Here is a 54216-nt window from a genome sequence, read left to right as displayed (position 1 = left end):
TGAGGCTTGACCATAAAAAATTCTTAGAGAGGGGGGTGGGTTTCCCACCCCCCGATCATAAACTGCTAGCAGTCAAAACCTACAAATCACGAAGATGCAATTGTAGAGAAATATATTGCGAGAGCCGTAGAGGTTCGAGCTAAGAGTTTCTCTGTGGCTATGCCGAGAGGGTCACACCCGTTCCCATCCCGAACACGGAAGTTAAGCCTCTCAGGGCCGATGGTACTGCACTGGTAACGGTGTGGGAGAGTAGGTCGCCGCAGGGAATTTAATAGAAAAGCCCCGTCAGGATTTCCTGACGGGGCTTTTCCGCGTCTGCTATAGGCCCTTTTTCCACTTCCGCTATGCCTGCCTCTGTGCCATCGGGCAGTTGGCAGCAGGCCCGAAGATGGTGCCGAAGTTAAAATAGGAATCTCTGAAACAGTGCCCTGCTTTTCTCTGACACTCCTCCAGTTTGTCGCAGTCGTAACAAGCAGACCCCTTGAACTTCTCCCTGGGAGGATAGGCGAAGTTCAGCAGGCACTCACTATTCCAGACTTCAAGCAGCGACTGGGTCGATACGTCCCCCACAAAGAAAGATTCATCCTGTGGCACCGTGTCACAGAGGACCACTTTCCCATCCGGAGTTACCGTCATACTGATACGGCCGCCGGCACACTGCATCCGACTTTTCCAGTAGCTGATCTTACCTGAACTTTCGTCACCTATGTCCACTGATATCTCTATCGGTCCCGGTTGGAATACCGATGCCGATTCCATACACTGTTCGGCGCCACGCGCGGGACCAATGCCGATTGTGCTAAGGTTGATCTCCGGAAAGTCGAATCTTGCCTTCTGGCACTGTTGGGCAATTGAAAACTTGTCATGGCTGCTCAAAGATAAGTTGCCGTTATGCTGATGATACACTTTCGCGTAGGCCGCGACTGTTATCTGCGTAACTCCCATCTCTGCCAGCTGTTTGATCCATGGATATATTCGCGAGGCATTGACCGGCGTAGCCACGGCTTTGACTCGAAAGTTGAACCCTCGTGCTTGCAGATTCCTGATGCTTTGGACTGACTTGCTGACATGAACGCTCTTGTGAGCTGATCCTTCGTCCGGCCCGTCGATAGTCAGCTGTATCTCGCGCAGATACTGATTGATGGGGTTGGTCATTCCTACCTCTACCAGCCGGTCTGCGATTTCTTCTGTGATGCAGCATTTGGTCGGAAGCTGAAACAGCATATCCTTCGCAATTAGTTCGCCGATCAGTACCAAGGCTTCCTTTCTGTATAGCGGATCTCCTCCGGAAAGAGTCACCTGCTCTATACCCAGGGTTTTGGCTTCCCCTATGATCTCCTTCCATCGCTTTGCAGGGAGTAATGTATTCTCCGGCAGGTAACGACGCTGCGCTTGGCAATACCTGCAGTTGGTCTCGCATTCGTTTGAGAACATCAGGTTCAACGACAGCGGTGCTGCCGGCCTTTTCTGCTCCTGCGGCTCCGACATGTTTGAGGCGAACCGCAACGGGTCCATTTTGACCACGAAGGGTTCGAGTTCGGGTGTCATGTCGACTACGGCGTCACATTCCTTATTTGTGGCAACGATCACTTTGGTCACGAATTCTTTAGCAGCTTCGAGATTCTCAAATCCGTGGGCGTACTGGACGATCAGGCACAGGTGCCTGAAGGCGAGGCGCCCATCCATGAGGGAAAGCGTCGCTCCCACCGCCGGTGAAACCAGGGAATAATCGCTTTGTTCAGCTGCATATCTGCTGAGTAAAGTCCAGTCGCCGTTTCGTTTTAGCCGCCAGTAGGGCGATATCACCGGCGTTGAGGTATCTGTGATCTCGACATCCTTGCCCAGCACGGAACATTGCAGTTGCATGTGGTTCCTCCTTGCCTGCTGCAGTATCTACTTTTCAGTATAGCGAGCTGAAAAGGCTTGAAAATGCGCACGAACGCACACCAGTCTATAACAAGGTTAAAAACTGTCAATGTTCCAATTTTAAAATAGGCTTTATGGTGGGCACGCTGCACCTCATCTTTACGATGAACGATCTACTCCCGATAATGCTGTAGCAGGCGGCGCGAGATAGCTGGAGCAGTGTCATGGGGCCATGGGAAAAGCGCTGTCGCGATGCTCATTGCCTGCACTTTATGAGAAAGCTTGGCTGGTGCCGGTGGTGTGTGATATTTCTTTTTGTGCGAGCAGCAACAAAAGGTGGCGGGGTGATTGGATATGACGACGGAAAGACAGATTCAACTGGAAGCTGGCTGGAAATTACACCTGCTGGAGGAGTTCCAGAAGCTTTACATGGCTGAGTTGAAGGAGTTCTTGCGCCTTGAGATTGCGCGCAAGAAGACCATCTACCCCAAGGGGAGCGAATACTTCAACGCCTTCAACTCCACCTCCTTTGACAAAGTAAAGGTGGTGGTGCTCGGGCAAGATCCCTATCACGGACCGGGCCAAGCCCATGGACTTAGCTTCTCCGTTGCGCGCGGGGTAGATATTCCGCCTTCGCTGGTGAACATCTTCAAGGAGATCCAGACGGATCTCGGGCTCCCGCAGGAGGACTTCAGGCACGGCTACCTGAAGTCCTGGGCTGACCAGGGCGTTTTGCTCCTGAACAGCGTGCTGACGGTCGAGGCTGGACGCGCCGCTTCACATCAGGCGAAGGGGTGGGAAATCTTCACCGACCGCGCCGTCTCCATACTCAACGAGAAGAAGTATCACCTAGTTTTCATGCTTTGGGGAGCCTACGCCCAGAGAAAAGGGGGCGTAATCGACGAGAAGAGGCACCTCGTCCTGAGGGCGCCGCATCCGTCGCCCCTGTCCGCTCACCGCGGTTTCCTCGGTTGCCGGCATTTCTCCCAGGCCAACGCCTACCTGGCACGGCACGGGATGGATCCTATAGATTGGCGTCTCCCCGCCTAGCGGCTGCGCGCCATCTCCCCCTGCCCGGAAGGGGAGGGGGGCTTAATACCTGAATCTGCAGATCTGCAGCCTCAGACTCTCCGAGAGCCGGTTCAACTCGTCCGCAGTCGACATGGATGCACGGTTTTCCCTGGCTGCGCCCTGGATGATCCCGGTAATCTGGTGCACGTTATTGCTGATCTCGCGGCTGGTCGCGCTCTGCTCTTCGGCGGCCGTTGCTATCTGCCCAATCTGCAGCGTCACCTCGTTGACCTGTTTCAGAATTTCCGCCAGGCTCTCCCCCGACTTGACAGAATCTTCGGCCCCCTTTGCAGCTTCCCGTGCGCTTTCGTGCATTACTTGCACTGCCCGGGCGGTCTCTTCTTGAATCGACCTTATGTTGACCTCGATCTCCTTGGTGGCGCTGGTGGTCCTTTCGGCTAAGCGGCGCACCTCGTCGGCCACAACCGCAAAGCCGCGCCCCTGCTCACCGGCGCGAGCCGCCTCTATCGCCGCGTTCAAGGCCAGGAGGTTGGTCTGGTCCGCAATGTCCTGGATGGTGCCGATGATGTCGCCGATCTGTTCCGACTTTACCCCTAGATTGCCGACGCTCTCAGAGGTGGCTCGCACCTTCTCGTTGATGAGCTTCATTCCGTCGATGGTGCGCTCGACGTCGGCGGAGCCATAGCGCGCCATCTCGCAGGCTCGCTGGGCGCTGTCGACAGCGCTCAGGCAGTTCTTGGAGATGTCCGCGGAAGTGGCAGCCATCTCCTCGCCGGCGGTCGATACGGTTTCTGTCTGCACGGCTACTGCCTCGGTGGTGTCGGCAAGCCTCTCTGTGCTGGAGTGCAGCTCGGAACTCGCGCTCGCCACGGAGTTCGCGTTGTCGGCCACCGTCTGCACGATGGTGTGGACCCGGTCGATGAACCGGTTGAAATAGCGGCTGGCGGCACCTATCTCATCGCCGGATTCGTTAAGGCGATGGGTGAGGTCACCGTCCCCTTCCGCTACATTCTGCAGAGTCCTGATCAACTCTCGCAGCGGCATCAGTGCCTTGTGCAGGGCCAGGTAGCCCGCCAGCGCCAGGGCGCCGCCGAGCAGTGCGGACAGCGCGAGGATCAGGTATTTCAGTCTCTCGAATACTGCCAGGTACTCGGACTTTTTCTCGCCCACGAAAAGAGCGCCGATCACCTTGCCGCCGCCGTCTTTGAGGGGGAGATAGGAGGCGAAGTGCGGAACCCCCAGGATGCTTGCCTCCCCCTGGTAGGTAGCCGCGCGATCGACGACTGCCTCGCGCGCAGGTCCCTGGAGCCTGGTGCCGACCGCGCGGGAGCCGTCCTCCTTCTTGATCGTGGTCGCGACCCGGACGTCGTCCCTGAAGATGGTCGCCTCCCCCCCGAAGATCTCTTTCATCCTGTCGGTCAGGGCGTTGTCGCCGTCCAGCGTCACACCGTTTGCCTGCAGCTTGCCGTCCACCAAGACTATGCTGCCATCGCTTTTGCCGATAAGTTCGCGGAAAGCCATGATCCTCGAGGCTAGTGAAACGTTGACCTGGCGCGTGATCTCCTTCCTGGTGACGTAGAGAGAAATAGCCGAAGTGGTGATGGTCGCGATGAGCACCATGCCCACGTTGCTGATCAGAATCTTCTTGCTTATGTTCATGCTGGTCCCTTTGTTGCGCGTGTTTGTGATGGTGACAACGGAAGCTTCGAAAAGACCTATCGGGGATAGCGGAGCAATCTTTAGAAAAAGTATACGGGTCGATGTATACACAATCACTGCATTCTTCAGCGGAGAGGTGAAGTGGTAAGACCGCGGCCAAGGACGGACTTCCTCCCACTGAAGCAGCAAGAAGAATTACTGTCATAGCCGATAAAGAAATTCACTTGCAGTTGTCTCAGGCGATTAGCTATACTCTTAGAAAAGGGAGCCACACTTACAAAAAGGAGGTTGGCTATGAAAGCTTTAGCTACTAAATTGGCCGTGTTCACGGCCGTTACTCTCATATCGGCGCTCCCGGTACTTGCCGGTGAAAACGGTATGGGGATGAGTTCAGGAGACAACTTTCAGAAGGATGAATGCCTGCTGGTGGCCCAGACATGCCGTGACAGCGTTGACACTATTCAACAGAGGATAGACAGGCTCAGCAAAGAGATCGGCAAGGGGACCAGTGTCTACAACCGGGACGAGCTGAAGCGTCTAAATTCCCAGCTGCAAGACGCAACGCGTACGCTGGAGATGCTGATCAGTAACGGCGCCTGAAAGAGAGTGCCGGAAGTTGCATGACAAGAGATGGGGGCCGCCGGCCTCCATCTTTTTTTTTAGGGATCGGGGGAGTTACGGCGCGGTCTGCGCTTCGGACTTGAAAGCGGAAAAGGCCTGCAGCAACTGAAGGAAAAGGGCTTCAAGAGGCTCAGCATCCTCTGCCTTGGCTGCGGACTCCATCCTCGCGGCGAGTTCGCGCATCACGGGCGCTCCCATGTTGGCGGATGTTCCGGCTATGGTGTGGGCACGGTAATAGACTGCGGCAAGATCCCGGTCCGAGACCGCCTCCTTCAGTTGATCCAGGTGCTCGGTTGCCGCCGTGATGAATTTCACCACGAACATCCCCACCGCTTCCTCTTCCCCCCCCAGGCGCTCCAGGAGGTCGGCCCGGTCGAAGGCCGGCATAGGTGCTGCTTCGGGCACCGGTGAGGGAGTGGCTGCGGACCCGGAGGAGTGGAGAGCGTCGGAGGTGGCCACCTTCCGGATCATGGAGGCGATTTCCCGTTCCCGTACCGGCTTCGACAGATAGCTGTCCATGCCGGCACCGGTACAGATGGTGATGTCCTCCTTCATCGCATTGGCGGTCATAGCGCAGATGTGGACCCGCCACCCGGTCCCTTGCTCGCGGCTCCTGATGATCCGGGTCGCTTCCAGCCCGTCCATGACCGGCATCTGAACATCCATGAAGATGAGGTCGAAGCTCTCCTGTTCCCACTTTTCTACGGCCTCTTGTCCGTTTTGCGCGGTGGAGATCTGGTGGTTGCCTGTTTTGGCGATGAGCTTCGCGGAGATCAGCTGGTTGAGCGGTACGTCGTCCACCACGAGGATCTTCAACTCACGCTCGACCTTCTCGCCCGGCGCTTCGCCCTCTTCCTCGGCGGGACGCTCGCCGGCTTTCGGCTGATTCATCTCGATACTGAAGCTGAAAACGCTCCCTTTTCCCAGCGCGCTTTGCACGCTCAGCTCCCCCCCCATCAGCTCGACCAGGCTTTTGCTGATGGAAAGCCCCAACCCGGTCCCGCCGTAGAGGCGGGTGGTGGAGCTGTCGGCCTGGGAGAATTTCTCGAAGATGACTTCCATAGCTTCCGGGGCTATGCCGATACCGGTGTCGGCGACGGAGAACTTCAAAGCGACGCCGTTTTCTCGGCTCCCCGCCAAGGCGGCAGACAGGGTGATGCTCCCTTTCTGGGTGAATTTGAGAGCGTTTCCCAGGAGGTTCGCAAGTACCTGCCGGAGTCGAACCGGGTCCCCCAGCACCAGTTCAGGAAGCCCCGGGTCCGCCTCCAACTGGACCCGGACTCCTTTTTCCTGGCCGCGGAGCACGAACGGTTGCAGCGAGCGGTCCAAAAAGCGCCTCAGGTCGAAGACGATGGCCTCCAGCGTTATCATGCCGGCTTCGACCTTGGAGACGTCGAGGATCTCATTGATGATGGTGAGGAGGTTTTCTGCACAATCGGAAAGGGACTCCATGTAGCCTTGCTGCACCTGGTCGAGCGGCGTCTCCATCAGCAGCTTGGCTAGGCCGATCACCCCGTTCATCGGCGTCCTGATCTCGTGGCTCATGTTGGCCAAAAAGACGCTCTTTGCCGCGGTGGCGGCCTCGGCCTTGACCAGCGCTTCTTCAAGTTCGGTAGTGCGCTGGGCGACCTTCATTTCCAGATTCTGCATGTGTTCCTGGAGCATGTCGTAGAGCTCGGAGTTTTCCACCGCATAAGCCGTGTTGATCAATATGCTGCTCAGGGCGTTGAGGGTGGAGACCTCGGCGCTTAGGTGGCTGCCGGGAAGTATCCCCACGAACATCCCCCTGATGCGGCTGTTGGTGGCGAGAACGTGCAGCACGAGCGTATCGGTGCCGGTGAGCGTCGGCACCACCACGGGGTGGTTTTGGTTGACGGCCCAGGCGAAGGTGCCGTCCTGCACCCGCGCATCGACCTCGTTCATGACCTCGCCACAGGAGAATTCGGGGTCGCAGACGGTGAGGCTGAAGGAAGCGTCCGCTTCGATGCCGAGCATGCCGAGAGCGGTGAAAGGTATCAGCCGCTTCAACTGGCCGAAGACCGCCTTGATCACGAAGGAGGGTTCCTTCTGACGGTAGATGTCCGACTGGAAGTCGCTGCATGCGGTGAGCACGTCGAGCGTCTTCAGGTAGTTCAGGTTGGTTTCCTCGAGGAAGTTCACCCTCTCCTGAAGCTTACGGACCTGCGTCTGTGCGCTCTCATTGCGATGCATCTTCACTCCCGAACAGCACCGATACGGTCTGTTCATAGGTGCTGTCCACCTGTTTAACCAGTGTGGGAAGGAAGTAGCAGGAGATCTGCAGCCGGTCCCACACCCCATGGTCCAGTTCGGGCACGAAGATCTCGCCGCTGTTGCCAAGCTGCAGGGCGTGGGCGATGATGTCGGCTATGTGGAGTATGGAGCTTTCGCGCGGGTATTGATCGCCCAGGCGGCAGTCGTGATGGGCGCCGACCGGTTCGGCCACCCGGGGGGGGATCTTCCATTTTTTCAGCAGGGCCCCCCCGACGTCGGCGTGGTCGAAGCCGAACTTCTCGCGCTCCGCGCGGTGCAAGAGGGCCTCCGTCGCCCGGCACTGTTCCATGAGCTGCAGGCAGATCCCCGGCACCCGGACGTACATCACCAGCCGGCCGATATCGTGGAGGATACCGGCGACGAAGAAGCGCTCCAGGTTAGCCTCGCGCTGGCTGGTGGCAAGAATACGCGCCGCGAGCCCGGTGGCGATGCTGTGCTTCCAGAACTGCTCCATGTTGACCAGGTCCTCGGGGATCCCCTTGAAGACGTCCATGACCGAGAGGGCCAGCGCCAGGTCGCGCACCTGAAGCACCCCGATGATGGTGACTGCCTGGGTGATGGTGTCTATCTTAGAGAAGTAGCCGAACAGGGGGCTGTTGGCGAGCTTGAGTATCCTGGCGGTAAGCCCCTGGTCCTCGGAGATGATCTTGGCGATGTCCCCGATGGAACTGCGGGGGTGGTCGATCGCCTCCGATAGTTGCGAGTAAAACATGGGAAGGGAATGTATGGTGGAAACGTCCTCCACCATGTGCTCCACCGAGGAATGCGGCTTACGATGCACTGGCAGCCCTCCTTTCGGTGCAAAGACGCAGCAGCTCCTTCACCGCGGGATGCTCCGGGTCGTTGTGTACGAACAGCCTCTCCACCTCGGCTCGCGCCTGGCGTAAAAGCTCGGGGTCCACCTCCTCGTGCTGAGGCACCTCGGCGTCCTCGGCGATCCCTTCGCCTACGATCTCGACCTCGAGCACCCCCCACATCCTGAAGATCGAGAAATGCTTGTCGGTAAGCTCCGCTCCGGTCGGAAGCAGCATCCTGCCGCTGCGGTCGCAGACGTTGCGGCTTAAAACCATGCCGGGGGCCAGGTTGTCGATGTGGACAACTGCCAAGAAGACCTCCTTTGTTGCACCTGCTCGCGGGGGGGCGCGTTCTCATGAATTGAGCTGCTACTTGCGTATCGGTGCTTGTTGCGGTTTCTTTAGTTCCCGGACCACCTTCCGGCAGGAAGGCGGCAAAAAAGCGGGTCCGGCACCGCCGCCCCTGGCCCCGGCGAGGAACTCGTGGGATAGGGCGCTATGGGGTTGACATGGACCCCAACCCCGGTCTTTAATAGGCGATGTCCAAACTCACTCATGAAGATCCTCGTTCCTCGAAAGCCACTTTCTGGCTGATACTGACCACCTTCTTCTGGGGGGGCAGTTTCATCTTCAACAAGATCGGCTTCCGGGAGATCCCGCCGGTCACCTTTTTGTTCTTCCGCTTCGCCCTGGCCACGCTGCTCATGGCGGCGATCTGCCTGCCGCGCCTGAAGCGCTTCAACCGTAATGTCCTGACAAAGGGGCTCATAGTCGGAGCCGCTCTCGCCGCCACCAACCTCTCCTTCGTCCTCGGGGTGAGCGGCACCAGCGTCTCGCGCGCGGGATTTCTTAACAACCTGTTCGTGCTCATCATCCCCTTGCTTTGCTTCGCCTTCTGGCGCGAGCGCTTCGACCGCTGGACCGCGACCGGGCTCTTCCTGGCTCTTGCCGGCCTGTGGCAGCTGGCCCAGGGCGGGGTGGAAGGATTCAACAAGGGGGACCTGCTCTCCACCCTGTGCGCGCTCTTCATCGCCTTGCACATCATTTCGGTGTCGAAGCTTTTGCGGGACGAAGACGTCTACCTGTTGAGCCTGGTGCAATTCGCCACGGTCACGGCGGTAGGGGGCCTGCTGTTCCTGGTGCTCCCGGCGCCTCCTTTTGCTATCGGCCCGGTCTCGGGCGGGTCGCTCGTTTACTGCGCCATCTTCCCGACCGTGATCTGTTTCACCCTGCAAAACACCTATCAGCGCTACACCACCCCCACCAAGGCTGGGCTCATCTACACCATGGACCCGGTCTGGAGCATGCTGGGGGGGACGCTGATCCTGGGGGAGCGGCTGACCGCGGGGGAGTGGCTCGGCTGCTCCCTCATCTTTGCCTCCGTCGTCCTTCCCCTTTCGATCAAACGCCTGCGTGAGCGGCACCTGGGGATCGACTACCGCGCCGAAGGCGCAGCTGCCGACTAGGCAGGATGCGCCGCAGGTCTCTTTTGTTGACTTCGCTACATTCTCGGATACCCTCGCGCAGGTATTTCATCTCGACTTTTTAAGGAGGGGGCATGCCCGAACTGCCGGATCTCACCATCTACGCGGAAAACCTGGCCCGGAAGCTGACCGGGAAGAAAATCGCGACGGTTTCCTTCCACGGCAGGGGGCGTCTGAACGTCGCTCCCGATGAACTCTCCGCCGCGCTCACAGGTGCAAAGCTCACTGCCGTGCGCAGGACGGGAAAGCAGGTTTCTTTCCAGGTCGACAACGGCGCCATGCTGCGGGTTCACCTCATGCTGACCGGCGGCTTCGTGCTGACCAAGGCTGAGCAGCTGGACTGCCTGGAGGCGCCGGTGGTGACCGTCACCTTCAGCGACGGTTCCGCGCTCGCGGTTTCGGATCCCAAGGGGTGGGCGACGCTGACATTGAACCCGCAGCCTGAGCGGGAGGCGCCGGACGCGTTGGACCTCCGCGCCGATCAGTTGCAGCAGCTGTGCGCGAAGAAGCCGAAGGCGCTGATCAAGGCTCTGCTCCTGGACCAGTCGTTCATCGGCGGCATCGGCAACGCCTACGCGGACGAGATCCTGTGGGAGGCGCGCATCTCCCCCAAATCGGCGGCAGGAAAGCTTCCCCCCGAGGCGGTCTTGGCGCTGGCGCGGGCCATTCCCGCCGTTCTCAAGGACGCCATAGCGGAACTCCGCAAACGCCACCCGGACATGGTCGCCGGCGAGTACCGAGAGTTTCTCAAGGTGCACCGCCCCGGCCTGAAGCAATCCCCCACGGGGGCGTCCGTCATCAAGGAGAACATCTCCTCTAAGCAGACCTACTACACCGACGAACAGCAGCTCTACAGATAAGAACCCAAGGGGCGCGGGGTATCCCCGCCGCCCCCGAACGCTGCATAGCCGCCCCTTTATCCTCTTTTGCCCGCCGCCTGGCTCAGCTAATCCTTTCCCGTATTCCTTCGCCTGCACCTGCCGGACCGATACCCTCGCTCTTTGCCGAGCAGAACTTTCGCGTCTGTTTTCCGTGATGGATTGGATTCAACTTTCCGGATCCTCTGCGTTGACAACAAGAGAAAGCCGGATACTTTTAGACAGTTAGTTTTTGCTAATGTTGCATCAAAACCACCGGCTACGGCCAAAAAGGGGAGAAAAAACATGAAAAAGTTTCTGTGGATGGCGGTCGTTTCTCTGTTTGCGTTGAGCATGGCAATCCCCGCACTCGCGGCGGAGAAGGTGTCCAAGTCCGACAAGGCGTTCGTGAAGGATGCAGCCAGCGGCGGGATGATGGAGGTCGAGGCGGGACGCCTGGCCCAGCAGAAGGGGGCTTCCCAGGAGATCAAGGACTTCGGTCAGATGATGGTCACCGACCACGGCAAGGCCAACGATGAATTGGATAGCATCATTTCCAAGAAGCAACTGAAAAAGCCGGCCAAGATGGACGCCAAGCACAAGAAGATGGTCGACCAGCTAAACGCCCTGTCCGGCGCCGAGTTCGACAAGAAATACGCCAAGGAAATGGTCAAGGACCATGAGAAGGACGTGGCGAAGTTCAAAAAGGCGAGCACAAGGGTGAAGGATCCAGAACTGAAAGGGTGGGTGGACAAGACCTTGCCGGTCCTCGAACAGCACCTGCAGCACGCAAAGGACATGGCCAAGAAGCTCGGGGTCGAGAAATAACGGCGCCTCCAGCAGCTGCAAGAACAGCGATGGGGCTTCGGGAAAACCCGAAGCCCCATTTTTGCGCCCGGCGATTATCAATCCTGCGTCCGTCCGTAGCAGATCGTCATCTCGGCGAGACGGGAGGCGACCTCTCCAAGATCGGCTGGCGGGATCCTCCACTCCCAATTCCCTTCAGCTTTCCCCGGCGTATTCATCCTCGATTCCCCGCCTGCTCCCAAGACGTCCTGCATCTGGATCACCGCCGTGTGCGCCACCGACCTCAGCGCCAGCCTGATCAGTTCCCAGTTCACTCCGTTCTCAGCCTGCCGCCCCAGATAGCGGAAGAGTTCTTGCCGCTCCTTATCGTCGGCGCCATGGTACCACCCGGTGACGGTGGCGGTGTCGTGGGTGCCGGTGTAGGCCACGCTGTTGCGGGGGTGGAGGTGCGGCAGGTTGCTCTTTTCCTGCGCCTCCTTCTGGAACCCCAAGAGGAGCACCTTCATCCCGGGGATGGCGTGCCGTGCCATGGTCTCCCTGACCTCGGCGCCGATGGTCCCCAGGTCTTCGGCGATTACCGGGAAGAGGGGATAGTGCTGCAGCATGGCGTTGAAAAATTCCTGCGTCGGGGTTTGCTGCCAGCTCCCCCTGAGCCCGTTTTGCTCCCCTGCCGGGACCTCCCAATAGGAGATCAGGCCGCGGAAATGGTCGATCCTCACAAAGTCGTACTGCCTGAACAGGTAGTGAAAGCGCCTGATCCACCAGTTGAAACCGTTACGCTTCAGCCCGTCCCAGTCGTAGACCGCGCAGTTGAAGAGCTGCCCTTCGGCGCTGAAGGCATCGGGGGGGCTCCCGGCGAGCACGTACGGCTTTTTCCGCTCATCGACCTTGAACAGTTCCGGATTGGTCCAGATGTCCACGGCATCGTAGTTCATGAACATGGGGAAGTCGCCGATGATCCGGATCCCCTTGCCGTTGCAGTAGTTCTTCAGCAGGTGCCACTGCTTGAAGAAGAGGTACTGCAGGAACTTCTCCAGCTCTACCTCGTCCCAGAGCTCTTCGCGCAGCAGCTGCACCTTCTCGCTGTTGCGGTTGATGAGTTCCTGCGGCCATTCGGTCAGCGGGGCATTGCCGAGATGATCGCTGAGCGCGGTAAAGAGGGCATGGTCCTCAAGCCACATCGAGTTGCCCCGGCAGAACCTGGCGTAGTCCTCAGGCACCCCCCCCTTCTGGAAGCGGGTGTGCGCCCGCTGGAAAAGCTGCCGCTTGAAACGCGAAGCGGCCTGGTAATCCACCCGGTGTTCCGGGAAGCGGGGACGGTCCTCCACCTCCTGCTGCGTCAGGAGCCCCTCCGCCGCCAGCAACTCAGGGCTGATCAGGGCGGTATTACCGGCGCAGGAGGAGAGGGAGCTGAAGGGGGAGTCGAAATACCTCTTGTTGGTGGGGTTGAGCGGCAGGATCTGCCAGTAGCTCTGTTTTGCCTCGCACAGGAAATCGGCGAACCCGTAGGCGCCGGCGCCAAAGTCTCCTATGCCGAATGGGGAGGGGAGGGAAGTGATGTGACAGAGAATCCCGCTACCGCGCTTTTTCATAAATCCTCCCGTAGAAAAGCCCCACCTGCGTGGAACAGGTGAGGCTTTGTGGATGATTCCGGCGTCACTGACGGTGCTCCCCTAACCGGAGGCTAGAGCACCCGCAGGAAGGCGACCAGATTCGTCTCCTCCTCAGCGGAAAGCTTGAGCCCGAGCACCAGGTTGAAGAACTTCACCGTGTCCTCCAGGGTGAGGCAACGACCGTCATGCATGTACGGCGGGCTTTCCTTGATCCCCCTCAGGGTGAAGGTTTTGATGGGGCCATCGCCCGGCTCGCGGGTGAAGTGCTCCATCTGCAGGTCGTGCATCTGGTGGTCCAGGTAGAACGGGGCAGGGTGGCAGCTGCCGCATCTACCCTTCCCGAAGAAGATCTTCTGGCCGGATATTTCCGCCGGGGTAGCTTTCATGGGGGCCAGGTAACCGGCAGGGTCGAGTTTGGGGGCTGGAGGTACGTCGAACATGTTCTGCATCTGGGCCATGTGGCTGACCTGGACCCGGCTCAGGATGTTCATCCCTTTTTTGGCGGCGTGGATTTCGTCGCCGTTGAAGTAGGCGGTGCGCTGCTCGAATTCGGTAAAATCCTCGACCGAGCGCAGGCTGCGCTTGGACGAGTGGATCTGCTGGTTGAAGAGCCCCCTGAGGCTCACCGTGTCGAGCCGGAAGCGGCGCTCCTGGGGACGGATGTCGGGGCTTAGGTGGAACTGGGCGGTGGTGTGCCCGTTGACGTGGCAGTCGAGGCAGGCGACCCCGAGGCTGGCCTGGGAGGATTTGCGGTCGTCGGTGGGGTTGAACTCCTCCTGCGGGAAGGGGGTCACCAGCATCCGCAAGCCGTCCAACTGCACCGGGGTGAGGAGGTCCTTGAAGAGGCGGTAGAAGTTGTTGATGCTGACCACCTCGCCGCGGGAGACGTCACCCAGTTCCGGGCGGTTCTGCAGGAAGATGGCGGGTGGGAACTCGGGGAGGAAGGCATCGGGTAGGTCGAAATCGACATCGAAGCGCTGCAGCCTCGGGAACATGTCGATCTGGATCTGGGGGAAGACCTGCCCGCCGTTGACCTGCTTGGGATGAGGCAGCGGCGGGTAAGGGAAGAGGTTGCCGGACCTGATCTGCTCGGGGGACATCGCCGCCAGCTTCTCCCAGGTAGTTCCTTGGGCAAGCAGCGCAGTCGGCCCTACTGCAATGGGCTTGCCGCGCGACATCTTCACGTCAGGGGAGAGATTCGGCTTCAGGTTGTACCTCATTTCCAGAAGGCGCCTCTGAGTCGCCATCACCCTAGGCTTCTCGGCCACGTCCTTCTGGTACACCTCCTGGAAGGTGGTCATCGGCTTCTTGGCATCGAGGGGGTCGCGGTAGAAGTCGAAACCGAGAATCTTCCCCTCGTCGGGCTGGTTCTTGAAAGCCGTCGAGGCGGGTTCCGCCTTCGTTGCCGTGAACAGATCCGAGTTGTCGTGCTGGTCCTTTTGCTGTTCGGGGCGGGGCCTTGCCACCTCCCTGGGGGTCTGCGCATCCTGGACCGCGTCGTAGGGCGCCTTCCTGGCGGCCGTTTCCTGGGGCTGAGTCCAGGATCTGGTAGCCGGAATGATCAGGGCTGCTGCAAGAAAGAGTGACGAAACGAGCGCGGCGTCTTTTCTCATGTTTAGCTCCCTTTTATTGGTTGGAATATTTGAACCCGCTAATTTTTGCACAGCTCCTTTGGAAGTCAACGCCAAGTCGATGAGGGTGAGTCCACAGCCTCACTACTTGCAGTGAGGGGCGAAGCTCGCGCGGTACCGCTCCAGAGGCGGTGGAACAGCTTTGTTAGTTTTTGCAGATGTTGCCGGCAAGTTGTATACTGGACTGGTCAAAGTCCCGTCATTAAAGGAGGGGAGCTATGAAAGTCATTAAGATGAGAGCGCTCATCATACCGATGTTAGTCGCAGCCTGGTCGGTGCTATCGGCCGCAGAGGTGAGCTATGCGGACAGAGGTGGCGGCGGGGGGGGCGAGCAGGTGGCGCGCGCCGCCGGACGTAGCGGAGGTACCAGTTACGGCGGCCGCGGCGGCTATGTCGGCCGCGGTGGATACACCGGACGCGGCGGCTACTCCGGGGGCGGCTACGGTACCAGATACCTGGGACCCAGCCACAGCTACAGCCATTTCTCCGGCAGCGTCTGGATAGGCCCCGGCTTCGGGTTCTGGGATCCTTGGTATTACCCCTATTACCCGTATCCCAGTTACCGTTACTACGCTCCTCCAACAGTGGTGGTTCCGCAGGAGCCGCAGGAGTACGTTCTCCCCGAAAGCCAGCAGGAGACGGGATACTGGTATTATTGCCGGAACCCGCAGGGGTACTACCCTTACGTTGAGCGCTGCCCAAGCGGCTGGATGAAAGTGGTTCCCGACACCGTACCCCCTGGGGAAGAGCAGCAGGACAAGGAGAAGTGACATGAAAAAACATTCCAGAACAGCGGCCTGGTTGCTGCTGGCCCTCTTGGGGGTGAGCGGGTGCGCAACCGTTCCCACCGGCCCCAGCGTCAGGGTGCTGCCGGCTCCCGGTAAGTCATTCGAACAGTTCATGGCCGAGGACGCGGTCTGCAGGCGCTGGTCCGAGCAGCAACTGGGCCTGGGCCGCCAGGACACCGTCAACCAGAACACCGCAACCAGCGCAGTGGTCGGTACTGCCGTAGGTGCCGGGGTCGGTGCGCTGCTGGGCGCAGCCGGCGGCAACGCGGGGACCGGAGCGGCCATAGGAGGAGGCACGGGACTCCTGTTCGGGGCGGCCAGCGGCTCGGAATCCGGCCGGGCCTACGGTTACGAGGCGCAGCGGCTTTACGACAACACGTATGTTCAGTGCATGTACTCGAAGGGGAACCAGATCCCCGGCTCGGTGCGCAAGGTGCGCCGGGTGAGGACAGTTGCTCCTCCGCCCCCGCCCGACATGTACTCGGTCCCTCCCGATTACTACCCTGCCCGTTAGAGAGAAGGGCGCCGCGAGGCGCCCTTTCTGCTGTTTGTGAGATTGTGATGATTAAACGCTTGTGCTATCTTGGCAGGCCGCACCGCCTCCAGCATCCATAATCCCCGTTGATACCGAGGTCACCTTGCTGAACAGCATTACCAGTCACCCCCTTTTCCCGTGGATCGCAGCAGTTGCCAGCGGCATCCTCCTTTTCCTGGGCTATGCCGGCTTCGACCAGTTCTACCTGGAGTGGATCTTCCTGGTGCCGCTTTTCTGGGCCCTGCGCGACGCGCGCCCCGGGCGCGCCTTTCTCATCGGCTGGGTTGCCGGTATCGTCGGGCACGGAGGCGGCTTTTACTGGGTCATCGATATGTTCAAGCAGTTCGCCGGAGCCCCTCTCCCCTTTGCCCTAGTAGGGCTGGCGCTTCTGGCCGCGGCAAACGGCATCGTGGTTGCCGCCTGGGCCTGGGGAATAAGGGTCATCGCCGCCCGCGGCTGGCAGGTTATCTGGGTCGCCCCGGTGGTCTGGACGGCGATGGAGAAATTCTGGCCCGAGGTTTTCCCTAACTACCTCGGGGCGAGCCAGTACCGGCTGTCGCATCTGACGCAGATAGCGGACTTCGCCGGGATCCTCGGGGTGAGCTTCCTCGTGGTCTACATCAACGCAACGCTTTACTGGGTGACCGCCTGCTGGTTCGAGGACAGGCGTCTCCCCTGGCGTGCGCTGTCGGCCTTGGCGCTATCGCTTCTGTTCGTGCTGGGGTACGGGGAGGTGCGGCTTAAGGAGGTGGCGCGGCAGGTAGCTACGGCGCAGACCCTCAAGGTCGGGCTGGTACAGACCAACCGTGGTGCGGCGGACCTGCACATCGACTCCGACACCGTGTTGCAGGAGCACCGGGAGATGTCGCGGACCCTGGTGGAAAAGCAAAGGCCGGACCTGGTGGTCTGGCCGGAAGGGGTGCCGGTGAGCCTTTCCTTCCGGGAAGGGGTGCTCCCCATCGCGGCACTCGGGGACCTGGGCACCCCGCTTCTCTTCGGCGCCTGCCTGCGGGTAGCCGGCGGGATCTGCAACAGCGCCTTTCTGGTCGACGCCTCAGGGCGCATCCTGGGGAGCTACGACAAGACGGTGCTGGTTCCTTTCGGAGAGTACATACCTTTTGGTGACACCTTCCCGAGCCTCTACTCCTGGTCCCCCTACTCGAGCCGCTTCTGGCGCGGCCAGAGCGAGGAGCCGCTCCGACTGGGAAATCGCGTGCTCTCGCTCAGCATCTGCTATGAAGACATCTTCCCGCTGCACATCAGAAAACTCATGGCCGGCGGAAAGGAGAGACGCGTCCCCGAGGCGATGTTCAACCTCACCAACGACTCATGGTACGGCAACTCGACCGAACCGGTGCAGCACCTGGCGCTGGCCAGCTTCCGCTCCATAGAGAACCGCCGCTCCCTGGTACGCGTCACCAATACCGGCATATCGGCATTCGTGGATCCTGCCGGGCGCATCGTCAAGAGTACCGGGATATGGACCAAGGAGGTTCTGGTGGACAAGATCCCGCTGTTACAGGGGGGGGGCACCCCGTATTCGGTGGCCGGAGACTGGATCGGCTGGCTCTGTGCCTTACTCACTGCGTCAGCGATAACGTCGGCTTATGTCTCGATGCGTCGCCAGAGAGAAGCTGAAAAAGGGTAAACCCTGCGTTTGACTGAAAAACATAATGGACTATAGTGTCACAAGGTAAAAAAGGCATCGTCAATTCAAGTGCGGTGGCGACTGTGACTGCACCGGCCGCCCCTGAGAGCTCGAAAGAAGGATCTACGGTGAAAGTTACGGCAAAAACAGGCAAGAAAAACGCTCCGGCGTACCCCAAGGGGAACACCTCGCCGCTCGGCGCCACCGTGTCGCACGGAGGCGTTAACTTCAGCGTCTTCGCCAGGGACTGCACCGGAGTGGAACTCCTGCTCTTCGATGCTGCCGACGACGCCATTCCGTCCCGCGTCATCACCCTCGATCCGCAGCAAAACCGCACCTACCATTACTGGCACGTCTTTGTCCCCGGCATAGGAGAAGGGCAGCTTTACGGCTACCGGGTGGCCGGCCCCTTCGAACCGCAGCGCGGACGCAGGTTCGATCCCGGCAAGGTCCTGATCGATCCCTACGGCCGCGCCGTCGCAGTCCCCAAGGGGTACTGCAGGGGCGACGCCTGCCTCCCCGGGGACAACGCCGCGACCGCCATGAAGAGCGTCGTTGCCGACCCGCGCGACTACGACTGGGAGGGGGACCTTCCCCTCAAGCGCCCTTACTCCAACACCGTCATCTACGAGATGCACGTGGCCGGTTTCACCAAGGACCCTTCCTCCGGGGTCTCGGCAGACAAGCGCGGCACCTACGCCGGGCTCGTGGAGAAGATCCCCTACTTGAAGGACCTGGGGGTCACCGCGGTGGAGCTGCTGCCGGTGTTCCAGTTCGACCCCCACGACGCCCCCTTCGGGCTGGTCAATTACTGGGGGTACAGCCCCATCTCCTTCTTCGCCCCCCATGCCGGCTTCAGTTCGCGCACCGAGCCGCTGGGACCTCTGGACGAGTTCCGCGACATGGTGAAGGCGCTGCACAAGGCGGGAATAGAGGTGATCCTCGACGTGGTTTACAACCACACCTCCGAGGGTGACCACAAGGGACCTACCTTCTGCTACCGCGGCTTCGCCAACGACGTCTACTATTCGCTCGCCCCCGACGGGAGCTACATCAACCACACCGGCTGCGGCAACACCATGAACGCGAACCACCACGTGGTGCGCCGGCTTATCATCGACAGCCTGCACTACTGGGTCAAGGAGATGCACGTCGACGGCTTCCGTTTCGACCTTGCCTCCATCCTCTCCCGCGACGGCCAGGGGCGCCCGCTCAAGAACCCCCCCATCCTCTGGGACATCGAGTCGGACCCGGCGCTGGCGGGTATCAAGCTGATCGCCGAGGCGTGGGACGCAGGCGGGCTCTACCAGGTGGGGAGCTTCATCGGCGACAGCTGGAAGGAGTGGAACGGGGAGTTCCGCGACGACGTGCGCCGCTTCCTCAAAGGGGACGAAGGGGTGGTATCCCGTTTCGCGGCAAGGATGCTGGCGAGCCCGGACATCTACGGGCACCAGGAGCGCGAACCGGAGCAGAGCATCAACTTTGTTACCTGTCACGACGGCTTTACCCTGAACGACCTGGTCTCCTACAACAAAAAGCACAACGAGGCCAACGGCGAGTCCAACAGGGACGGCTCCGACGCCAACCTGAGCTGGAACTGCGGCGTTGAAGGTCCCGCCGGCGACCCGGCGGTCGAGGAGCTGCGCAACCGGCAGGTCAAGAACTTCATGGCGGTGACGCTTTTAGCCCTCGGTACCCCGATGATCCTGATGGGGGACGAGATGCGGCGCAGCCAGCAGGGTAACAACAACGCCTACTGCCAGGACAACCGCATCGGCTGGTTCGATTGGAGCCTCCACGAGCGCCACGCCGACATTTACCGCTTCACCAAGGAGATGATCAAGGCAAGGCTGATGCAGACCGGCACACTGGAGGACGCGCGGACCCTGACTCAGTTGCTGGGGCAGGCGCGCCTGGAATGGCACGGGGTCAACCTCGGGACCCCCGACTGGAGCCACGAGTCGCACAGCATTGCCCTGACGGTCTGGAGCCGCTCCCGCCACGTGGTGTTCCATTACCTGGTCAACGCGTACTGGGAACCGCTCACCTTCACGCTTCCCCCCCCGCGCAGGCTGCCGGGAGGCACCTGGTACCGCTGGATCGACACCTCTCTTCCTTCGCCCGACGACATCGTTCCCTGGGACCTTACCCCCGCGCATGCCTCGGGAAGCTACCAGCTCCCCCCGCGCAGCCTCGTGGTGCTCATCGCCAAGGCGCGCAAGGCCAAAGGGCGCTCCGCTCCCGACTGAGTTCACCCCCTTGTCCCCATCCGCTTGCCGTTACCTGCAAGGAGATCAGCATGTCCTCCACCTTTGGCACCCTCTTCAGGGTATCCACCTTTGGCGAAAGCCACTGCGCCGCGGTCGGCGCCGTGGTCGACGGCGTCCCGGCCGGGATGCAACTGCGCGAGAGCGACATCCAGCCGCAGCTGGACCGGCGCCGCCCGGGGCAGAGCGAACTCTCCACCCCGCGCGAGGAAAAGGACCTGGTGAGCATCCTCTCCGGCGTGGAGCGGGGGCTCACCCTGGGCACCCCCATCTGCCTCCTGGTGCATAACCGCGACCAGCGCCCCGGCGACTACCGGGAGATGGAGGCGGTCCCCCGCCCCTCTCATGCCGACTACAGCTACCAGATGAAATACGGCATCCGCGCCTCAAGCGGCGGCGGGCGCTCCTCCGCCCGGGAAACCATAGGGCGGGTGGCGGCCGGCGCCATAGCGGAGAAGTACCTGGCGGAGCGTTTCGGATTGGAGATCGTGGCCTGGGTGGACGGGGTAGGGGAGTTGGAGGGGGGCATGGTCGATCTGGAGGGGATCACCCGGGGACAGGTGGATGCCACAGCCGTCCGCTGCCCCAACGGTGAGGCTGCGGCGGCTATGATGCAGCTGATCGGATCGGTGCGGGACAGCAAAGACTCGGTCGGCGGCGTGGTTCGCTGTGTCTGCCGGAACCTTCCCGCAGGGCTGGGGGAGCCGGTGTTCGACAAGCTGGACGCCCTCCTCGCCCATGCCATGCTCTCGCTTCCGGCAGCCAAGGGTTTCGAGGTCGGCTCCGGGTTCGGCGGGAGCCGGATGCTGGGGAGCGCCCATAACGATCCCTTCGTGCAGAAAGAGGGACGCCTGGGTACCTCGACCAACTATTCGGGAGGGGTGCAGGGGGGAATTTCCAACGGCGAGCCGGTTCATTTCCGGGTTGCTTTCAAGCCGCCGGCGACCGTTTCCCTGCCTCAGAAAACGGCCGCCTTCGACGGCACCGAGACCGTGCTGGAAGCGAAGGGGCGCCATGACCCCTGCGTCGTCCCCAGGGCGGTCCCCATCGTGGAATCGATGGCGGCACTGGTCCTGATGGACCTGGTGCTGCGGCAGGAGTACCGCAGCAAGTAGCGCGGGGTTTAGGGCCTGCAGTTGTCCTCGGCCACGATGGCCATGCGGGAGCCGGGAGGGAGATACTCCAGCACAGTGGTCTCGCCCAAATCGGATGACCTAAGGATGGCGCCGTTTTTGTCGAAGTGGGTAACGCCGACCAAGCGACCCTCCTTCTCGGCGCAGTCGATCCGATACATGTAGCGCGACTCGTACAGCCGGGAAGGCTCCGGCAACCCGTGCAGCACCTTGAGCGCCTCCTTCTTCCCCTGGTCCGTATAGACCACACGTGTCCTTACCTGAATCATGCCGTCTCTTGCGGGGGTAGTGCCGTTTCTGTCATAGAAGAAGGCCGAATCCTGGTTCTCGTCGACCAGGACCCAGTCGGTGTCGGCGGCCACCGCCCAAGAAGCGAAGATCAGCGCCAGCAGCGAAAAGAATATAAGTGGTAGCCGCATCTTGTCACCTCCTGTAGCCGCGAGTCTCCCCTTAACGCCGGGAGTCCATCTCCTCTGCCCGTACCCTTATCTTCTGCATCTCGGATCCCAGGTCGGTCAGTATCTCGTCTTCACCCCTAACCACCCTCTGCACCTTCAACGATTTCCGCAGCAGATCCAGGTCGTACTCAAGGTAGAGCGGCGCCACTGGACTTTGTCTCGCCGTCTTCACTATCTTTCTCGCTATGAAGCCGGTGAACTGCGGGTGCTCCAGTAACTCGTGCCTCAGTTCACCGTCATAGGGACGCACCAGCACCCGTTCTTTTACCGGCTCACCGTGCAGCAGCATCTCGGAGATGAAGATGTCCTCGCCCTCCTCTGTGACGCGCGCCTCCGTGATGCCGACCAGATAACGCTCAGGGTGCTGCAGTCTGTCGATGAGCATGTTCCAGAGGGTTTTGTGCTCACAATGAACAACAACCTGCAAAGTTCTGACTAGCATGAGAGCCTCCTGATAGTGTCGTTGCTGCCCCTGATAGCTTCCCTTTTTTGCGACTACTTATTATAGAGCCCGGCAAAGCCCGGTCAAGGGGGGGCGCTTCCCACGTTGAGAGCGCCCGCAGCCGCTCCGTAGGCTCGTTGACACCCCCCTGGCCGCAGTTACAATGGGGCAGTTGTTCGGCTTGAGGCGCATCTTGAACCGGAGGAGGTCGTTATGTTCACAGGGAATCAGGTTTCACCGTTGGAAAGACGGCACCCGATTCTGACCGGCATGGCAGCGGGTCTTGTTGCCGGCGCCGTCGCCGGTGCAAGTGAAAAGTTGCTGGACCGGTTGGTGAGCAAAAAGCAGAAAAGGCGCGACAGGAAGGTGCGGGAAGGTTCCGCCCACCAGGTCGCCGGGCCCCGCTTCGCCTCGAAACTCCTGGGCCGGCGGCTCGACCCGCAGGAGAAACGGCGCGCCAACTTAGCATTCGGGGTGGCCTACGGGGTCGGGTGGGGCTTGATCCATGGCGGCCTGAGGAAGCGCTTTCCGCTTCTTGGGCGCTGGGGCGGGCTTCCTTTCACCCCCCGCATGCACGGGATCCATCATTCGGTGGTTCGCGGAGAAACCGATTCCAACTGGGGCACCATTTTTTCCTGGCCCGACTACCTGCAAGGGACCGTGCGGCTGAACGTCCTGCAGGACGGCATAGACATAGGTGTGGTCGGCTATCAGGACCCGGCGCAGCTGACCCTGGGGAAAGTTTTGGCCATGCCGTTCCAACCCGAGATCAAGGCCATTGCTCCGGAAGGGCGGCTGCTGCCTGTGCCGAGGACCGCGCTGGCGCCGTGACGGTTGCCCCAAGAGGAAACAAAAAAAGAGACCCGGGTCGAGCTTCGCCCCGGGTCTCTTCGTTTATCCGTAACCGATGGCGCAGTCACGCCAGCGGCCCCCTGGGCGGATCCTTGGGACGGGTCTTCACCACCCCTGTCAGTATCGCTATCCCCAGGAGGATGATGCAGACGATGGCTATCTTGAACATGGCCAGTCCAGCCTCGACCAGGGCCCAGGCGATGCCTCCGATGACGAGCATGAACCCGGCGACATAAAGTGCGAATGACATGGGGATCCTCCTTTACGGATGCCGCTTTTGGGGAGGTGCCGGGGGAGCCGCGGCATGGTTACTGGTTGGCTGTGGTTAGTGTTAGTTAATTTGAAGGGCAGGTTTAAATCTATCGGGCCAGGTGGGGATGTCAATCTCTGCCGGGGTTGCCAGATGAAGGAGGAGGGTTACGGGTGCGGTCAGAAGGCTTGGTAAAGCGGGCCTTCTGAATCAAGGTGGATCAGGTACAGTCTCGTGTCGAACTCAAACTGGTGGTAGGACGGCTCCATGTATTCGCAGAGCTGGTAAAAGGCCTTGTTGTGCTCCTTCTCCTTCAGGTGGGCCAGTTCGTGGACTACGATCATCCTCAGGAACTCTATCGGGGCGAGCTTGAAGAGCGCGGCGATCTTTATCTCGTGCTTTGCCGTGAGCTTCGCCCCCTGCACCCGCGACACGAAGGCGTGCAGTCCGAGGGCGTGGTTCATGACGCTGATCTTCGGGTCGTAGCTTACCTTGCTGAGCGGTTGCGACTTGCGGAGGAACTCGTTCTTTAAGGCGACGGCGAAGTCGTAAAGGGCCCGGTCGGTCCGGATCTGGTGCGGGGTGGGGTACTTGGCGAGCAGCACGCTCCCCAACTTGTTGTCGGCTATCAACCGCTCCACTTTGCTGGTGACGCTCTCGGAATAGCCGGCGAGGTATTTCAGTCCGTGCATGTACTTCTCTTCTAAAGGAAAAATGAGTCGAAAACAGGGGAGAAGGTAACACATCGGTGGGCTAAGTGCTGCAAAAAAGTGGCGCCGCAGAATATGACGGCGCCGCCATTTAAAACAATTGGCAAGGAGAACGTCTGAGGACTTCTGAGAAAGCCTAAGGAGTAAAGCGTTAATCAGTATCTGTAACAGGTCTTGCTGGATCGCTCTGCGTGCCTTTCGATTACCCCTTGCAGGTAGTGCGAACCGAGCTGGCTGCGGACCAGGGCCTGTTTCACCGGAGGAAGTTTCAGGATGGCGCCCACGATGGCGGCCATGGCGCGGTGGCTGAAGAGCGCGCGGTTGTCCCAGATGAGATGCTGCAGCTTGCCCTGCTCAAGCGCCATCAGCACGATACGGTGGGCGCTGTCGACCGGGGTAATGACCCGCTCAGCCCTTGGTTTCAACGTGATCGCCGCGCTGCGGCAGACCCTGACGCAGACTCCGCATCCCAGGCAGCGTTCGCTGTCCTGCACGCATCTCCTAAGCCACGGGTGCTGCGGGTCGTTGGCAGATATGAGCCGCACCGCTTCAGCGGGGCAGGCATCGATGCACCGGCCGCAGCCGCTGCATTGGGTGGCGGTTAATTCCGCTATGAAGTTGGTGCTGTGCACGGGCTGCACGTTGCAGAATTTGCGTGCTGCTATCAGCGCTTCGCAGCAGCAGCTGCAGCAGTTGCAGATGAAGGAAAGACCTCCCTGCACGTTCTCCCCGAACTGGACCAGGTTATGCTCCCGCGCCTGCTGCAGCAGGTCCAGGCAATTGGCGCTGTCGATGGCGCGGGCGTGGCCGTGCCTGATCAGCGAGTCCGCAACCGGCCCGAAAACCATGCAGGTCTCCATCGGCGCGGCACAGGCGCGCCCGAGGTGCTGCATCTTATGGCGGCAGTAGCAGGTGCCCACACCGATCTTCTTCGCCTCCTTGATCACCTCGCTGGCACGCTCGTAGTTGTAGACCCGGGTGATGTGCGCGGGGGGGACCTCGTTCTCGCCGACCATGATCCTGCCGATCCTGGTTCTCCCCTCCATGAACAGCCCGCTGATGAACTCCTGCTCCTGGTTCAGGTACTGGTACAGGAGCAGGCTCAGCGCCGCCTGGTCGATATCCGCCCTGACCCGCATCAGAGAAAACTCGAAGAAGCCCGCCATCGGCGGGGGGAGCACGTAGAGCTTCTCGCCGTCGTGCTCGGCATCCAGTAGCAGCGCTCGTTTCGCCAGCTCTTCGAGCGTGCGGAATGCCTCGACTTCCCTCACCCTCCAGATCTCCGCCGCCTTGGCGGGGGAGAACGGATGCATGGGGAGCAGCCCCACCAGTTTCGCCTCTTTCTCAGTAAAGAGCAGGGCGAGGATCTTGGTGAGCAATTCGGAGGGTGGAGCGCCTTGAGGGAATCGGTTCAGGCGCTCCATCAGTGAGCTGTACGCTTTGTGACGGTTTAGGTGCGGCATAGACGCTCTCCGATGACGCGGTTGCTGCAGGAGTGAACACAGAACTCCGCAGCCGCGGAAGTTTGTGACAATAAGCATCGATGGTGAGAGTATGCTGCCTACGGCAGGTACTTACGGGCCGGAAACAGATGCTGCAATTAAAAAACTTTAAGAGTATAACCTCCATTCGGATGCCTGCAATCATTGTTGACGACAGCACTGCGACCATTGTGTCTCTGCGACTGAAAGAGCAGGTCGGGGCCTGTTCTCTTCCGCCCCCGGCCGGAGGAGGATTGTCAACCTGGGTTGGTTGTCAGGTTGACGAATCCGGAGTTCCTGTGCTAATAACAATGGTCGGCTGGGAACCGGGGAATCTGTCATAGGAGGGAGAGGCTGTGCAGACATTTGCTGAAGAGCTTGAAGCCCTGCGCGCGGAGGGACTGTACCGCAGCATGAGGGTCATCAAAGGCGCACAGGGAAGCCGGGTGGAGCTTGACGGGAAGCAGGTTCTCATGCTCTGCTCCAACAACTACCTGGGGCTTGCCGATCACCCCGAGCTGAGAAGCGCCGCTGTATTCGGTGTGGCCTTCGGTGTCGGCAGCGGCGCCTCGCGGCTGGTTTCCGGCACCATGGAGCTGCACGAAAAGCTTGAGGAGCGGATCGCCGCCTTCAAGGGGACCGAGAGGGCCCTGTTGTTCAACTCCGGCTACGCCGCCAATACCGGTATCGTTTCCGCCCTCGTCGGGCGTGGCGACGCCATCTTCTCGGACCGGCTCAATCACGCCAGCATCATCGACGGCGCTCTTCTCTCCCGGGCCGATTTGCACCGCTACCCGCACCGTGACATGGCGGCCCTGGAGCGGCTGCTGCAGGACAAAGGCGGCAACGGGCGGCGCCTCATCGTCACCGACGGGGTGTTCAGCATGGACGGCGACATCGCCCCGTTGCAGGACCTCGTGCGGCTGGCCAAGAAGTACGGCGCCCTGCTCATGGTCGACGACGCACACGGCACAGGCGTACTCGGCCCGACCGGGCGCGGCAGCGGCGAACTGCTGGGCGTCATGGACGGGATCGACATCCACATGGGGACCCTTGGCAAGGGGCTCGGAAGCTTCGGCGCCTACGCGGCTGCGTCCGCAACCATCTGCGATTACCTGGTGAACAAGGCGCGCAGCTTCATCTTCTCTACCTCGCTCCCCCCGGCCGTGCTGGCCGCCTCCATTGCGGCCATCGAACTGGTGGATTCGCCGGAAGGAAAAGAGCTGAGGGAGAAGCTTGCGGCGAACGTCGCGCTTTTCAAGGAGAAGCTGGCGCAGGCGGGTTTCGACACCATGGGGAGCGAGACCCAGATAGTCCCCATCTTTGTGGGACCGGCCGACGCCACTATGGAATTCAGCAAGGAACTCCTGGAGCAGGGGATCTTCGTACAAGGGATCAGGCCGCCCACGGTCCCGTCGGGGAGTTGCCGGCTGCGCTGTACCATCATGGCAACGCACGAAGCGGCCGAGCTGGAAGAAGCCGCGGGTATCATCGCGCAGGTGGGGCAGAAGCTCGGGGTGGTTTAAACAAAACTTCACTAAACCAAAGCTCACCACAGAGGTTCACAGAGGAAAAGACAAAGCGGACACAGAGGAAAGCACAACTTCAGGGGAAACCTGAACGACGGGAAAACCCTCAGTGACCTCCGTGGACCTCCGCGACCTCTGTGTTCCGCCTTTTGGTTTTGAATTTAAAGTGGACAAGCTATGCCCTTCATCGAAACATCGTCAGGACTCGCCCTTCACTACCAGGAAACAGGAGCCGGACGCCCGGTGGTATTCCTGCACGGCTGGGCCATGTCGGGGCGCGTCTGGCGCTTCCAGCATCCTCTGGACGACGCCTATCGGCTCCTCTTCTTCGACCAGCGCGGCCACGGACAGTCGGCTGCCGCCGACGGCTATACCATCGACGATTACGCGGGGGACGTCGCGGCGCTCTTTAGCCGGCTCGCTCTGGAAGATGCCGTCCTCATCGGCTGGTCCCTAGGGGTGCAGGTGGCGTTGCAGGCCTTTCCATCTGTCAGGGAGCGGCTCGCCGGGCTGGTGCTGGTGGGGGGGACGGCTCGTTTCACCACGGCGGACGACTACCCGCACGGGAAACCGCCGGTCGACGTGAAGGGGCTGAGCCTCAAGCTGCGGCGCGACTACCAGAAGACCATGGGGGACTTCTTCAAGGGGATGTTCGCGGAAGGGGAGATGGACCAGGCGCAGTACCAGCGGATCGTGCACGAGATCGTGATGGGCGGCCGCTCCCCCGACACCGAGGCGGCGAAGGAGTCGCTGAACATCCTGGCGACGGTGGACCAGAGGGACCGGCTGGCCCAGGTGGACCGCCCGGTACTGCTGGTGCACGGCGAGCAGGATACCATCTGCCCCGCCGCGGCGTCGGCCTACATGGCAAAGCGGATGCCGAAGGCGAGGCTGGAGCTGGTCCCCGGCTGCGGGCACGCGCCTTTCATGACGCGGCCGGAAGGGTTCAACGCGCTGGTCAGGAGTTTCATAGACGGGTTATTCAGATAATGCGGGCGGTTTATAGATGGCGGCAAAGATAGACAGGCAGAAGGTACAGGATTCCTTTCACCGGCAGGCGAACGACTACGACTGCCACGCGGTGGTGCAGTGCCGGGTGGTGGAAAAAGTGGTGGGGATGCTGCAAGCGCAGCAGCTTACCCCTGCGCGGCTTTTGGACATAGGGGCCGGGACCGGCCGCCTGCTGGGGAGGGTGACGGAGCTCTACCCCGAAGCCAGCGCAGTCGGCGCGGACCTCGCCCCGGGGATGTGCCGCGCGGCTGCCGAAAACCTCGCCGGGAAACGGGTGGAGATGGTGAACGCCGACGCCGAAAATCTCCCCTTTCCCCCGGCAAGTTTCGACCTGGTACTCTCCACCTCGACCTACCAGTGGCTCAGCTCGCTCGACCAGGCCTTCTCCGAGGCGAGTCGCGTGCTCGTGCCGGGCGGGCTTTTTTGCTTCGCGCTCTTCGGCGAGAGGACCCTGTTCGAGCTGCGCGATTCCTACCGGAGCGCCTTAAGCGGTGCCTCTGACCGCAGCCACAGCTTCTTTTCCAGCTCTGAAGTCGAGGAGGCCATGGAGAGGGTCGGCTTTGCTGGCGCCACGGTTACTTCGGAACTGGAAGTGGAGATGCACCCCGACGTAGCGGAGCTGCTCCGCTCGCTCAAGCGGATCGGGGCCGGGACCACCGCGCCGGTCGCAGCTGGCGGGCTCTCGGAACGGCGGATCATGCTGGACATGATGGCAACCTATCAAAGGGAGTTCGGGCGGGAGGACGGCATTCCCGCTACCTACGAGGTCATTTACGGCGTGGCCTGCAAAGCAAAGTAGCACCCTTTTCCACTCCTCCTCGCCGTGGGAGGGCGGTTCCTGCTCCCTCTCCCAGAGGGAGAGGGTATGTCTGGTAGGATGCAAAGCTGGAGCTTGGTAACCAGGAAAACGACAAAGGGGGCGCCCATTCAATGGACGCCCCCTTTGTCGTTTCAACTTGCCGGCCCCCGGCTACACCCTGGTCAGCTGCCGGTACATGATCCGGTGCGGCTGGTCGGCCGCGGTCCCAAGGCGGGCGTGGCGGTCTTCCTCGTACTCGGAGTAGTTACCCTCGAACCAGACCACCTTGCTGTCCCCCTCGAAGGCGAGGATGTGGGTGGCGATGCGGTCCAGGAACCAGCGGTCGTGGGAGATGACCACGGCGCAACCGGCGAAGTTCTCCAGCGCCTCCTCCAGCGCCCGCATGGTGTTCACGTCCAGGTCGTTGGTCGGTTCGTCGAGCAGGATGACGTTCCCCCCCTCCTTGAGCATCTTCGCCAGGTGAACGCGATTCCTCTCGCCGCCGGAGAGCATGGCGAGCTTCTTCTGCTGGTCGGCGCCGGAGAAGTTGAACCTTGCCACGTAGGCGCGGGAATTGACCAGCTGCTTGCCCAGCTGAAGCTGCTCCTGCCCGCCCGAGATCGCCTCCCAGATGGTCTGCTCCGGGTCGAGCGCGTCCCTGCTCTGGTCGACGTAGGCGAGCTTCACCGTCTCGCCGATCTTGAAGTTCCCCGAGTCCGGCTTCTCCTCGCCGGTGATCATGCGGAAAAGCGTGGTCTTGCCGGCGCCGTTCGGGCCGATCACGCCGACGATGCCGCCGGGCGGGAGGCGGAACTCCATCCCCTCGACCAGGAGCTTTTCGCCGTACCCCTTGGCTACGTTCTCTGCCTCGACCACGACTCCGCCCAGGCGCGGCCCCGGCGGAATGTAGATCTCCAGGTCGCGCCCGCGTTTTTCGCTCTCGGTGTTCAGCATGTCCTCGTAGGAGTTGATGCGCGCCTTACCCTTCGCGTGGCGCCCCTTCGGGGACATCCTGATCCACTCCAGTTCGCGCTTCAAGGTCTTCTGGCGCTCGCTCTCGGTCTTCTCTTCCTGCGCCAGGCGCTTCTCCTTCTGCTCCAGCCAGGAGGAGTAGTTCCCCTGCCACGGGATCCCCTGGCCGCGGTCCAACTCCAGGATCCAGCCGGCCACGTTGTCCAGGAAGTAGCGGTCGTGGGTGACGGCGATGATGGTGCCGGCGTAGCGCTGCAGGTGCTGCTCCAGCCAGGCGACGGATTCGGCGTCCAGGTGGTTGGTCGGCTCGTCCAAGAGGAGGATGTCCGGCTTCTGCAAAAGGAGCCGGCAAAGCGCCACGCGCCTTTTCTCGCCGCCGGATAGGTTCGCCACGTTGGTCTCGGGGGGAGGGCAGCGCAGCGCGTCCATGGCGAGCTCAAGACGGCTGTCCAGGTCCCAGGCGTCGAAGTGGTCCAGCTTCTCCTGCACCTTGGCCTGGCGGTCGCAAAGCTTCTCCATGTCGGCGTCGCTCATCTCCTCGCCGAATTTCATGTTGATCTCGTTGAACTCGTTCATCAGGTCGACGATTTCCTGCACCCCTTCCTCGACGCACTGGCGCACCGTCTTATTCGGGTCGAGCTGCGGTTCCTGTGCGAGATAGCCCACGGTGTGACCCGGGGAGAGGATGGTCTTGCCGTTGAACTCCTTGTCCACTCCGGCGAGGATCTTCAAGAGCGAACTCTTGCCCGAGCCGTTCAGACCCAGGACGCCGATCTTCGCGCCATAGAAGTAGGAGAGGTAGATGTCCTTCAGCACCGGTTTCTTATCGTAAAACTTGCTCACTCCGATCATGGAGTAAATGACCTTATTCGGGTCTAGCGCCATCTCTGTCGTTCCTCCGTTTTATTATGACTTACGTTGCGATCTCTTTGTTTTCGTGAGTCAGGGTAATGACTTGGTTAATCTTGCCATTCTTACATGCAACGGGGGCGCTGTGTCAACTCCGATTCCCCAGAGTCGGTCCTTGACATTCTTTTCTTTGTATAGTTAAATCCGCCGGATCGATTAACCTAACGAGGGGTCTCTATATGCATACCTGCAGGCGTTTCATGTCCTATATCTGCGCCGGACTTTTGACAGCTGCGGCCGTTTCAGGCTGCGGCGGATCGAAGAAGAATGAGACCATTCCCACCACGGTAGCCATCTTCAACTCCCACAGCCTTATCTTCAGAAACAACACGGCGATGACCATGGGGTACAACGCGTTCGGGCAGCTCGGCGACAACTCCCTGGAAAATCGTGCCGTGGCCACCAAGGTCTTCGGGCTGGGCCACATGACCGGCGGGGCTGCCGGCGCCGAACATACGCTCGCCTTCAGCAACCACACCAGCGTGGTCATGGCTTGGGGTTACAACGCTTACGGCCAACTGGGCGATCCGGCCATCTCGACCTCCGTCAATACTGCTTTCAGCTCGACGCCGGTTAAGGTGCAGTTGGAGCGCCCGGTTACCGGCGTCGCCGCGGGGAGCTTCCATTCGCTGGCGGTAGCCAACGGCTCCATCTACGCCTGGGGCTACAACGGCTACGGCCAGGTAGGCAACGGGAACACCACCAATCAGAACAAGCCGGTGAAACTCACCAACTACACCGGGGCCTCGCTTAACATCGCAAAGTCCGTCGCTGCAGGCGGGTACCACTCCGCAGCGCTTTTGACCAACGGGATCGTCTACGCCTGGGGAGACAACAGCTACGGTCAGCTCGCCTTCAGCCCGAACAGTACAGCCAAGAGCAACATTCCGGTGAAGGTCCCGGTCCCCGTGACGGCGGGGCAGGTGGAGGCGATAGCAGCCGGAGGGAAGTTCACCCTCGCGCTCGAGGTGGTGAGGGATGCCTTCGACAAAATCATCGGTCAGACCCTGTGGGGATGGGGCTTCGATGGCGTCGGGCAGCTCGGTATCGATCCGGCGTCGGCCACGCTTCCTAAGCGGCAGGCAGGGAAGAACGATACGGCCTATACCCGTACACCTGTCGCTGTTCGCAGCATTCCCACCGCCGATGCGACTACTATCGTGATCAAGAAGTTCGTCGCCGGCACCGACCATATCCTGCTGCTTCTGGGAGCCCGCGACAGCAACGCCAGCGACGGATCCTGGACTGTCGAGGCGGTGGGGTACAACTACTTCGGGCAGCTCGGGGACAACATGGGGCTGGGCGGCACGAGCACCGAAATCAGCAGCTTCATGTTCGTACATACGATCGGCATCGGCGGAACCGGCAACCTTACCGGCGTCACCGACATCGCGGCATTCGGGCAGCATTCCCTCGCCAAGGTGGGAGGCGTCTGGTACGGCTGGGGGAACAACGACATGGGGCAGTTGGGCAACCCCGCTTCCACCTCCTCCGCCGGAAACCTGAAGATTCCGGTGCTGGTGCAGGGGCAGTAGGAATAAGAAACCAGGGGCGGGAAAGGGGCGGAACTCCTTTTGCGGGAGCGTCCTATTTCCCTGTTTTCCCTTGACTTAGAGTTGCCAATTAGTTTAGTTTGACGGATTGTTTTCACCCCCCAAGGCCAACAAGAAAGGTTGCAGATTACATGGAAGAGTTGAGCGAACTGCTGCTGCAGAGAAGACGCAAGGTAGATGCATTGTGGGAGGCGGGTATCAACCCGTACCCGAACGATTACCGGCCGCAACACACCTCGGCCGACGTCCGCGCCGCTTACGGCGACAAGGAAGTCATCGAGGAAGAGCCGCAGAGCTTCGTGGTGGCCGGCCGCATATTGATGCGCCGCTCCTTCGGCAAGGCCGCCTTCGTACAGGTGCAGGACCGCAAAGGGCGCATGCAGCTCTACATGAAGAAGGACACCCTGGGCGAGGAGCTCTTCGCCGAGTTCGAAAACTACGACATAGGCGACATCATCGGCGCCACCGGCACCCCTTTCCGCACCAAGACCGGCGAGCTTTCCTTAGCCGTCAGCGAACTGCGCCTTCTGACCAAGTCGCTCTTGCCGCTTCCCGAGAAGTTCCACGGCCTTACCGACGTAGAGACCCGTTACCGCCAGCGCTACGTCGACCTGATCGTCTCCCCCGACGTGCGCGAGGTGTTCTACAAGCGCTCCCGCGTCATCCAGCTCATCCGCGACTTCATGACCAAGAACGACTTCCTGGAAGTGGAAACCCCGATGATGCATCCCATCCCCGGCGGCGCCACGGCAAAGCCGTTCGCGACGCACCATAACGCGCTGGACATGGAGCTCTTCCTGCGCATCGCCCCCGAGCTCTACCTGAAAAGGCTCGTGGTCGGCGGCTTCGAGCGCGTCTTCGAGATCAACCGCAACTTCAGAAACGAAGGGATCTCGGTGCGCCACAACCCCGAGTTCACCATGATGGAGTTCTACCAGGCCTACGCCACCTTCGAGGACCTGATGAACTACACCGAGGAACTCCTCTGCCACGTGGCCCAGGAACTTCTCGGCACCCTCGACTTCAGCTACGGCGGCGAGCCGATCAGCTTCCAGCGCCCCTGGCGCCGCTTCACCGTGAAGGAGGCGATCCTCGAGTACGGTGACATCGACGCGAAGAGCCTTGAGGACCGCGACTTAGCCTACGCCTACGCGCAAAAGATCGGGCTGGAACTCCCCGAGGACGTCGGGTACGGCAAGCTCATCACCGAGATCTTCGAGGAGGTCGCCGAGATCAAGCTGATCCAGCCGACCTTCATCACCAACTACCCGACCGAGGTCTCGCCCCTTTCCAGAAAGAGCGACCAGGACCCTGAGTACGTGGACCGCTTCGAGTTCTTCTGCGCCGGGCGCGAGATGGCCAACGCCTTCTCCGAGCTGAACGACCCGCGCGACCAGAAGGAGCGCTTCCTGGCCCAGGTGGCCGCCAAGGACAAGGGGGACGAGGAGGCGCACTACATGGACGAGGACTACATCCGCGCCCTGGAGTACGGGCTTCCTCCCACCGCCGGCGAGGGGATCGGCATCGACCGCCTGGTCATGCTCTTGACCGACTCCCCGTCCATCCGCGACGTCATCCTGTTCCCGCAGTTAAGGAAAGAGGCGAAATAGATGCCCTTCGAGCTCTTCATAGGGCTGCGCTACCTCAAGGCCAAGCGCAAATCGACCTTCATCTCTCTGATCACCCTGATCTCCGTGGCCGGGGTCGCCTTGGGCGTCATGGCGCTCATCATCGTCCTCGCCGTGATGACGGGGTTCGAGGAGCAGCTCAAGGAGAAGATCCTGGGGACCAACGCGCACATCGTGGTCCTCAGCAGCCTCGGGGCGGTGCATGAGTACCCCCAGGTCATCAAGAAACTGGAAGGGATGGACGGCGTGGTAGCCGCCACCCCGTTCATCTACAACCAGGTCATGCTCTCCACCGGCAAGAACGTCTCCGGCGTGGTGCTGCGCGGCATCGACGTGAAAAGCGACGCCAAGGTCACCAACCTCCAGAAGTCCATGGTAGAGGGGAAGCTCTACACCCTGGAGAGCGAGGTCGGGAAGACGCCGGGACTGGTGGTCGGCAAGGAGCTGGCAAAGAACCTGGGGCTTTTCCTGGGCGACACGGTGGACGTGATCTCCCCCATGGGCAACATCACGCCCCTTGGCATGATGCCCAAGCTGAACCGCTTCCGCATCACCGGCATCTTCAACACCGGCATGTTCGAGTACGACTCGACGCTCGCCTACGTTTCGCTCAAGGAGGCCCAGCAGTTCCTCGATCTGGGCGACGTGGTGACCGGGGTGCAGCTCAAGGTGCGGGACGTCTACAAGTCGGACCAGCTGGCGCAAAAGATCAACCAGGAGCTAGGCCCTCCCTACCACGCCCGCGACTGGATGCAGATGAACAAGAACATCCTCTTCGCGCTTAAGACCGAAAAAAGCGTGATGTTCATCATCCTGACCCTGATCGTGCTGGTGGCCGCCTTCGGCATCGCCTCGACGCTCTTCATGGTGGTCATGGAGAAGACCCGCGACATAGCCATCCTGAAGTCGATGGGGGCGACCAGCCGCAGCATCATGCGCATCTTCGTCTTCGAGGGGGTCATCATCGGCGTCTTGGGCACCGCAATCGGCGTGCTGGGCGGATTGCTGGTAGCGCTCAACATGGAATCGATCGTGACCGCGGTGCAGAAGGTGACCGGCTTCGAGCTTTTCAGCAAGGACATCTATTATCTGGACCACTTCCCCTCCCAGGTGATACCGTCCGACGTGGTGCTGATCAGCATCACGGCGGTGCTGATCTCCTTTGCCGCGACGCTCTATCCTTCCTGGGCCGCCTCGCGCATGGCCCCCGCGGAGGCGCTCCGTTATGAGTAGCCTTCTCGAGGTGAAGAACCTATACAAGTCCTACGGCGAGGCTCTCGCCAAGGTCGAGGTGCTGAAGGGAATCGATCTCACCGTGGAGCCGGGGGACACCATAGCCATGGTGGGCCCTTCCGGCGCCGGCAAGAGCACGCTCTTGCACATCATGGGGACCATCGACCGCCCCACAAGCGGCGAGGTGCTCTTCGACGGGGAGTCCATCTTCGCGCTCGGGGACCAGCCGCTGGCCTCCTTCCGGAACCGCTCCATCGGCTTCGTGTTCCAGTTCCATCATCTGCTCCCCGAGTTCACGGCGCTGGAGAACGTGATGATGCCGCTTTTGATAGGCGGCGAGAAGAGGTCCAAGGTCGAAGGGCGCGCCCGCCAGCTTTTGCACGACGTGGGGCTGGCGCACAGGGTGACCCACCGGCCGGGCGAGCTTTCCGGGGGCGAGCAGCAGCGCGTCGCCATCGCGCGGGCGCTGGTGCGGCAGCCCAGGCTCCTCCTGGCGGACGAGCCCACCGGGAACCTAGACATGAAGACCAGCCACGAGGTGCACGAACTGCTCTACTCGATACAGCGCAGTACCGGCATCACGCTGGTGATCGTCACCCACAACGAGCAGCTGGCGGCGGGGATGAACCGCACCATCCGCGTGGTGGACGGCAGGATCGTGGAATAGCCGGAGCTTCCCCCTAAAGAGACAGGGGCGCCATTCCGGAGTTGTCGCTGCCGCAAGGCGGTCGTTCTTAGTTAGCTTAATTATTGACTGTATTTCTGGGGGCCCTTTGCTGCGTACTTTGCGTACATCGATTTCAGCCATGCTTGCCGTTCAGCTCCTGGTTTGCCCGACGCTGTCGTTTGCCCAAGGCGAGCACCACGGTCCGTCCGCCGCGCCGGCTCCGTCAACCCAGCCCGCTCAGCCTGCCGCCGCGCCTGCGGCCCCGGCCCCGGCCCCGGCGCAACCGGCACCGGCGCAACCGGCACCGGCACCGGCACCGGCGCAACCGGCACCGGCACCGGCACCGACGCAACCGGCACCGGCACCGACGCAACCGGCACCGGCACCGACGCAACCGGCACCGACGCAACCGGCACCGGCACCGACGCAACCGGCGGCTGCTCCCCAGCCCGGCGCCGAGAAAATCACCGCGGTCAAGATCAGCGGCAACCGGCGCATCGAGACCGCCGCCATCATGCCGGCGCTGCGGGCCAAGGCCGGCGAGGTGCTGGACCCGGCGAAGGTCGATGCGGACCTGAAGGCGATCTACCAGCTGGGGTACTTCAAGGACGTGAAGGTACAGACCGAAGCCGCGGACGGGGGCGTGGTCCTCGAGTACGTCGTGCAGGAAAAGCCGATCGTGCGCGAGGTGAAGGTCGAGGGGGCGAAGGAACTGAGCCCCGAGAAGGTGCGCGAGGCGGTGGAGATCAAGCCCAACGCCATCTTCTCCCAGAAGGACCTGCAAAAAAGCGTCAAGAAGGTGAAAAAGCTCTACGCTGACGAGGGATACTACCTGGCCGAGGTGACCGGGGACATCAGCATGCGCTCGGACACCGAGCTGAACGTCATCTTCCGCGTCAAGGAAGGGGACAAGGTCCTCATCAAGGAGATCCGCTTCGAGGGGAACCAGGCCTTCAAGGCGAAAAAGCTGAAAAAGGCGATGGAGACCTCGGAGAAGTGGATGTTCTCCTGGCTCACCGGCGCCGGCACCTACAAGGAAGAAACGCTCAAAAACGACATGGCGCTTCTCACCGAGCTGTACATGAACGACGGGTACATCAACGTGAAGATCGGCGAGCCGAAGGTGGAGCTTACCCCGGACCGCAAGGCGCTCCAGGTCACCATCGGGATCACGGAAGGGGAGCAGTACCGCATCGGGAAGCTCGACTTCAAGGGAGACCTGCTGGAGCACCGGGACGTGCTCTTCGGCAAGCTGAAGGAAAAAAGCGGGGAAATCTTCAACCGCAGCAGCTTGCGGGCCGACATCTTCACCCTTACCGACTTCTACGCGGACAAGGGATACGCCTTCGCCAACGTCGCCCCGATCACCAACCTGAACCGCGAGCAGCGCATCATCGACATCAGCTTCGACCTCGAGAAGGGGGAGAAGGTGAGCATCGACCGGATCAACATCGCCGGCAACACCAAGTCCCGCGACAAGGTGGTGCGGCGCGAGCTGAGGCTGGCCGAGGGGGAACTCTACAGCTCCACCGCGCTCAAGCGCAGCAAGCAGAACCTGATGAACACCGGCTTCTTCGAGGAGGCCAACCTGGTGACGGCAAAGGGGAGCGCTTCCAACAAGCTCGACCTGAACGTCGACGTGAAAGAGAAGCCGACCGGCACCTTCAGCATCGGCGCGGGGTACAGCTCGCTGGACGGCATCATCGGCCAAGGGTCGGTGCAGCAGGCCAACTTCCTCGGCCTCGGGCTCAAGATGACCGCCGCCGCCTCCTTCGGCGCCAAGTCCCAGACCTACAACCTCGGGCTCACCGATCCGTATTTCATGGACAGCAAGTGGACCATCGGGGGGGATATCTACCGCAACGAGCGGCAGTACCTCGACTACACCCGCCGCGCGACCGGCGGCGACGTCAAGGCGGGGTATCCCCTCTCGGATACCTTGAGCACCTTCTGGCTCTACAAGTACGAGCAGAAGGAGATATTCGACGAGTCGCCCGAGCTGCAAGTCAACATCAACAAGGGGACCATCCTGGCCCCGGACAAGACCTCGACCACCAGCGCCATCGTCGCCAGCATCACCAGCAACACCACCGATTACCGGCTCGACCCCACCACCGGGATGATGAACACGCTCTCCGTCGAGGTCGCAGGTTTTGGCGGCACCAACCGCTACCTCAAGACCATCACCGAGCATACGCTGTTCCATCCCCTGCTCTTCGGGGTGGGGTCGGTGCGGGGAACGCTCGGGTACGTGCAGGGGTTCGGCGGCAAGGAAATACCGATCGACGAGAGGTTTTATCTTGGGGGCATCAGCTCGCTGCGCGGCTACTCCTCGCGTACCGTAAGCCCGTTCAAGACCTCCGAGGTCCCTACCATAGATGGTACCGGTCTTGTACCGGGGGGGACTACCATAAGCCGCGTCTACCTGGGGGGCGAGATGGAGGCTGTGGCGAACGTCGAGTACACCTTCCCTCTGTTGAAAGAGGCGGGCCTTAAAGCCGTCCTCTTCTTCGACGCGGGGAACTCGGCCAACAGTCTGAACGACACCTTCGGCAACATCCTGACCAGCTACGGCGCCGGCATCAGGTGGTTCTCCCCGATAGGGCCGCTGAGACTCGAGTACGGCATACCCCTCAACCCCAGACAAGGAATAGACTCAGGCGGCAAGTTCGAGTTCTCCATAGGGAGTATTTTCTAAAACCATGCATTGCAAGGAGCAAGTCATGAAACGTCTTATCATCGCATTATTAGTGGTGTTTTCCCTTCCCCTCTCCGCGTTCGCCGCCGACGGCGGCAAGTTCGGCTCCGTCGACATCCAGAAGGTGCTGCTGATGTCGGACGCGGGCAAAGAGGCGAAGGAACAGCTGGGCCAGAAGGCGGCCAAGTACGAGGGGGAGAAGAACTCGAAGGAAGGCGAGCTGAAGAAGCTCAAGGGCGAGCTGGAAAGCCAGGGGGTGGTGCTTAACGAGTCCGCCCGCGGCGCCAAAGAGCGCGATTACCAGCAGCGTCTCAAGGAGTACCAGCGTTTTCTGAAGGACGCCCAGGACGACCTGCAGGCCAAAAACGATGAGTTCACCGGCAAGATCGTGGACGAGATCGTCAAGGTGGCGCAGGATTTCGGGCGCAAGAACGGCTACACCTTCATCCTGGTCCGCAACGAGACCATGATCTATCTCGACCCGTCCGCGGACGTGACCGACGAAGTACTGAAGGCGTTCAACGCCGCCAGGAAGAAATAAACAGAAGCGTTCCACGTTTCCGTGCTCTGAGTTCCACGTTAACGACCGGACCTGGTTCCCCCCTTGGCCAAGCCTCTCATCAGGCCAAGGGGGACTTGTCGTTTTTGACCTGGAACCTCTAACGGCGAACGTCGAACCTGCCGAGGTTTTTGATGAAGAAATCGCTTAATGAAATAGCGCAGTACTTGGGAGGGACGGTTTCCGGCGACGGCGAAGTCCTGATCGGCGGGCTCGCGACCCTGGACGACGCGGGGGAGGGGACGCTTACTTTTCTCGCCAACCCGAAGTACGCCGCCAAGGTCGCCACCACCAAGGCCTCGGCCGTGCTGATGGGGACCGGTGGGAACACCCACGGCAAGAACGCCATCTTCCACCCCAATCCCTACCTTGCCTTCGCCAAGCTGCTCACCCTGTTTTACACGGCACCGGCAAAGCCGGTCGGCGTGCTGCCGGGCGCCTTCGTAGCCGACGGGGTGAAGCTCGGTGCGGACGTCTCGGTGTACCCGGGCGCCTACATAGGCGCCGGCGCCGCGATCGGCGACCGGGTGGTCCTGCACCCGGGGGTCGTGCTTTACCCGGGCGTTGTGGTCGGCAACGACGTGACGCTGCACGCCAACGTGAGCGTCCGCGAGCGGTGCCGCATCGGCAACCGCGTCACCATCCACGACGGGACCGTGATCGGCTCCGACGGCTTCGGCTACGCCCCCGACGGCGCCTCCTACTACAAGATCCCGCAGATCGGCATCGTCATCGTCGAGGACGACGTCGAGATCGGCTCCAACTGCGTCATCGACCGCGCGGCGCTTGAGGCCACCCGGATCCGCCGCGGCACGAAGATCGACAACCTGGTGCAGATCGCGCACAACGTCGTCATCGGCGAGGACTGCGTCATCGTTTCCCAGGTCGGCATCTCCGGCAGCACCCAGTTGGGGAACCACGTAACGCTCGGGGGGCAGGTCGGTGTCGCCGGCCACATCAAGATAGGCGACAACGTCATGATCGGCGCCAAGTCCGGCGTAGCTGGGAACGTGGAGCCGAACCAGGTGCTTTCCGGCATCCCGGTGATGCCGCACCGCGACTGGCTCAGGTCGTCCGGCATAGCGCCCAAGCTTCCCGAGATGAAGAAGACGCTCTCGGCGCTGGAGAAGCGGGTGGCGGAGCTGGAAGCGAAACTGGCCAAAGGGGAGTAATTACCTCGGCTCCCTCGGACGGAGCCGGTTCAAGGAGAGATTTTAATGCTTGATATAGTGCAGATTATGGAACTTCTTCCGCATCGCTACCCTTTCCTCCTGGTCGACAAGATCGTCGAGATGGAGCCGGGAAAGCGGATCGTCGGCATCAAGAACGTCACCATGAACGAGCCCTTTTTCCAGGGGCACTTCCCCGGATTCCCGGTCATGCCGGGGGTCCTGATCATCGAAGCGATGGCGCAGGTCGCCGCCATCCTGGCCTACAAGGCCGCGGAAGGAGACGCGAAGGATAAGGTCAGCTACTTCATGGCCATCGACAACGCCCGTTTCAGAAAGCCGGTAAAGCCGGGCGACACCCTGAGAATCGAGGTGGAGACCCTGTTCTGCAAGCGCGGCGTCTGGAGCGTAGCGGCCAAGGCCTACGTCGGCGAGACCCTGATGACCGAAGCCGAGCTTAAGGCGACCCTCGGGAGCAAGTAAGCCCTCTTCAGCGGGGGATTCAGGAGAAAGAGATGATTCACAGCACCGCAATAATCCACCCCGGCGCCAAGATCGCCGACGGGGTCGAGATCGGCCCGTACGTCGTCATCGGCGAAAACGTAAGCATCGGCAAGGGGACCAAGATCGGCCCGCACACCGTGATCGACGGCTGGACCGAGGTAGGCGAGGACAACAACATCTTCCACATGGCCTCAGTGGGAGCCGTCCCCCAGGACCTGAAGTACAAAGGGGAGAAAACCTGGCTCAAGATCGGAAACGGCAACACCATCAGGGAGTTCGCCAGCCTGCACCTGGGAACCGTGACCGGCGACGGCGAGACCACCGTCGGCGACGGGAACCTCTTCATGGCCTACTCGCACGTGGCCCACGACTGCCACATCGGCAACCATGTCATCATGGCCAACTCGGCCACCCTCGCCGGGCACGTCACCGTCGAAGACTACGCCATCATGGGCGGTCTCTCCGCCGTGCTGCAGTTCACCCGGATCGGCGCGCACGTGATGGTCGGCGGCATGACCTCGATCACCCTGGATGTCCCCCCCTACACCATCGTCACCGGCGACCGCAGCGAGTCGAGGCTAAGGGGACTGAACCTGGTCGGGCTGAAAAGGCGCGGCTTCTCCGAGCAGACCGTCTCCAGCCTGAAGAAGGCGTACAAGATCCTGTCGCTTTCCGGCATGAAGCTGACCGATGCGGTGGAGAAGATGAAAAGCGACATACCCACCTGTCCCGAGCTGGAGCACTTCATCTCCTTCATAGAGTCCGCCAAGCGCGGGGTCACTAGGTAGAAGAAGCAGATAAAGATAAAGATAAAGATAGAAGCAGATTAAGACAAAGATAAAGATGAAGGTTGAGACATTGAGGTATTAAGAAGGTTAAGGTTGAGAATTGGCTTTTACTCAATCTTTATCTTTATCTTTATCTAGTTTCACCGAGGTTTGTTTGCAAAAAAAACCAAAGTCCGTGATGATCGTCGCCGGTGAGGCTTCCGGCGAGATGTACGGCGCGAGCATCGCGACCGAGATACGTGCCCTCGCCCCGGAGACCAGGTTCTTCGGAATGGGGGGGGGCAACATGCGCAAGGCCGGCGTGGAGACGCTGGTCGACGCGGACACCATGGCCGTGATGGGGCTGGTCGAGGTGGTCGCACACCTTCCGGTGATCGTCAACGGCTTCAACACCCTCAAGAACAAACTCCGCAGCGATCTTCCCGACCTGTTGATCCTGATCGATTACCCCGACTTCAACCTGAGGCTCGCCAAGGTGGCGAAGAAAGCCGGCGTCAAGGTGCTCTACTTCATCTCCCCGCAGGTGTGGGCCTGGAGAAGCGGACGCGTCAAGGGTATCGGCCGTGTGGTCGACATGATGGCCGTCCTTTTCCCGTTCGAGGTCCCCTTTTACCAAAGCGCCGGCGTGCCGGTGACCTTCGTCGGGCATCCGCTGCTCGACCTGGTACGCCCCACCATGAAAAGGGACGAGGCGCTTTCCTCCCTGGGGCTCGACCCGCAGCGGCGCTGCGTAGGCCTTTTCCCGGGGAGCCGGAAGTCCGAGATCGGGAAGCTTCTGGGGATCATCCTTGAGGCTGCCGGGATCCTGAAAGAGAGGATGCCGGAGCTGCAGTTTGTGCTACCGCTCGCCTCGTCGCTGCGCCGGGAGGATCTCGCCCCGTACCTCTCCGGCTCCAAGGTCGAGGTAAAGGTGGTCTCCGGCCGCAACCACGACGTGATGACCGCCTGCGACGCCGCCGTTTGCGCCTCCGGGACCGTGGTGATGGAGATGGCGCTGGTCGGGACCCCGCACGTGATCATCTACAAGATGTCCACCTTCACCTACGAGGTCGGCAAAAGGGTGATCAACGTGCCGCACATAGGGATCAGCAACATCGTGGCCGAAAAAAGGATGGTGCGGGAACTGGTCCAGCACGAGGCGGAGCCCGTCGCCATCGCGGACGAAGTAGACGCGCTTTTGAACGACGCGGCGTATGCAACAGAGATGCGGGAAGGTTTCGCCGCGATGAGAGTCAAGTTAGGCAGCGGAGGCGCCCTGGGGAGGGTGGCCCGGCTGGCCATGGAGATGATGGGATGAGTGCAGTAGATGAAAAAGGAATTGCCGTTTTCAAGCGGTTAATCAGGTACAGCCGTCCGTACTGGTGGCGCATCGTCATTGCCGCCATCGGATCGCTCGGGGTCGGGGGGATGGACGGCGCCTTCGCGTACCTGGTGGAGCCGGTGCTCAGGAAGATCTTCTCCGGAAAGGACACCGGCATATTCGTGCTGCTTCCCTTCGGCATCATCACGCTTTTCGCCTTGCGCGGCCTGTGCCGCTACACCAACGACTACTTCATGAGAAGTGCGGGGCAACTAGCGGTCCAGGACGTGAGGAACGACCTGTACGAAAGCAACATGAGACTGGGGCTTGGCTACTTCAGCCGCCACGAGACCGGCACCCTCATGTCCCGCGTGTTGAGCGACGTGAGCCTGATGCAGGAAGGGGTCGGCAGTGTCATCACCGGGCTCTTCCGGGACGGCATCTCGGCCCTGTCGCTTCTGTGCGTGATCTTTTACCGGGACTGGCGGCTCGCGCTGATCTCCTTCATCGTGATCCCGCTCACCGTCCTCCCTGCCCAGGAGATAGGCAAGCGCATCAAGAGGCTGGCTCGGCAGGGGCAGGAAAAGATGGGGGATCTGGCCAACATACTCCAGGAGACCTTCTCCGGGATCAAGGTGATCAAGGCGTTCGGGCTGGAGCAGCGTGAGATCGACCGCTTCAGGAAGAGAAACCTCGAGTTCTACTTCTTCACGCGCAAAAACATCAAGTACGAAGGACTCTCCACTCCCATCATGGAGTTCATCACCTCCTTCGGCATCGCCGGCGTGATCTACGTGGGGGGGAGCAACGTCATGCACGGGACGCGCAGCGCCTCGGAATTCTTCTCCTTCATCACCGCCATGGTGCTGGTGTTCAACCCCATCAAGAAGCTCCTGCAGACCTACAACAACATGCAGCGCTCCATTGGTGCGGCGGAGCGGGTTTTCGAGGTCATGGACGAAAAGCCCGAGATCGTCGACGCGCCGGATGCCCGCGACCTGGGGCGCGCGCGCGGCGAGGTGGAATTCCGCGACGTCCACTTCAAGTACGACAACGACTACGTCCTGCAGGGGGTAAACCTCGTGGCTAAAAGGGGTGAAGTTATCGCCCTGGTCGGCCCTTCCGGCGGCGGCAAGACCACGCTGGTCTCGCTCATCACCAGATTCTACGACCCGACCCAGGGGGGTGTCCTCATGGACGGGGCGGATATCCGGCAGCGGACCGTGAAGAACCTCCTGGAGCAGATCGCGCTGGTGGACCAGGAGACCATCCTCTTCAACGACACCATCGCCAACAACATCCGCTACGGCAAGATCGACGCCACCGACGCCGAGGTCGAGGCTGCGGCCCGCGCCGCCTTCGCGCACGACTTCATTCTCGAACTCCCCGAAGGGTATGAGACCAACATCGGCGACCGCGGGGTCCGTCTCTCCGGGGGGCAGCGGCAGAGGCTCTGCATCGCCAGGGCGATCCTCAAGGACGCCCCGATATTGATTCTGGACGAGGCGACCAGCGCCCTGGATACCGAGAGCGAGCAGATGGTGCAGCAGGCGCTCAACAACCTGATGCACAACCGCACTACTTTCGTCATCGCCCACCGTCTTTCCACCATCACCCACGCCGACCGCATCGTCGTGCTTGAGAAGGGGATGGTTGTCGAGATGGGGAACCACCAGGCGCTCCTGGATAACGACGGCCTCTACAGCCGTCTGCACGGGATGCAGTTCAAGGCATAGTAGGAAGGGATCAAGGCCTCCTTTCCCCTCACCCCCGCCCTTCTCCCAGAGGGCGAGGGGATGGACGGCTCTCCTCTTCCCAGAGGGAGGGGCGCTAAAAAGTAACGCGAGCACTCCCTTGCAGTGCCGGAAGAACCTTTCTGCAACGAGGGGATTTAGTTTGAGAGGCTTTTCGATGTTGAAACAGATCAGATGGTACCTGGAGACCGCGCTGTTCGTTGCGGTCTCCTTTGCGGTGGCGCTCCTGCCGGACCGGCTGGCGCTGGCCGCAGGACGGGGAATCGGCCGGCTCTTCTTTGCCCTGGTGCAAGGGCGGCGGCGGATAGCCATCGAAAACATCGCGGCGAGCCTCCCTTTTCTGGAAAGCCAGCCCGGCTGGCGCGGCGGGACGGCCGAGCAGCTGGCGCGGGAAACCTTCGAGAACCTGGGCTGCTGCGTGGTCGAGGTCTGCAAGCTCTACCGCGGCAAGGGACAGGGGCTCATCGACTCGGTCGAGTTCCGGGGGCTGGAGCACTACGAGGCTGCGGCCGCCAAGGGGAAGGGGGTGGCCTTCATCACCGCCCACTGCGGCAACTGGGAACTTCTGGCCCTTTCCTTCGGCCAGCGCTACCACGACATCTCCGTAGTCGCCCGGCGCCAGGACAACCCGTACCTGAACGCGATGATAGAAAAGATCCGCAAGGCGTACGGCAACGGCGTCATCTATAAGGACGGGGCGCTCCGCTCCATGTTCGCAGCGCTCAAGAAGAAGGAGATCGTGGGGATTCTGATCGATCAGGCGGTGCACCCGGACGGCGGGATACTGGTCGACTTCCTGGGGCGTCCGGCGTGGGCCATCCGGCTCCCGGCGCTCATAGGGCGCAAGAGCGGCGCACCGCTCGTGCCCGGTTTCATCCATCGCGAGGGGACCAGGAACATCATCACCCTCTATCCGGAGTACCCCGTTTCCACCCTGGAGGACCCGGAGGAGGCTGCGGCTGAGGACGCGCGGGGGCTGACGCGGTTCATCGAGGAGTACGTGATACAGCACCCCACGCAATGGTACTGGGTGCACAAGCGCTGGAAGAATTCCCCCGCCGCGGCGGATCGGGTTGCCGGGAAATAGCAAACTTCTCCCCTCGCCCTCTGGGGCGGGTGGGAGGGGACGCTGGATAGAACTGTAATTTGATGCCAAGGCTTTGAGGCGCGGAGAAAACTCCGCATGCCAGAGGGTGTTTCGCTGCAATGATCGACTTCATTTACAACCTGCTGCTCTGGCTGCTTCTGCCTTTGCTGGTCCCCTACCATGCCTACCGCTCCTTGAGCCGGGGGAGGCGCACCGCCTTCATGGAGCGCTTCGGGGTCATCCCCGAAGCCGAGCTGGAGCCGCTCAAAGGCAAGAGGACCATCCTGGTCCACGCCGTCTCGGTGGGGGAGACCCTCGCCGCCCAACCGCTCCTCAAGGGGATCCGCTCGCGCTTCCCGGAGCACCGGGTCGTGATCACCAACGTCACCGAGACCGGCCGCGGCGTCGCCCTCAAAAGCAACTCCGCCGATCTCTGCATCTATTTCCCCTTCGATTACCCCTTCGCCGTCCGCGCTGTCCTGAAAAAGGTGAGCCCCGACCTCGTAGTCATCATGGAGACCGAGATCTGGCCCAACTTCATCAAGGAGGCAGGGAAGCTCGGCATCCCGGTGCTCCTCGCCAACGGCCGCATCTCCGACCGCTCCCTTTCGCGCTACCTCCGTTTCTCATGGTTCTTCCGCCCCGTGCTGCAAAGGCTATCCGCCCTCTGCATGCAAAGCGCCGAGGACGCAAGCCGCATCGAGGCCATAGGGGCGAGGCCTGAGACGGTCCACGTCGCGGGGAACCTGAAGTACGACATCCCGCTGCGGCCGAAGCACCCGGGAGAGGTGTCCTGGATCAAGGCGAAGTACGGCATCCCCGAAGGGGCTTTCGTCTTCACCGCCGCCAGCACCCACGAGGGGGAGGAGGGCTTGGTCCTGGAGGCGTACCGCATGCTCTTGTCGGCGCGGCCGGAGAGTTTCCTCGTCCTCGCCCCGCGCCACCCGGAGCGCGCCGCCGGCGTCGCCGAACAGGTGAAAAAGAGCGGCTTCAGCTTCCGGCGCCGCTCGCAGCTGGAGGCGGAACCCGCGCCCCAGCAGCCGGGGGAGGTGTTCATCCTGGACACGGTCGGCGAACTCGCGGGACTTTACGGCGCCTCGGACCTCGTTTTCGTCGGGGGCTCGCTGGTCCCTACCGGAGGGCACAACCCGCTGGAGCCCGCGGCCTGCGGCATCCCGGTCCTCTTCGGGCCGCACATGGAGAACTTCCGCGAGATTGCGGCCACCTTCCTCGCCAAGGAAGCGGGCATTCAGCTCGCCGGAGCGGCCGAGCTGGGGGAGAAGCTGGTATCTCTTTCCGGGGACGCAGCCGGCCGGGACACGATGGGGCGCAACGGCGCGGGGATCCTCGCCGAAAGCGCCGGCTCCACCACGCGTCACCTCGACGCGATGGCGGCAAGCCTTGGGGGAAGCCGTGGCTGATCTGGAATCCTATTTCAAGGAATTGATGGACGGCAAGCGCGCCGGGTGGAAGGACCGGCTCGCTCTCGCCGGGCTGCGCTTGGCCTCGCTCCCCTACGCCCTGGCGTTGAGGCTCCGCGCGCTCGGCTACGCGGCCGGCCTCATCCCGTCGCACCGGCTCCCGCGCCCGGTCATCTCGGTGGGGAACGTCACCCTGGGGGGGACCGGCAAGACCCCGACCGTCGCCTGGCTCGCCTCCTACCTCATCGGGCGCGGCAAGAGGGTCGCCGTTCTCTCGCGCGGTTACGGCGGGAGCGCGGAAGGAGAGCTGCGCATCGTAAGCGACGGCAATAACCTCCTCGTGGGGCCGATCGAGGCGGGGGACGAGCCCTGCCTTTTGGCGCGCAAGGTGCCGGGGCTCATGGTGGTGACCGGGGCGGACCGCTACCGGGCGGGGCTTCTGGCGCTCAAGGAGCTGAACCCGGACGTCTTCATCCTGGACGACGGCTTCCAGCACCTGAAGCTCAAGCGCGACCTGAACCTGCTGCTTCTCGACTGCAGGCGACCCTTCGGCAACGACCGGGTGCTTCCGGCCGGGTACCTGCGGGAACCCAAGAGTGCCATCGGGCGCGCCGACCTGGTCCTCTTTACCCGCTGCCAGCCCGAGAGCGCCCCGCAGCTCGCGAACCTCGCCACGCCTTCTTGCCGCTCGCTGCACCGGCTGAACGGCTGCGCTCCTCTGCAAGGGGGGGAGCCGCTGGCTTTCTCCGCTCTGAAGGGGGAGCGCTGCATGGCCTTTGCCGGCATTGCCGACCCGGCAGGGTTCTTCGACAGCCTGGAAAAGGAGGGGGTGCAACTGGTGACCACCCTCGCTTTTTCGGACCACATCTGCTATGGTGACGCCGAAATTGCGGCCGTTTTGCGCCTGAAGAAGGCGTCGAGGTCGGCTTTCATGGTGACGACGGAGAAGGACGCGGTGAAGCTCGCCCCCTTCATGGACCAACTGGGGACCGTCTACGTCGCGCGGCTCGATCTGGAGCTTCTCGATGCAACGCTTTTGCAAGAGATGCTGGAGAGGATCTGTGCCGCTTAGCTGCGATTGGCTGCGGATCGTGATCTGCCCAGCCTGCCGACCTGCCGGAGCTATCGATGAAGAAGACAACGGGGCACCCGCCGGCAGCGGCGAGGCGTGCGCGGTGGATAAGGAGCGTTGATGTTTGCCTCACAGAGTGAAAGGCGCGGCGGCAAAAGGATCTTGGTGCTGCGCTACCGGTTCATCGGGGACACCATCCTCACCATACCTTTCCTGAGGAATCTCAGAAAGGCGGAGCCGGACGCCCATATCGCCTGGGTGCTGGCCCCGGGGTCGGCCGAGGTGGCCGACGGGATACCGTACGTCGACGAATTGATCTTCTGGGATCCCCCGACCATACATGCGGACAGCCGCTCCACCCACAAGACCATGGGGGACAAGCTGGGTTTTATCCGGCAACTGCGGTCCCGTCGTTTTGACAAGGTCTACGTGCTGAAACGCTCGTTCGGCAGCGCGGTGATCGGGCTTCTTTCCGGCGCGCGCTCCAGGGTGGGTTTCTCTACCGAGGGGCGCCGCTTCTTGCTCACCAAGGGGGTGCCGTACAACCACGGCCAGCATGAGGTGCAAAACTTTCTCGACGTTCTTCGCGCGGACGGGGTGCCGGTAACCGACGACTACCTGGAAGCCTGGCTCTCCCACGAGGAGCAGGCGTTCGCCGACGGCTTCTTCAAGGAGAGAGGTGTCGACCCGGGCGAGAAGGTTATCGCCATACACCCCTTTGCCGCCAACGAGACCCGCGGATGGCATCTCGACAACTTCATCGAACTGGCGCGGCTCCTCCAGGAGCGTTACGGCGCCCGCATACTTTTTCTTGGGGGGCCAAGAGACCGCGAGGCGCTGGTCCCGATCCGGGCGGCGCTCCCGGTAACGCCGCTGGAGGCCGTAGGCGCCACTACGCTGCGCCAAACCATGGCCATCTTGTCGCGCTGCAACATGCTTGTGTGCAACGACAGCGGCATCATGCACCTGGGGGCGTCGCTCCAGGTGCCGCTGGTGGCGCTTTTCGGGCCCCAGTCGCCGGTGAAGTTCGGCCCCTGGGGAGCCCGTTGCAGGGTGATCTACCGCAAGTACCCCTGCAGCCCTTGCCGGCAGAAGTTCTTCGAAGAATGCAAGCCCTCGGCAAGGATGAAGCCGGAGTGCGTAGAGGCGATCACCGTCGATGAAGTGATGGGCGAGGTCGCTGTTTTGTGGGAAGGGCGCTAGCGGGCGCTGAGAGCTCGCTCTTGCGGGAAACATCTACGAGGTATTTCAGTGTCATCAGGTAACGCTATGGTCCAGTCCGGCAAAAGGGTCCCCATCTCTGCCTTCGTCATCACCAAAAACGAGGAGGCGAAAATTGGGGCCTGCCTTGCCTCGCTTTCCTTTCTGGACGAGATAGTGGTCGTCGACGATTTCAGCACGGACAGCACCCCCGATATCTGCCGCTCCCATGGCGTAACGTTGCATCAGCACCGCTTCACGGGATTCAAGGACCAGAAGAGCTACGCCATGTCGCTGGTGCGAAACGACTGGGTGCTGGAACTCGACGCCGACGAGAGGGTTTCGGACCAGATGCGGGACGCGATACTGGCCCTGAAAGAAGAGGACCTGGCCCGCTACGGCTGTTTCGAGTTCAAGCGCAAGACGCGCTTTTGGGGGAAGTGGATCAAGCACGCCTCCCTCTACCCGGACTACAAGCCGAGGCTTTACTGCCGGGTCAACGGGAGATGGAGCGACGGCAACGTGCACGAGCGGTTCATCACGCAAGGCGCGACCGGCAAGCTCGCCGGCGAGATACTGCACGAGCAGGACCTGGACCTCTACACCTACTTCCTGCGCACCGCGCGCTACTCCGACCTTTCGGCAGCCGATTACTTCGCCCGCGGCAGAAGAACCAGCTGGCATCACGTGACCGTCCGCCCCGTGGCGACCTTCCTGACCCGTTACCTGATACGGCTGGGGTTCCTCGAGGGGGTGCATGGGTTCGTCATCTCGGCCATGGGCGCGCTGGGGACCTTCATGAAGTACATGAAGCTTTACGAAATCCAGCGCAAAAGCCGCGGCGGGCTCGGCGGACAGGCGGGATAACCGAGTAACCTGAAGAGAAAGAGAAGAGTTTATGCGTGTACTGATCATCAAGGCGTCGGCGCTTGGCGACATCATCAGCGCCCTGCCGGTTCTTGACTACCTGAGGCAGGCCTCCCCCGGCATCGAGATCGACTGGGTGGTGGAAGAGCCGTTCCGGGAACTTTTGGAAGGAAACCCGCTCATAGCCCAGCTGCACACGGTGCGGACCAAGGCGTGGCGCAAGCGCCCCTTTCTCCCCGCCCACTGGAGCGAGGTGGCCCGGTTGAAGGAGGCACTGCGGGAGCGCGAATACGCCTTCGTCTTCGACATCCAGGGGAACCTGAAGAGCGGCCTGATCTGCTGGCTCTCTGGGGCGGCTGACCGGATCGGGTTCGATTCACCCGAACTGCAGGAGTCGGTGAATTCCCTCTTTACCACCCGCAGAATACCGATGCGGCGTCAGGACTACCACGTCACCCAGAAATGCCTGCGCCTGGTCTCCGTCCCTTTCGGCAAGGATTTCAGCCAGATGACGCTCCGGTCGAGCATCGCCACCTCGGCCGAGGACGACGCCAACGCTGAAGCGCTCCTGGCGACCCTCTCCGACGGGCTGGTGTTCCTGTTCCAGTACGGCACCACCTGGCAGACCAAGTTCTGGAGCAAGAAGAGCTGGGTAGCCCTCGGGCGGGAGGTATTGGAGCAGTTCCCGGACGCCTCCATTCTGTTCCCCTGGGGCAATGAAGGGGAGCGCGCCGCTGTGGCCGGGATCGCCGCGGAAATAGGGGCCGGGAGCAGGGTTCTCGACCGCTACTCGCTTAAGGGGCTCACCGCTCTCTTGAAGAAGGTCGACCTGGTGGTCGGGGGCGATACCGGACCGGTGCACCTGGCGGCCGCAGTAGGGACCCCCACCGTCTCCTTTTACCGGGCGAGCGACGGCAAAAGAAGCGGCCCTCTCGGGGAGCGGCACGTGGTGCTGCAGTCGCCCATGCACTGCACCAAATGTTTCCGGACCAAGTGCGACAAGGACACCCAGTGCAGCGATTCCATCAAGGTGGAGGCGGTGCTTGCCGGGATCGTCAGGCTGCTCTCCTGACGAAGCCGACTGCATCGGCAGGAGAGCAGCCGTTGCCACGGCCTGAGCGCTCATCTTTCGGTGCAGCGAAAGCATGCCCAAATCCTTTTTAGTCACCCGTTAAGGAAAACATGGTTTCAGCGATCAGCATAGTAATCCCGAATTACAACGGTGAAAGCCTGCTACGGGCCAACCTCCCCTCCATCGTGGCAGCAATGGAGCATTGGGGGGGGGAGTCCGAGTTGATCATCGTCGACGATTGCAGCACGGACGGCAGTTGCGCATTTATACGCGACGCATTCCCGATGGCGAAACTGATCGTCAATGCCGTCAACGCCGGTTTTTCCAAGACCTGCAACGTCGGCATGGCCGCCGTCAGGCATCCCGTGGCATTTTGCATAAACAGCGATGTCGAGGTGAGTGTCGACTTCATCGCCCCCTTGCTGAAGCACTTCGACGACGCCGATGTTTTTGCCGTCACTCCCACGATATTGGCCGAGCGCGAAGGGCGGAACCAGGGGGTGGTCGTCGGCCTGTACGGCAAGGGTTTCCTCAAAGGGGGCTTCGCGCCGATAGGGGAAACCCACCCCGTCCGGGAGAACATGTACGCGGTGGGGGCCTGCGTCGCGTACCGCATGGAGATGTTCCGGACGCTGGGAGGTTACGCCGAGATCTACTCCCCGTACCTTTTCGAGGACGTGGACCTCTCCTACCGGGCCTGGAAGCGGGGGTGGAAAAGTCTCTACGATCCTGCAACCACCGTCTGGCACTATTCGAGCGCTACCATCGGCAAAACCAAGAAAAACGTGAAAAGGACCGTGTACTTCCGTAACCGCTTTCTCTTTCACTGGATAAACCTGACCGATGGCCCCTTTCTCTTCAGGCACTGCCTGCACGTCCTGCTGCGGCTGGCGGTGAGCTTTCTCTGGCTCGATTTCACCTACTACAAGGCCTTCTACCGGGCACTGCAGCTGCTGGGCGAGGTGCGCAGGCTGCGAAAAGAGGTGGTCGGCCACCTGAAAATTGGAGATGCCGAGATTGTGAGCAGGACGGGAAGAGCCGGCTCATGAGTCCGCCGCGGGTCACCGTCTGTATACCGTCCTACAATTGCGCGGCCTTTCTGGCCGAAGCGATCGAGTCCGTGCTGGCACAGAGCTTCACCGACTACGAGCTCCTGATCCTCGACGACTGCTCCAGCGACCAAAGCAGCCGGATTGCAGCGCAGTACGCGGCACAGGATGCGCGCATCATCACCTGGGTGCACCAGGAAAATCTCGGCATGGTGCAGAACTGGAACACCTGCCTGAATGCTGCGCGCGGGGATTACATCAAGTTCCTGCTCTGCGACGACCTCCACTGTTCGCCCGAAGCGTTGCATAAGATGGTGCAGGTCCTAGACCGTCACCCCGCCGTGTCGCTGGTGGCGAGCGCACGGAACATCATCGACGAGCACTCCCAGGTGATCAAGGTGCTCAGTTCCCTGCCGGCGCATCTGGAGCTAAGCGGCACCGAGATGATGAACCTTTGCCTGTACACCCAGAAGAACCTGATTGGTGAGCCCTCCGTGGCAATGTTCAGGAAAAGCCAGGGGGCGCGGGGGTTCAACAGCAGGTACAACCAACTGGTGGACCTGGAGATGTGGTTCCACCTGCTGGCCCAGGGGAGCCTCGCCTATCTGGACGAGCCTTTGGCTTCCTTCCGGGTGCACGGCGAGCAGCAGACGCGGAAGAACGTGCGGAACTTGGTGCACGTCGAGGAGATGCTCGCCCTGCTGGACGAATATGGCCCGCAGGCGCAGCTATCTGCGAGTACACCGGCGGGACGGTTCCTGGCGTACAACCAGCTGTACCGCATATGGAAGGGGTACAAAAGCAGGCTCATCAGCAGGGAAGCTGCTCTGGCGAGGATCTCGCGCCGCCTGCCGCAGGGGAAGTTCTTTTTGCAGATCCCCCTGTACAAGCTGCTGAACCCGTTTTGGAAGTTTTCTTGCCGCGCGCGCATTCGAGGGCTGAGGTAGAAAAAGGCACGTCTTGAGAAAACGATAATCTCAGTGGCTCTCACAGGATGGAAAAACGGCAGGAAGTGGACCGCTATGAAAAAAATCATCATTTGGGGAGCCTCTGGCCACGCCATGGTCGTAGCCGATGCCCTGACGCTCGGCAGGGAGTACGAAATAGTCGGCTTCCTGGACGACTATAACCCGGAACTGCCTGGAAGGACGTTTTGCGGATTCCCGGTTTTTGGAAGACGTGAGGTTCTCCTGGAGTTGAGGCGCGAAGGGGTGGAGCACCTGGTTTTCGGTTTCGGCAATTGCGAGGCGCGGCTTAGGCTGGCGGAGGTGGCTCGCGGCTATGGGTATGCGCTGGGGAAGGCGATACACCCGAGCGCCACGGTCGCCGCTGACGCCCTGGTAGGCGCAGGGACGGTCGTCGTCGCCGGGGCGGTGATCAATCCCGGTGCGGTTATCGGCGAAAACGTGATAGTCAACACCTGTGCCAGCGTGGACCACGAGTGCTTGATCGCCGACGGCGCGCACATCTGCCCGGGCGTGCGCCTGGCCGGGAGGGTCCGCGTCGGCAGGGGGACATGGGTGGGGATCGGATCGAGTGTTGCGGATGGCCTGACGATCGGCGCGGGCTCCATGATCGGTGCAGGTTCCGTCGTGGTTGAAGATGTTCCTGGCGGCGTGCTTGCCTACGGCGTGCCGGCCCGGGTGATGAAGAGGTTGACGGATGAAAGCTAAGAACACTGTAGACGAGCTGGGGATATTCACCGGCAAGCCTATTTTCAACGAAGCGCAGGTGGTCGGCCGTCCCAACGTCGGCAATAGCGAGGACTTCCTGGCGCGGGTCAACGACATCCTGGAGAGGCGCTGGTTCACCAACAACGGCAAGTACGTCCAGGAGTTCGAGAAAAGGATGGCGGAATACATCGGCGTCAAGCACTGCATCGCCATGTGCAACGCAACCGTCGCCTTGGAGATAGCGATCCGCGGGGTGGGGATGACGGGCGAGGTGATAGTTCCCTCTTTCACCTTCGTTGCCACACCGCACTCCCTGCAGTGGCAGCAGATCACCCCGGTCTTTTGCGACATAGACCCGACTACGCACAACCTCGATCCCCTCTGCGTGGAAAAAATGATCACCCCACGCACCACCGGGATCCTCGCGGTCCACGTTTGGGGAAGGCCGTGCGCGATCGAGGAGCTGACGGCGATAGCAAACC

General features: G+C 61.4%; 48 protein-coding genes and 1 rRNA gene (1 of these 49 cut by a window edge). 36 read left to right on the top strand and 13 right to left on the bottom strand.

Annotated elements, in window-relative coordinates; all coding sequences use genetic code 11:
* The first annotated feature begins 149 nt into the window (after positions 1 to 149).
* Positions 150 to 266: ribosomal RNA gene (gene rrf, locus K419_RS0110610) — 5S ribosomal RNA — on the top strand.
* Positions 267 to 342: 76 nt separating this feature from the next.
* On the opposite strand, the gene K419_RS0110605 is transcribed toward rrf, so the two are convergent.
* Positions 343 to 1866: a radical SAM/SPASM domain-containing protein gene (locus K419_RS0110605; protein ID WP_026841568.1), complete on the bottom strand. Its 1524-nt coding sequence runs from the start codon at positions 1864 to 1866 to the stop codon at positions 343 to 345.
* Positions 1867 to 2220: 354 nt separating this feature from the next.
* On the opposite strand from K419_RS0110605, the gene ung reads away from it, so the two are divergent.
* Positions 2221 to 2916: a uracil-DNA glycosylase gene (gene ung / locus K419_RS0110600; RefSeq protein WP_035497141.1), complete on the top strand. Its 696-nt coding sequence runs from the start codon at positions 2221 to 2223 to the stop codon at positions 2914 to 2916.
* A 42-nt stretch (positions 2917 to 2958) separates the two neighbouring features.
* Here ung and K419_RS0110595 read toward each other — a convergent pair whose 3' ends face one another.
* Complete coding sequence (locus tag K419_RS0110595; RefSeq protein WP_026841566.1) at positions 2959 to 4557, bottom strand: methyl-accepting chemotaxis protein; 1599 nt, start codon at positions 4555 to 4557, stop codon at positions 2959 to 2961.
* Between the two features lie 294 nt (positions 4558 to 4851).
* Between K419_RS0110595 and K419_RS0110590 the strand changes: the two genes are divergently transcribed.
* The gene (locus K419_RS0110590; protein WP_026841565.1) at positions 4852 to 5157 is read left to right on the top strand and encodes a hypothetical protein; all 306 of its coding nucleotides are present in this window, start codon (positions 4852 to 4854) and stop codon (positions 5155 to 5157) included.
* Positions 5158 to 5232: 75 nt separating this feature from the next.
* Here K419_RS0110590 and K419_RS0110585 read toward each other — a convergent pair whose 3' ends face one another.
* From K419_RS0110585 to K419_RS0110575, 3 genes are read right to left on the bottom strand one after another with little or no spacing between them, the layout of a single operon-like run.
* Positions 5233 to 7389 (bottom strand): ATP-binding protein, encoded by a 2157-nt coding sequence (locus K419_RS0110585; protein ID WP_026841564.1) that lies wholly within the window; start codon positions 7387 to 7389, stop codon positions 5233 to 5235.
* The gene (locus K419_RS0110580) at positions 7376 to 8251 is read right to left on the bottom strand and encodes an HDOD domain-containing protein (RefSeq protein WP_026841563.1); all 876 of its coding nucleotides are present in this window, start codon (positions 8249 to 8251) and stop codon (positions 7376 to 7378) included. The genes K419_RS0110585 and K419_RS0110580 overlap by 14 nt, the downstream gene beginning before the upstream one ends.
* Positions 8241 to 8576, bottom strand: coding sequence for a hypothetical protein (locus K419_RS0110575; RefSeq protein ID WP_026841562.1), 336 nt, complete (start codon positions 8574 to 8576; stop codon positions 8241 to 8243). The genes K419_RS0110580 and K419_RS0110575 overlap by 11 nt, the downstream gene beginning before the upstream one ends.
* Before the next feature lie 227 nt (positions 8577 to 8803).
* Here K419_RS0110575 and K419_RS0110570 point away from each other — a divergent pair, with 227 nt between their 5' ends.
* The 3 genes from K419_RS0110570 to K419_RS0110560 all read left to right on the top strand — a co-directional run bounded on the left by K419_RS0110570 (position 8804) and on the right by K419_RS0110560 (position 11433).
* A complete protein-coding gene (locus K419_RS0110570) occupies positions 8804 to 9730 on the top strand; it encodes a DMT family transporter (RefSeq protein ID WP_026841561.1) in 927 nt (308 codons plus the stop codon).
* Positions 9731 to 9822: 92 nt separating this feature from the next.
* Positions 9823 to 10608: an Fpg/Nei family DNA glycosylase gene (locus K419_RS0110565; RefSeq protein ID WP_026841560.1), complete on the top strand. Its 786-nt coding sequence runs from the start codon at positions 9823 to 9825 to the stop codon at positions 10606 to 10608.
* Positions 10609 to 10911: 303 nt separating this feature from the next.
* Positions 10912 to 11433 carry a DUF4142 domain-containing protein gene (locus tag K419_RS0110560; RefSeq protein WP_026841559.1) on the top strand — a complete coding sequence of 174 codons (522 nt, stop codon included), beginning with the start codon at positions 10912 to 10914 and terminating at the stop codon, positions 11431 to 11433.
* 77 nt (positions 11434 to 11510) lie between these two features.
* Here K419_RS0110560 and malQ read toward each other — a convergent pair whose 3' ends face one another.
* Together malQ and K419_RS0110550 are read right to left on the bottom strand one after the other, a co-directional pair.
* The gene (gene malQ, locus K419_RS0110555) at positions 11511 to 13004 is read right to left on the bottom strand and encodes a 4-alpha-glucanotransferase (protein WP_026841558.1); all 1494 of its coding nucleotides are present in this window, start codon (positions 13002 to 13004) and stop codon (positions 11511 to 11513) included.
* Between the two features lie 92 nt (positions 13005 to 13096).
* Positions 13097 to 14638: a hypothetical protein gene (locus K419_RS0110550; protein ID WP_026841557.1), complete on the bottom strand. Its 1542-nt coding sequence runs from the start codon at positions 14636 to 14638 to the stop codon at positions 13097 to 13099.
* A 236-nt stretch (positions 14639 to 14874) separates the two neighbouring features.
* Between K419_RS0110550 and K419_RS0110545 the strand changes: the two genes are divergently transcribed.
* The 5 genes from K419_RS0110545 (at position 14875) to aroC (ending at position 21009) form a co-directional block, all read left to right on the top strand.
* On the top strand, positions 14875 to 15426 hold the full coding sequence (locus tag K419_RS0110545) for a hypothetical protein (protein ID WP_026841556.1): 552 nt from the start codon (positions 14875 to 14877) through the stop codon (positions 15424 to 15426).
* Position 15427: 1 nt separating this feature from the next.
* The gene (locus tag K419_RS0110540) at positions 15428 to 15958 is read left to right on the top strand and encodes a YMGG-like glycine zipper-containing protein (protein WP_026841555.1); all 531 of its coding nucleotides are present in this window, start codon (positions 15428 to 15430) and stop codon (positions 15956 to 15958) included.
* 124 nt (positions 15959 to 16082) lie between these two features.
* Positions 16083 to 17627: an apolipoprotein N-acyltransferase gene (lnt, locus tag K419_RS0110535; RefSeq protein ID WP_026841554.1), complete on the top strand. Its 1545-nt coding sequence runs from the start codon at positions 16083 to 16085 to the stop codon at positions 17625 to 17627.
* 128 nt (positions 17628 to 17755) lie between these two features.
* Positions 17756 to 19876 carry a glycogen debranching protein GlgX gene (gene glgX / locus K419_RS0110530; protein ID WP_026841553.1) on the top strand — a complete coding sequence of 707 codons (2121 nt, stop codon included), beginning with the start codon at positions 17756 to 17758 and terminating at the stop codon, positions 19874 to 19876.
* A 50-nt stretch (positions 19877 to 19926) separates the two neighbouring features.
* The gene (aroC, locus tag K419_RS0110525) at positions 19927 to 21009 is read left to right on the top strand and encodes a chorismate synthase (protein WP_026841552.1); all 1083 of its coding nucleotides are present in this window, start codon (positions 19927 to 19929) and stop codon (positions 21007 to 21009) included.
* 8 nt (positions 21010 to 21017) lie between these two features.
* On the opposite strand, the gene K419_RS0110520 is transcribed toward aroC, so the two are convergent.
* Positions 21018 to 21446, bottom strand: coding sequence for a surface-adhesin E family protein (locus tag K419_RS0110520; RefSeq protein WP_026841551.1), 429 nt, complete (start codon positions 21444 to 21446; stop codon positions 21018 to 21020).
* Between the two features lie 31 nt (positions 21447 to 21477).
* On the bottom strand, positions 21478 to 21927 hold the full coding sequence (locus K419_RS0110515) for a hypothetical protein (RefSeq protein ID WP_026841550.1): 450 nt from the start codon (positions 21925 to 21927) through the stop codon (positions 21478 to 21480).
* A 213-nt stretch (positions 21928 to 22140) separates the two neighbouring features.
* Here K419_RS0110515 and K419_RS24115 point away from each other — a divergent pair, with 213 nt between their 5' ends.
* A complete protein-coding gene (locus K419_RS24115; protein WP_226377677.1) occupies positions 22141 to 22758 on the top strand; it encodes a sterol desaturase family protein in 618 nt (205 codons plus the stop codon).
* Positions 22759 to 22843: 85 nt separating this feature from the next.
* On the opposite strand, the gene K419_RS0110505 is transcribed toward K419_RS24115, so the two are convergent.
* From K419_RS0110505 to K419_RS0110495, 3 genes are all read right to left on the bottom strand, one after another.
* Positions 22844 to 23029: a hypothetical protein gene (locus tag K419_RS0110505; protein ID WP_026841549.1), complete on the bottom strand. Its 186-nt coding sequence runs from the start codon at positions 23027 to 23029 to the stop codon at positions 22844 to 22846.
* A 179-nt stretch (positions 23030 to 23208) separates the two neighbouring features.
* A complete protein-coding gene (locus K419_RS0110500; protein WP_026841548.1) occupies positions 23209 to 23721 on the bottom strand; it encodes a M48 metallopeptidase family protein in 513 nt (170 codons plus the stop codon).
* Positions 23722 to 23894: 173 nt separating this feature from the next.
* Positions 23895 to 25202: a 4Fe-4S dicluster domain-containing protein gene (locus K419_RS0110495; RefSeq protein ID WP_026841547.1), complete on the bottom strand. Its 1308-nt coding sequence runs from the start codon at positions 25200 to 25202 to the stop codon at positions 23895 to 23897.
* A 374-nt stretch (positions 25203 to 25576) separates the two neighbouring features.
* Here K419_RS0110495 and bioF point away from each other — a divergent pair, with 374 nt between their 5' ends.
* The 3 genes from bioF to K419_RS0110480 all read left to right on the top strand — a co-directional run bounded on the left by bioF (position 25577) and on the right by K419_RS0110480 (position 28559).
* Positions 25577 to 26746: an 8-amino-7-oxononanoate synthase gene (gene bioF / locus K419_RS0110490; protein ID WP_026841546.1), complete on the top strand. Its 1170-nt coding sequence runs from the start codon at positions 25577 to 25579 to the stop codon at positions 26744 to 26746.
* A 180-nt stretch (positions 26747 to 26926) separates the two neighbouring features.
* A complete protein-coding gene (locus K419_RS0110485) occupies positions 26927 to 27739 on the top strand; it encodes an alpha/beta fold hydrolase (protein WP_026841545.1) in 813 nt (270 codons plus the stop codon).
* 16 nt (positions 27740 to 27755) lie between these two features.
* The gene (locus K419_RS0110480) at positions 27756 to 28559 is read left to right on the top strand and encodes a methyltransferase domain-containing protein (protein WP_026841544.1); all 804 of its coding nucleotides are present in this window, start codon (positions 27756 to 27758) and stop codon (positions 28557 to 28559) included.
* A gap of 171 nt (positions 28560 to 28730) precedes the next feature.
* Here K419_RS0110480 and ettA read toward each other — a convergent pair whose 3' ends face one another.
* A complete protein-coding gene (gene ettA, locus K419_RS0110475) occupies positions 28731 to 30416 on the bottom strand; it encodes an energy-dependent translational throttle protein EttA (protein ID WP_026841543.1) in 1686 nt (561 codons plus the stop codon).
* Between the two features lie 224 nt (positions 30417 to 30640).
* Between ettA and K419_RS0110470 the strand changes: the two genes are divergently transcribed.
* The 21 genes from K419_RS0110470 to K419_RS0110370 all read left to right on the top strand — a co-directional run.
* A complete protein-coding gene (locus K419_RS0110470; protein WP_226377676.1) occupies positions 30641 to 31975 on the top strand; it encodes an RCC1 domain-containing protein in 1335 nt (444 codons plus the stop codon).
* A gap of 149 nt (positions 31976 to 32124) precedes the next feature.
* A complete protein-coding gene (gene lysS / locus K419_RS0110465; RefSeq protein ID WP_012529270.1) occupies positions 32125 to 33603 on the top strand; it encodes a lysine--tRNA ligase in 1479 nt (492 codons plus the stop codon).
* The gene (locus K419_RS0110460; protein WP_026841541.1) at positions 33604 to 34854 is read left to right on the top strand and encodes a lipoprotein-releasing ABC transporter permease subunit; all 1251 of its coding nucleotides are present in this window, start codon (positions 33604 to 33606) and stop codon (positions 34852 to 34854) included.
* Positions 34847 to 35521 (top strand): ABC transporter ATP-binding protein, encoded by a 675-nt coding sequence (locus K419_RS0110455; protein ID WP_026841540.1) that lies wholly within the window; start codon positions 34847 to 34849, stop codon positions 35519 to 35521. The genes K419_RS0110460 and K419_RS0110455 overlap by 8 nt, the downstream gene beginning before the upstream one ends.
* A 139-nt stretch (positions 35522 to 35660) precedes the next feature.
* Positions 35661 to 38219, top strand: coding sequence for an outer membrane protein assembly factor BamA (bamA, locus tag K419_RS0110450; protein WP_026841539.1), 2559 nt, complete (start codon positions 35661 to 35663; stop codon positions 38217 to 38219).
* Positions 38220 to 38244: 25 nt separating this feature from the next.
* Positions 38245 to 38760, top strand: coding sequence for an OmpH family outer membrane protein (locus K419_RS0110445; RefSeq protein ID WP_026841538.1), 516 nt, complete (start codon positions 38245 to 38247; stop codon positions 38758 to 38760).
* Positions 38761 to 38912: 152 nt separating this feature from the next.
* On the top strand, positions 38913 to 39950 hold the full coding sequence (gene lpxD, locus K419_RS0110440) for a UDP-3-O-(3-hydroxymyristoyl)glucosamine N-acyltransferase (protein WP_026841537.1): 1038 nt from the start codon (positions 38913 to 38915) through the stop codon (positions 39948 to 39950).
* A 45-nt stretch (positions 39951 to 39995) separates the two neighbouring features.
* Positions 39996 to 40430, top strand: a complete 435-nt coding sequence (fabZ, locus tag K419_RS0110435; protein WP_026841536.1) for a 3-hydroxyacyl-ACP dehydratase FabZ — start codon at positions 39996 to 39998, stop codon at positions 40428 to 40430.
* Between the two features lie 32 nt (positions 40431 to 40462).
* Positions 40463 to 41239 carry an acyl-ACP--UDP-N-acetylglucosamine O-acyltransferase gene (gene lpxA / locus K419_RS0110430; protein WP_026841535.1) on the top strand — a complete coding sequence of 259 codons (777 nt, stop codon included), beginning with the start codon at positions 40463 to 40465 and terminating at the stop codon, positions 41237 to 41239.
* Positions 41240 to 41393: 154 nt separating this feature from the next.
* A complete protein-coding gene (gene lpxB, locus K419_RS0110425) occupies positions 41394 to 42536 on the top strand; it encodes a lipid-A-disaccharide synthase (RefSeq protein ID WP_026841534.1) in 1143 nt (380 codons plus the stop codon).
* Complete coding sequence (gene msbA, locus K419_RS0110420) at positions 42533 to 44275, top strand: lipid A export permease/ATP-binding protein MsbA (RefSeq protein WP_026841533.1); 1743 nt, start codon at positions 42533 to 42535, stop codon at positions 44273 to 44275. The genes lpxB and msbA overlap by 4 nt, the downstream gene beginning before the upstream one ends.
* A 175-nt stretch (positions 44276 to 44450) precedes the next feature.
* A complete protein-coding gene (locus tag K419_RS0110415; protein WP_026841532.1) occupies positions 44451 to 45380 on the top strand; it encodes a lysophospholipid acyltransferase family protein in 930 nt (309 codons plus the stop codon).
* 119 nt (positions 45381 to 45499) lie between these two features.
* A complete protein-coding gene (locus tag K419_RS0110410; protein WP_026841531.1) occupies positions 45500 to 46801 on the top strand; it encodes a 3-deoxy-D-manno-octulosonic acid transferase in 1302 nt (433 codons plus the stop codon).
* A gap of 25 nt (positions 46802 to 46826) precedes the next feature.
* On the top strand, positions 46827 to 47873 hold the full coding sequence (gene lpxK, locus K419_RS0110405; protein WP_035497145.1) for a tetraacyldisaccharide 4'-kinase: 1047 nt from the start codon (positions 46827 to 46829) through the stop codon (positions 47871 to 47873).
* Between the two features lie 120 nt (positions 47874 to 47993).
* Positions 47994 to 49076 carry a glycosyltransferase family 9 protein gene (locus K419_RS0110400; protein WP_026841529.1) on the top strand — a complete coding sequence of 361 codons (1083 nt, stop codon included), beginning with the start codon at positions 47994 to 47996 and terminating at the stop codon, positions 49074 to 49076.
* Between the two features lie 48 nt (positions 49077 to 49124).
* A complete protein-coding gene (locus tag K419_RS0110395) occupies positions 49125 to 49940 on the top strand; it encodes a glycosyltransferase family 2 protein (RefSeq protein ID WP_156912202.1) in 816 nt (271 codons plus the stop codon).
* 31 nt (positions 49941 to 49971) lie between these two features.
* Positions 49972 to 51012: a lipopolysaccharide heptosyltransferase I gene (gene waaC / locus K419_RS0110390; RefSeq protein WP_026841527.1), complete on the top strand. Its 1041-nt coding sequence runs from the start codon at positions 49972 to 49974 to the stop codon at positions 51010 to 51012.
* A gap of 110 nt (positions 51013 to 51122) precedes the next feature.
* Positions 51123 to 52061: a glycosyltransferase family 2 protein gene (locus K419_RS0110385; protein ID WP_026841526.1), complete on the top strand. Its 939-nt coding sequence runs from the start codon at positions 51123 to 51125 to the stop codon at positions 52059 to 52061.
* Positions 52058 to 53008, top strand: coding sequence for a glycosyltransferase family 2 protein (locus tag K419_RS21930; protein ID WP_051292979.1), 951 nt, complete (start codon positions 52058 to 52060; stop codon positions 53006 to 53008). Before K419_RS0110385 ends, K419_RS21930 begins: the two co-directional genes overlap by 4 nt.
* A gap of 75 nt (positions 53009 to 53083) precedes the next feature.
* Positions 53084 to 53734 carry an acetyltransferase gene (locus K419_RS0110375; RefSeq protein ID WP_026841525.1) on the top strand — a complete coding sequence of 217 codons (651 nt, stop codon included), beginning with the start codon at positions 53084 to 53086 and terminating at the stop codon, positions 53732 to 53734.
* Positions 53724 to 54216, top strand: the start of a protein-coding gene (locus tag K419_RS0110370) for a DegT/DnrJ/EryC1/StrS family aminotransferase (protein WP_026841524.1). 716 nt of this gene lie beyond the right edge of the window; 493 of the gene's 1209 nt are visible here — the first part of the coding sequence; it begins with the start codon at positions 53724 to 53726; its stop codon lies beyond the right edge, outside the window. Before K419_RS0110375 ends, K419_RS0110370 begins: the two co-directional genes overlap by 11 nt.

The organism is Citrifermentans bremense R1 (genome assembly GCF_000426865.1).
GTDB classification, from domain to species: Bacteria; Desulfobacterota; Desulfuromonadia; order Geobacterales; family Geobacteraceae; genus Geomonas; species Geomonas bremensis.
The sequence above is the reverse complement of the archived record's forward strand: the minus strand, read 5'-3'. Positions and strand labels throughout refer to the sequence as shown.

What these genes read in the sequence shown, in the direction of transcription:
- K419_RS0110505 (WP_026841549.1), bottom strand. Translation starts at nt 23,029, where the DNA reads ATGTCATTCGCACTTTATGTCGCCGGGTTCATGCTCGTCATCGGAGGC.
- K419_RS0110455 (WP_026841540.1), top strand. Translation starts at nt 34,847, where the DNA reads ATGAGTAGCCTTCTCGAGGTGAAGAACCTATACAAGTCCTACGGCGAG.
- K419_RS0110595 (WP_026841566.1), bottom strand. Translation starts at nt 4,557, where the DNA reads ATGAACATAAGCAAGAAGATTCTGATCAGCAACGTGGGCATGGTGCTC.
- K419_RS0110495 (WP_026841547.1), bottom strand. Translation starts at nt 25,202, where the DNA reads ATGCCGCACCTAAACCGTCACAAAGCGTACAGCTCACTGATGGAGCGC.
- waaC (WP_026841527.1), top strand. Translation starts at nt 49,972, where the DNA reads ATGCGTGTACTGATCATCAAGGCGTCGGCGCTTGGCGACATCATCAGC.
- lpxA (WP_026841535.1), top strand. Translation starts at nt 40,463, where the DNA reads ATGATTCACAGCACCGCAATAATCCACCCCGGCGCCAAGATCGCCGAC.
- K419_RS0110410 (WP_026841531.1), top strand. Translation starts at nt 45,500, where the DNA reads ATGATCGACTTCATTTACAACCTGCTGCTCTGGCTGCTTCTGCCTTTG.
- K419_RS0110445 (WP_026841538.1), top strand. Translation starts at nt 38,245, where the DNA reads ATGAAACGTCTTATCATCGCATTATTAGTGGTGTTTTCCCTTCCCCTC.
- lpxK (WP_035497145.1), top strand. Translation starts at nt 46,827, where the DNA reads ATGGACGGCAAGCGCGCCGGGTGGAAGGACCGGCTCGCTCTCGCCGGG.
- K419_RS0110520 (WP_026841551.1), bottom strand. Translation starts at nt 21,446, where the DNA reads ATGCGGCTACCACTTATATTCTTTTCGCTGCTGGCGCTGATCTTCGCT.
- aroC (WP_026841552.1), top strand. Translation starts at nt 19,927, where the DNA reads ATGTCCTCCACCTTTGGCACCCTCTTCAGGGTATCCACCTTTGGCGAA.
- K419_RS0110480 (WP_026841544.1), top strand. Translation starts at nt 27,756, where the DNA reads ATGGCGGCAAAGATAGACAGGCAGAAGGTACAGGATTCCTTTCACCGG.
- K419_RS0110415 (WP_026841532.1), top strand. Translation starts at nt 44,451, where the DNA reads ATGTTGAAACAGATCAGATGGTACCTGGAGACCGCGCTGTTCGTTGCG.
- K419_RS21930 (WP_051292979.1), top strand. Translation starts at nt 52,058, where the DNA reads ATGAGTCCGCCGCGGGTCACCGTCTGTATACCGTCCTACAATTGCGCG.
- ung (WP_035497141.1), top strand. Translation starts at nt 2,221, where the DNA reads ATGACGACGGAAAGACAGATTCAACTGGAAGCTGGCTGGAAATTACAC.
- K419_RS0110470 (WP_226377676.1), top strand. Translation starts at nt 30,641, where the DNA reads ATGTCCTATATCTGCGCCGGACTTTTGACAGCTGCGGCCGTTTCAGGC.
- K419_RS0110375 (WP_026841525.1), top strand. Translation starts at nt 53,084, where the DNA reads ATGAAAAAAATCATCATTTGGGGAGCCTCTGGCCACGCCATGGTCGTA.
- K419_RS0110400 (WP_026841529.1), top strand. Translation starts at nt 47,994, where the DNA reads ATGTTTGCCTCACAGAGTGAAAGGCGCGGCGGCAAAAGGATCTTGGTG.
- lysS (WP_012529270.1), top strand. Translation starts at nt 32,125, where the DNA reads ATGGAAGAGTTGAGCGAACTGCTGCTGCAGAGAAGACGCAAGGTAGAT.
- K419_RS0110460 (WP_026841541.1), top strand. Translation starts at nt 33,604, where the DNA reads ATGCCCTTCGAGCTCTTCATAGGGCTGCGCTACCTCAAGGCCAAGCGC.
- K419_RS0110385 (WP_026841526.1), top strand. Translation starts at nt 51,123, where the DNA reads ATGGTTTCAGCGATCAGCATAGTAATCCCGAATTACAACGGTGAAAGC.
- ettA (WP_026841543.1), bottom strand. Translation starts at nt 30,416, where the DNA reads ATGGCGCTAGACCCGAATAAGGTCATTTACTCCATGATCGGAGTGAGC.
- K419_RS0110570 (WP_026841561.1), top strand. Translation starts at nt 8,804, where the DNA reads ATGTCCAAACTCACTCATGAAGATCCTCGTTCCTCGAAAGCCACTTTC.
- K419_RS0110605 (WP_026841568.1), bottom strand. Translation starts at nt 1,866, where the DNA reads ATGCAACTGCAATGTTCCGTGCTGGGCAAGGATGTCGAGATCACAGAT.
- K419_RS24115 (WP_226377677.1), top strand. Translation starts at nt 22,141, where the DNA reads ATGTTCACAGGGAATCAGGTTTCACCGTTGGAAAGACGGCACCCGATT.
- fabZ (WP_026841536.1), top strand. Translation starts at nt 39,996, where the DNA reads ATGCTTGATATAGTGCAGATTATGGAACTTCTTCCGCATCGCTACCCT.
- K419_RS0110515 (WP_026841550.1), bottom strand. Translation starts at nt 21,927, where the DNA reads ATGCTAGTCAGAACTTTGCAGGTTGTTGTTCATTGTGAGCACAAAACC.
- K419_RS0110585 (WP_026841564.1), bottom strand. Translation starts at nt 7,389, where the DNA reads ATGCATCGCAATGAGAGCGCACAGACGCAGGTCCGTAAGCTTCAGGAG.
- malQ (WP_026841558.1), bottom strand. Translation starts at nt 13,004, where the DNA reads ATGAAAAAGCGCGGTAGCGGGATTCTCTGTCACATCACTTCCCTCCCC.
- K419_RS0110550 (WP_026841557.1), bottom strand. Translation starts at nt 14,638, where the DNA reads ATGAGAAAAGACGCCGCGCTCGTTTCGTCACTCTTTCTTGCAGCAGCC.
- K419_RS0110500 (WP_026841548.1), bottom strand. Translation starts at nt 23,721, where the DNA reads ATGCACGGACTGAAATACCTCGCCGGCTATTCCGAGAGCGTCACCAGC.
- lpxD (WP_026841537.1), top strand. Translation starts at nt 38,913, where the DNA reads ATGAAGAAATCGCTTAATGAAATAGCGCAGTACTTGGGAGGGACGGTT.
- msbA (WP_026841533.1), top strand. Translation starts at nt 42,533, where the DNA reads ATGAGTGCAGTAGATGAAAAAGGAATTGCCGTTTTCAAGCGGTTAATC.
- K419_RS0110565 (WP_026841560.1), top strand. Translation starts at nt 9,823, where the DNA reads ATGCCCGAACTGCCGGATCTCACCATCTACGCGGAAAACCTGGCCCGG.
- K419_RS0110590 (WP_026841565.1), top strand. Translation starts at nt 4,852, where the DNA reads ATGAAAGCTTTAGCTACTAAATTGGCCGTGTTCACGGCCGTTACTCTC.
- K419_RS0110560 (WP_026841559.1), top strand. Translation starts at nt 10,912, where the DNA reads ATGAAAAAGTTTCTGTGGATGGCGGTCGTTTCTCTGTTTGCGTTGAGC.
- bamA (WP_026841539.1), top strand. Translation starts at nt 35,661, where the DNA reads ATGCTTGCCGTTCAGCTCCTGGTTTGCCCGACGCTGTCGTTTGCCCAA.
- K419_RS0110545 (WP_026841556.1), top strand. Translation starts at nt 14,875, where the DNA reads ATGAAAGTCATTAAGATGAGAGCGCTCATCATACCGATGTTAGTCGCA.
- K419_RS0110485 (WP_026841545.1), top strand. Translation starts at nt 26,927, where the DNA reads ATGCCCTTCATCGAAACATCGTCAGGACTCGCCCTTCACTACCAGGAA.
- K419_RS0110540 (WP_026841555.1), top strand. Translation starts at nt 15,428, where the DNA reads ATGAAAAAACATTCCAGAACAGCGGCCTGGTTGCTGCTGGCCCTCTTG.